Genomic DNA, 56,805 nt, shown 5'->3' with positions numbered 1-56,805 from the left:
GCTCGAGTACGCGCCGTCCAAGCGCGGCTACCCGGGCGACAAGCTGTTCGTGCCCACCGACCAGCTCGACCAGCTCTCGCGGTACGTCGGCGGCGAGTCCCCGACCCTGTCGAAGATGGGCGGCAGCGACTGGTCCGCGGCGAAGAGCAAGGCGCGGAAGGCCGTCCGCGACATCGCCGTCGACCTCGTGAAGCTGTACTCGGCGCGCATGGCGTCGAAGGGGCACGCGTTCGGCCCGGACACCCCGTGGCAGCGTGAGCTGGAGGAAGCGTTCCCGTTCGCCGAGACCGCCGACCAGCTCACCACCATCGACGAGATCAAGCGCGACATGGAGCGGCCGATCCCGATGGACCGACTGCTCTCCGGGGACGTCGGCTACGGCAAGACCGAGGTCGCGATCCGCGCCGCGTTCAAGGCCGTGCAGGACGGCAAGCAGGTCGCCGTGCTCGTCCCCACGACGCTCCTCGTCCGCCAGCACATGGAGACCTTCCAGGAGCGCTTCGCTGGATTCCCGGTGCACCTCCGGGCGCTGAGCCGCTTCCAGACCGAGAAGGAGTCGAAGGAGACCATCGCGGGCCTCGCCGACGGCACCGTCGACATCGTCATCGGCACCCACCGGATCCTGTCGCAGAACATCCAGTTCAAGGACGTCGGCCTCGTCATCATCGACGAGGAACAGCGGTTCGGCGTCGAGCACAAAGACCAGCTCAAGAAGCTCAAGACGAACGTCGACGTCCTGGCGATGTCGGCGACCCCGATCCCGCGGTCGCTCGAGATGGCGGTGACCGGCATCCGCGAGATGTCCACGCTGGCCACCCCGCCGGAGGACCGGCACCCGATCCTCACGTTCGTCGGCCCCCAGTCGGACCTGCAGGTCGCCGCCGCGATCCGCCGCGAACTCCTCCGCGAGGGCCAGGTGTTCTACGTGCACAACCGCGTCAAGGACATCCAGTCGGTCGCGGCGCACCTCGCCGAGATAGTGCCGGACGCCCGGATCGCGGTCGCCCACGGGCAGATGTCCGAGTCGACGCTCGAGCAGGTCATGGTCGACTTCTGGGAGCGCCGGTTCGACGTCCTCGTGTCGACCACGATCGTCGAGACCGGCCTCGACATCGCGAACGCGAACACGCTCATCATCGACAAGGCGGACAAGTACGGCCTGTCCCAGCTGCACCAGCTGCGCGGCCGCGTCGGTCGTGGCCGGGAGCGCGGCTACGCGTACTTCCTCTACGACGCCGACAAGCCGCTGTCCGAGACCGCGCAGGACCGCCTCGAGACCATCGCGGCGAACAACGAGCTCGGCGCGGGCATGCAGGTCGCCATGAAGGACCTCGAGCTCCGCGGCGCGGGCAACCTGCTCGGCGGCGAGCAGTCCGGACACATCGCGGGCGTCGGGTTCGACCTCTACCTCCGCATGATCGGTGAGGCCGTCTCGCAGTTCCGCGGGGACGTCGCCGAGGGGCAGACCGAGCTCCGGCTCGAGATCCCCGTCGACGCCCACATCCCCGAGGACTACGTCGAGTCCGAACGGCTCCGGCTCGAGGCGTACCAGAAGCTCTCCGCCGCCTCCGCCCCGGCGGCGCAGGCGGAGGGGATCGACATGGTGCTCGACGAGCTCACCGACCGCTACGGGCAGCCGCCGCAGCCGGTGCTCACCCTGGTCGAGGTCTCGCGCCTCCGGCGGATGGCGCAGCAGGTCGGCCTGTCCGACGTCGTCGTGATGGGGTCGAACCTGCGGGTCGCGGGCAAGGAGCTCCCGGACTCGGCGCAGGTGCGGCTCAAGCGGATGTTCCCGGGCGCCCGGTGGTTCCCACAGCAGGACGCCGCGAGCATCCCGTTGCCGAAGCCGCACGGCGAGACCCTGCCGGACGACGCCCTGATCCAGTGGGTCGAGAGCATCCTGACGGCGGTGTACGGGGCGTCGAAGGCGCCCGCCGAGACGCCGGCCGCGTAGCGCGCGCGGGCCGTGGAACGCGCCTGACGACGGACTGGAGGCGCGGTGCGGGCTGGCACCGCGCCTCCAGTCCATTGGTGCGCGCGTCCACGGCGCGCGATCCTGTCGAGGGCGCGTGGTGGCGCGGACGTCGTGCGACATCTCCGACGTCGTGCGACATCGGAGATGTCGCAGCCGCGCGTTCGCAACCGCCCGCGTCCGCGAGGAGCGACTTCGTCGCTGTCGTACGACAGCGACGAAGTCGCTCTGAGTCGGCGGACCACCCGTCCCGCCGCACGCACCGCGCGGAGCGGTCTACTCGGTGGCCTCGGCCTCGGAGAGCTCGCGTCGCGCCCGGTAGCGGCGCGCCCGCAGGCTGACCACCACGGCCGACGCGACGATCGCGATGCCCGAGCCGACCAGGACCGCGAGCACGCCCTCGTCGAGGAGCTCCTCGTTCGCGGCGAACGCCAGCTCGTTCATGAGCAACGACACCGTGAAGCCGATGCCGCCGAGGACACCGACCGTGACGATCGACCAGAAGGACAGCGTCGACCGCCCGGGAGCCCGGAAGATCCGCGTCGCGACCGCCCCGAACAGCGTGATGCCGATCACCTTGCCGACCGGCAGCGCGAGCACGACGGCCCAGAACGTGGGGGAGAGCTCGCCGATCCCCACGGCCGGCACCACGACCGCGGCCGAGGCGAACGCGAACAGCGGCAGCACGATCGCGTTGGACCACGGCTCGACGTTCTCGTGCAGGGTGTGACCGGGGCGGCGGGGGAGGGTGAGGCCCAGGGCGACGCCGGCGATCGTCGCGTGCACGCCCGAGTGGTAGACGAGCCACCACGTCAGGAGTCCGAGCACGACCATGCCCGCGATGACCCACGCCTGGCCGGGACGGCCGGGGCGCAGGGCCTTGCCGAGCAGCCAGAACACCGCGAGCACCACGACCGCACCGGCGAGCGCGAGGAAGTCGGTGTCGTGGGCGAACACCACGGCGATGATGACGATCGCGATGAGGTCGTCCAGCACCGCGAGGGCGAGCAGGAACACCCGGAGCGTCGACGGCAGGCCGCGGCCGAACATCGCGAGGACCCCGAGGGCGAATGCGATGTCCGTCGCGGTCGGGATCGGCCAGCCGTGACCGTACGGCGTGCCGGCCGTCACCGCGAGGTAGATGCCGGCGGGGACGAGCACGCCGCCGACGGCCGCGATCGCCGGGATGACCGCCGTCTTCGGGTTGGACAGTTCGCCGGCGACGAGCTCGTGCTTCAGCTCGATCGCGACGAGCAGGAAGAACACCGCGAGCAGGCCGTCGCTGATCCAGTGCGACACCGACAGGTCGAGGCCGACCGCACCCCACGGCGCGTGGACGTGCAGGAGGTGCTCGAGGCCGGGGCCGAGCGGCGAGTTCGCGACGACCAGGCCGAGGACGGCCGCGGTGAGGAGTGCGATGGCGCTGAAGCGGGGGGAACGGACGAGTGCCGACATGGAGCTCCGTTGAAGTGGGATCGGGTGATGGTCCGTCGACCAGACTTCCCGACACGCCACGTCCAGTATACCGGTCACGTGCAGCCGGCGTCCAGGCATCGCGGCGTGACACGATGACGACATGACCGCCGTCTCGGACCTCGTCGAAGTCGTCGACCGCCTGCTCGCCCCGTCCGGTGGGTGCGTGTGGAACCGGGCGCAGACGCACGCCACGCTCGCACGGTACGCCGTCGAGGAGTCGTACGAGCTCGTCGACGCGATCGACGACGGCGACCCGGAGGAACTGCGGGAAGAGCTCGGCGACGTGCTCTACCAAGTGGTGCTGCACGCGGGTCTCGCGGAGTCGTTCGACCTGGAGGACGTGGCCGCCGGTGCACGCGACAAGATGGTCCGCCGCCACCCGCACGTGTTCGGGGACGAGCACGCGGACACCGTGGAGGACGTCGTCCGGGTCTGGCGCGCGGCGAAGGCGGCGGAGAAGTCCACGCGGCGGAGCCTGTTCGACGGGGTGCCGCGGGCGATGCCACCGCTCGAGCGGGCGGTGAAGCTGCTCGAACGCCTGGAGGAACGTGGGGACGCCGCCACGGTCGTCGCGTCGGTCGTGGCGGACGTCCAGGGCGACGTGGTTGCGTCGGACGGTCCGGACCCGGGTGCCGACGGCGCCGGCAGCGGCACCGTCGACCGCTCGTGGGGTGCGGCGCTGCTCGCGTCGGTCGCGGCGGCGCGGGACGCCGGGGTCGATCCGATCGCGAGCCTGCGTGCTGCGGTCGCCGACCTGGAGACGGCCGGTCGCACGGGCGACTGATCGAGGGAGGAGTGCCGTCCGCGCGCACCGCAGCGGTGCGGTGTCCGGGTGCGCGGACGGCGAGAGAGTGCGGGCGTCCTCCCAACCCGAAAAAAGGAGGACGCCCGCGAGCGGGCAGACGGCACCACCAGGGATAGAGGTGCCGGCAGGGAAGCCCGCTCGAACCGCGGGGCACACTGCAGCACGTTGCCCACGCGATCGGTCCGACGAATGGATTAGGCACCCGCCGTACCGAGGTTCTGGATTCAGAATATCATTTGGTCAGACCGTGCGCAACCCCGAGTTGCCCGTCTGCCAGAATTGCGGCATGGCTTCGACCGTGACGGCACCCCGTGGCATGCGTGACTTCCTCCCGGCGGACAAGGCCCGGCGCGAGCACGTGCTCGGTGTGATCCGCGGCGTGTACGCCCGGCACGGGTTCGACGAGATCGAGACCCCCGTCGTCGAGGACGCGGCACGCCTGCACTCGGGCCTCGGCGGCGACAACGAGAAGCTCGCGTTCGCGGTCATGAAGCGCGGGCTCTCCACCGAGGACCTCCAGCGCGCGCAGGCACCGCTCGACCTCGCCGACCTCGGGCTCCGGTTCGACCTCACCGTGCCGCTCGCCCGGTTCTACGCCTCGCACCGCGCCGAACTGCCGTCGGTGTTCCGGTCCGTGCAGATCGCGCCGGTCTGGCGGGCCGAGCGTCCGCAGAAGGGGCGCTACCGGCAGTTCGTGCAGTGCGACATCGACATCCTCGGCGAACCCGGGCAGCTCGCCGAGATCGAGCTCATCCGGGCCACGACGGCGGCACTCGACGCGCTGGGGATCGCCGACACCACGATCCGGATCAACGACCGCCGGGTCCTGCTGGCGCTCCTCGCCTCGTGGGGGATCACCGAACCGGGCGCCGCGGACCGGGCGCTCATCACGATCGACAAGCTCGACAAGATCGGCCCGGACGGCGTCGCGGCGGAACTGCGGGAGACCGTCGGCGCCGAGCTCCCCGGGCTCGAGGACACGATCCGCGCGCTCGAGTCCGCCGACTGGGACTCTGTTGCTGGAGCCGAGTGGCTCGACGCCGACGCGTTCGACGACCTGCTGCGCCTGCGATCGGCGCTCCCAGGGGTCGACCTGCGCTTCGACCCGACGCTGGTCCGGGGCATGGGGTACTACACCGGGACGATCTTCGAGGTGGCGCACCCGGACTTCGGGTACAGCCTCGGCGGCGGCGGCCGGTACGACGGCATGATCGGCCGGTTCCTCGGCCAGGACGTGCCCGCGGTCGGGTTCTCCCTCGGCTTCGAGCGTCTCGTGGACCTCGTCACGCTGCCGGAGTCCGCCGAGTCCGACGCCGTCGTGCTCGTGTACGACAAGGACGTCGACCCGGTCCGCCTCGCCGCGCTCAAGGCCGAGGCGCTCGAGTCGCACCGTCGTGTCCGGCTCGAACGGCGCACGAAGAACACGAAGAACCTGCTCGCCGGGCTCGTCGAGCAGGGCTTCGACGCGTTCGCCTCCGTGCGTGCGGACACCGAGAGGCTCGAGGGCGTCGAGTTCCGGCCGTTGGCCTGAGTTCTGCACAGCGGGCGTCATGCGCGCCTGGCGTTCACCCGGCGTCGGTAGGATCGGTCCCGCAATCACCACAACCGAACGTGTAGGGAGTACCCCGTGGCCGTGATCGATGCCGTAGGAGCACGCGAAGTCCTCGATTCCCGAGGCAACCCGACGGTCGAGGTCGAGGTCCTCCTCGACGACGGCGTCGTGTCCCGCGCGCTCGTCCCCTCCGGTGCCTCCACCGGTGCGTTCGAGGCGTACGAACTCCGTGACGGAGACAAGGCCCGCTACGGCGGCAAGGGCGTCCTCAAGGCCGTCGACGCCGTCCTCGACGAGATCGGCCCGGCGCTCGAGGGCTTCGACGCCACCGACCAGCGCCTCGTCGACGCCGCGCTCATCGAGCTCGACGGCACCGAGAACAAGTCCCGCCTCGGCGCGAACTCGATCCTCGGCGCCTCGCTCGCCGTGGCCCGTGCCGCCGCCGACTCGGCAGACCTGCCACTGTTCCGCTACCTCGGTGGCCCGAACGCGCACACGCTGCCCGTGCCGCTGATGAACGTCGTCAACGGTGGCGCGCACGCCGACACCAACGTCGACATCCAGGAGTTCTTCCTGGTGCCCTACGGCGCCGAGTCCTTCTCCGAGGCACTCCGCTGGGGTGTCGAGACCTACCACGCCCTCAAGGGCGAGCTGAAGAAGCAGGGCCTGGCGACCGGCCTCGGCGACGAGGGCGGCTTCGCGCCCGAGCTCGCGTCGAACCGTGCCGCGCTCGACTTCCTCCTCGCCGCGATCGAGAAGGCCGGCTTCACCCCGGGCAAGGACATCGCGCTTGGGCTCGACGTCGCCTCGACCGAGTTCTTCAACGACGGCAAGTACTCGTTCGAGGGCAAGCAGCTCTCGAGCGAGGAGTTCACGGCGTACTTCGCCGAGCTCGTCCGCGACTACCCGCTCGCCACGATCGAGGACCCGCTGGCCGAGGACGACTGGGCCGGGTGGACCCACCTCACCGCCGAGCTCGGCGACAAGGTGCAGATCGTCGGCGACGACCTGTTCGTCACGAACCCGAAGCGGCTGCAGCGCGGCATCGACGAGAAGGCCGCGAACTCGATCCTCGTCAAGGTGAACCAGATCGGCACCCTGACCGAGACCCTCGACGCCGTGTCCCTGGCACACCGCCACGGCCTCACGTCGATCCTGTCGCACCGCTCCGGCGAGACCGAGGACACCACCATCGCCGACATCGCGGTGGCGGTCGACGGCGGCCAGATCAAGACCGGCGCCCCGGCCCGCTCGGACCGCGTCGCGAAGTACAACCAGCTGCTCCGCATCGAGGAAGAGCTCGGCGACGCCGCGGTCTACGCGGGCCGCTCGGCATTCCCCCGCTCGGCTGCCCTGTAGCCAGCGCGCCCCACGAGACGCCGTCCTCCTCCGGGAGGGCGGCGTCTCGTCGTTCCCGCGCGGCCGCGCGCCAGGTCGCACGACATGCCGCCCGCCGGACGTCGAGGTCGCACGACATGCCGCTCGCGCCGGGCGCAGGCGACAGATCGTGCGACCTCGGCGTACCGCGTGCGACCCCGGCGTACCGCGCGCGACCCCGACGGACCGCGTGCGGAGTGTGACGCGACCACGGGGCGGACGTGAGCGACGCGGCGGAGGCGACCCGCGCCTCCAGGCCGCCTGAGAGGGCACCGATCGGCCGCGTGCCGACCGCCCGACCCAGCCCCGCCGGGTTATCGTCGGACCGTGCCCAGCCAGAAGCCCCGCGTCCGCCGCGTCCCTGTGGCCATGCCGGAGGGCGGCACGTCCGACCAGCCGTGGTACCGCTCGATCCGGTTCTCCGGCTTCAGCCTGCTCATGCTGGTCATCATCGTGCTGTTCGTCGTGGTCCTCGCCCCGTCGCTCCGGACGCTCATCCAGCAGCAGGAGCAGATCGCCCAGCAGCAGCGCGAGGTCGCGAGCCAGAAGGCCGACGTCGCGCAGAAGAAGAAGGACGTGGCGCGCTGGGACGACCCGGCGTACATCGAGGCGCAGGCGCGCGATCGGCTGCTCTACGTGTACCCGGGCGAGGAGAGCTACCTCGTGATGGGGGCGGAGGACACGAAGGCCGACGGGCGGCCCACCACCGACTCCGGCACACCGGTGAGTTCGAGCGTGCAGACGCCGAAGGTCGACTGGGTGCAGGCGATGCTCTCGTCCGTGCTGACCTCCGGGCTCACCGACGAGACCACGCAGGACCTCGTCGCGCCGGACGTCTCCGGCACCGGTGACACCAAGTAGGACCTGACGCGGGACTCCGGTAGGCTCACGTTCCCGTGACGACCCCTCCCTTCGACCCGCCCTCCGACCGCGACGTCCAGGTCGTGTCGGCGCAGCTCGGCCGACCGGCGCGTGACGTCATCGGGATCGCGGCACGCTGCGTCTGTGGCAACCCCACGGTCGTCTCCACGAAGCCCCGTCTGTCGAACGGCACCCCGTTCCCGACGTTCTACTACCTGTGCCACCCCGCGGCCACCGCTGCGGTCAGCACCCTCGAGGCGAACCAGGTCATGCCGGAGCTGGCAGCCCTGCTCGAGGACGACACCATCGCGGCTGCGTACCTCGCGGCCCACGAGTCCTACCTGGCCGATCGCGAGTCGATCGAGCACGTCGACGAGATCGACGGCATCAGCGCCGGTGGCATGCCCACCCGCGTGAAGTGCCTGCACGCCCTCGTCGGTCACGCCCTCGCCGCCGGACCCGGCGTCAACCCCATCGGCGACCTCGCGCTCGAGCGCGCGGACTGGTCGCCCTCCCGGTGTGCGTGCCGGGCGTATGATGGCGGTGCAGACGCTGGAGTCGGGGCGGGTGGCGGCGAAGTCTGACTCGACTCCGAACCCCCCACCCAAGGAGATCATCCCCCGTGCCCAAGATCCTCGTCGTCGGCGGCGGTTACGCCGGCTTCTACACCGCCTGGAAGCTCGAGAAGCACCTTCGCCAGGGCGAAGCCGAGGTCGTGATGGTGGACCCGCTGCCGTACATGACGTACCAGCCGTTCCTCCCCGAGGTCGCCGCCGGTTCCATCGAGCCGCGCCACGCGATCGTCTCGCACCGTCGCCACCTCAAGAAGACGCGCGTGGTCACCGCGAAGGTCACGAACGTCGACCACGCCACCAAGACGGCGACCATCACCCCGGCCGAGGGTGCGGCGTGGGAGGAGTCCTACGACCAGATCGTCATGACCGCCGGTGCGGTCTCGCGGACCTTCCCGATCCCGGGCGTCGCGGACGAGGCCATCGGCCTCAAGACCATCGAAGAGGCCGCGGCGATCCGCGACAAGATCCTCACGAACTTCCACAAGGCCGCGAACCTGCCGGCCGGGCCCGAGCGCGACCGCCTGCTGACCGTCGTGGTCGTCGGTGGTGGCTTCGCCGGCATCGAGGTGTTCGCCGAGCTCCGCTCCTTCGTCACCGACCTGCTGAAGAGCTACCCGCAGCTGTCCTTCGACGACACGCACTTCCACCTGGTGGAGGCCATGGGCCGCATCATGCCCGAGGTCTCGCTCGAGACCTCGCACTGGGTGCTCAAGAACCTCGCGCAGCGCGGTGCCACGGTGCACCTCGAGACCCAGCTGGCCTCGGCGGTCGGCGGTGTCTGCGAGCTCAAGACCAACGACGGCGCGATCGAGAAGATCGAGTCCGACCTCATCATCTGGACCGCCGGAGTCATGGCGAACCCGATGGTCAAGGGCACCGACTTCCCGCTCGAGCAGCGTGGACGCATCCGCGTGCAGCCCGACCTCCGCGTCGTCGACGACAACGGCGTGATCGCCGATGCGTGGGCCTGCGGTGACGTCGCCGCGGTGCCGGACCTCACGGGTGGTGGCGTCGGCGGCTTCTGCGTGCCGAACGCCCAGCACGCGGTCCGTCAGGCGAAGCAGCTCGCGAAGAACCTCGTCGCAACCCTCCGCAACGAGGCGACGAACGACTACAAGCACGAGAACCTCGGCGCCGTCGCGGGCCTCGGTCTCGGCATCGGCGTCTTCCAGTCGGGCAAGTTCGCGATGAAGGGCTTCCTCGCGTGGGGCGCCCACCGTGGCTACCACGGCATGGCGATGCCGTCGTGGGAGCGCAAGTGGCGCGTCATCGGCGACTGGGTCGGGGGCTTCTTCCTCGGCCGCGACATCGCGTCGCTCGACGACCGCGAGACCCCGCGCGCCGCGTTCGAGGCGTTCGCGTCCCGGCCGAAGCCCGCTGCCGAGGCGCCCGCCGCTCCGGCCGCAGCACCGGCTCCGGCCGAGGGTCAGCCGGCAGGGACCGCTGGTCCGGCCTACGGCGAGCCCGCGAAGGACGTCTTCAACGACGCCGAGCCGGTGAAGGCCGAGGCCTCGGCCGACGCCAAGTAGCGACACGCTCCACACGAGGCGGTCACCCCTGACGGGGTGGCCGCCTCGTCGCGTCCCGGCTGTCGGTAGGCTGTTGCGGCCCGCCCCCGTGGCCCAATCGGTAGAGGCATGCGACTTAAAATCGCCGAGTTGTGGGTTCGAGTCCCACCGGGGGTACCGAGACTCGGCCTCGCGTCGCCCCGGCACTACCATCGAGACTCGTGGTCGGAATCGGAAGCGCACTCGCGAACCTGCGGAACGCCATCAACCGGCCCGAGGCCCACGTCGAGGTCGTCGACGGCGAGACCGTCCCGGTCGGGATGCTGCTCGGCACGCTCGGTGCCCTGCTCCTCGACGCCGGGAGCTCCGTCACCGACGTCCGATCGGCACTCGAGAAGGCGCGTGACGCCGCCGGCGTCGGACCGACCCTCGCGGTCGGGGTCCTGCCCGCGCTCGTGATGGTGAGCGAGATCGCCACCGGCGCCGCCACGATCGTGAACGCCGAGGGCGTCGAGCTGTCGTCGCGGCAGGCTGCGCGGGCGAACCGGCTCGTCCTCGGCCTCGAGAGCGGCTCCATCGCCCTCGCCGAGATCCCCGCACGCGTCCGGGCCATCCGCGCCGGCACCGTGCCGCCGCCCGCGCTGCCGTGGATCCTCGGCAACGCCCTGACCTCCGCCGGTCTCGCGGTCGTGTTCCGCTGCCCGTGGTGGGCGATCCTCGTCGCCCTCGGTGTCGGTGCACTCGTCGGTGTGATCGGTCTCGTGCTCCGTCGCTTCCGCGAGGCCGTCGCGATCATCCCCTTCCTCGCGGCGTTCGCGTCGACGACGATCGTCGGGCTGGTGGCCGCCGGCACCGGGTTCGACCATGTCCCGCTCTTCGCGGTGTGCGCCCCGGTCGCGGTGTTCGTGCCGGGAGCGCTCATCACGAACGCCCTGCTCGAACTCACCGCCGCGGACATCGTCACCGGGTCGTCGAGGCTCGTCCAGGGGCTCATCATGCTCGGCTTCATGGCGGCGGGGATCGCCGCGGGCAGCGCCCTGACCGGGCTGCACGTCGACCCGTCCTCGGCTGCGCTCGTCGGCGAGGTCGCCGGCGTCGGCACGGACCGCGGCGGGTGGGAGGCCGTGCCGTCCTACTGGGTCTCGTGGGTCGCCGTCGCCGGGCTCGCCGTCGGCCTCGGTCTGGTGTTCCGGTCCGGGTGGCGACTGACCCTCGTGTCGGTCGCGGTCATGGTCACCGCCTACGCCCTCGTGAGCGGGACCACGCCGCTGTGGGGGAGCGTCGTCGCGACCGGGGCGACCGCTGCACTGCTCTTCGTGGCGACGCGTCTGCTGGAGCGGCTCGTCCCGGCGATCCCGGCGACCGTGTCGTTCTTCCCGGCGTTCCTGCTGCTCGTGCCGGGGACGGTGGGCCTCGTCGCCGTCGCGACGTTCGACCCGGTGGCGTTGGCGACCCCGCTCGCGACCTTCGTCAGCCTGTGCATCGGTACGAAGATCGGCGGGCTGCTGCCCGGCCTGTTCTCGCGCAACGCGCCGCACCGCGGGGTGGACGCGACCAGCTGACGGCCTGGAGGCGCGTGGCGGGGCCGCCCCGCGCCTCCAGGCCGTCTGCCGGTCACCTGTCGGGCGCTACGGCTCGATGAGCAGACCGGCCGCCTGGTCGTCCGCGGCCGTCGCCTTGGCGACGTAGTGCACCTTCTTGCCCGTCGCGTTGTAGGGCAGCTCGGCGACGAACCGGTACTTCCGCGGTCGCTTGTAGCGGGCGAGCCCGGGGTGCGTGCCGGTCCACTCCTCGAGGGCGGCGGCAGCGGCCGTGTCGTCCTCGGGCAGCCGGCCGGGCGCGCGCACGACGTAGGCGGTCACGACCTCGCCCCAGCGCTCGTCGGGGACGCCCACCACGATCGAGTCGGCGACGCCCGGGTGCTCCTGCAGGGCCGCCTCGACCTGCACGGGGTGGACGTTCTCGCCCCCGGAGATGATCATGTCGTCCTTGCGGCCGACGATGGTCACGCGCTCGTGCTCGTCCCACGTCGCGAGGTCGCCCGGGTAGAACCAGCCGTTCGCGAACTTCTCGGCCTCGAGTCCCGGGTTCCGGTAGGAGTACCCCGACTTGAGCGTCCGGACCGCGAACTCGCCGATCTCGGAGCCGTCCTTCGGCACGGTGTCGGTCGGGTCGGCGAGCCGGTCCTCGTACACCCGGACCACGGCGACGTCGTCGTCGGTCGACGCGCGTCCGGTGGACCCGGCGCCGTCGGGGAAGTCCTCGGGGCGGAGGAACGTGTTCCAGAAGGTCTCGGTCGTGCCGTAGCCGTTGAAGATCCGCGGCGACAGGAGCTCCTGGTAGCGGAGCGCTGCGGCGCGGTCGAGCGGGGCCCCCATCGTGACGATGCCGTGCAGGGACGACAGGTCGCGCGGCCGTGCCTCCTGCGCGTTCGCGAGCTGCACGAGGTTCGGCGGGGCACCGATGAGGAAGGTGAGGCGCTCGGTCTCGACGAGGTCCAGCACCCGCTCGGCGTCGAAGTGCCGGAGTGTGGTGAGTTCGGCGCCCACGTAGAACACCGGGTTCGGGCCGCCGGAGTACAGGCCGCCGCGGTGGAACAGCGGGGACATGTTCAGGGTCTTGTCGAACGGGCTGAGCGGGAAGTGCATGATGACGTCGTGCGCGCTGAGCACCTCGACCAGGCTCGGGAGCGGTACGGGCTTCGGACGCCCGGTGGTGCCGCTCGTGTAGAGCCGGGTCGTCTCGTCGTAGGTGCTGCGCGGCTCCGTGGCGGCGAGCTCGTCGGCGGTGACGGGGTCGGCGCCGACGACCTCGGCGAAGGGGACCGTGCCGTCGTCCGTCGCGTCGCCGACCACGACCACGTGCTCGGGGGCGTGCGGGGCGCTGGCGAGTGCAGCGCGGATGTCGTCCGCGCGGGCGGCGTCGTACACGAGGACGACGGGTGCGGAGTCCTCGATGATGAACCCGACCTCGTCGGGGGCGAGCCGGAAGTTGGTGGGGGAGAAGACCGCTCCGATGCGGTGGCACGCCAGGTACAGGATCGCGAACTCGGGGGAGTTGAACAGCTCCACCATGACGACGGAGCCGCGACCGACCCCGTGCCGGAACAGCCAGCCGGCAACCCGGTCGACGTCCGCGCCGAGCTCGGCGTAGGTCCAGGTGCGGCCGCTGTCGGGTTCCCGCAGGGCAGGGCGGTCGGCGAAGCGGTGGGTGTTGCGGGCGAAGCCGTTCGCGTACGTGTAACTGGTCTGGAAGACCTCGCGGAACCGCGTCGGGTCGTAGTCGGATCGGGTCTCGGTCATCGTCGCTCCCTGAAGCGGTCGGGGTGCACCGCGCACCGTTCGCCAGCGTATCCGCCGGACGCGCACTCGGAAGCGCTCGCCGTCGACGAGTCCGGGCGGCGTGTCAGGCGCGGCTGCCCGTTCGGACCCCGCGCGTCACGAGGGTGCTCCCGACGGCCGCGACGGCGCAGAGCGCCGCGATGACCGCCAGGGCGACGGGGGAGACGTGGGTGCCGGCCGTTCCGGAGTACACCGCGGCGGTCAGTGCGACGGCGACCGCGGCGATCGCGACGTAGCGACCCCGGGACTGCGTGAGCAGCGCGTGACCGGCCGACCCGGTGAGTGGGAGCAGGGTGGCCACCACCGCACCGAGGCCTCCGACGCACAGGGTGATCGCGAACTCGGACACGAAGGAGACCCAGAAGCCGGACCCCGGCGTCAGCGAGTGCAGCACCCACCCGGCGGCCGCGACGACGAGCAGGGCGACCGACCGCCAGGTCGCGCTCCGAGCGCCCGCGGCGATCGCCGAGCCGAGCCGGAGCGCCGCGGTGTCGAGGTCGGGGCGCCCGACGGGAACCAGGACGACACCGACGATCACGGCCGGCGACAGGTCGAGCGACCGGGTCACGGCGCAGGCGACCAGTGCCGCGAGGACCAGCCAGGGGGACACCCGGAACCCGACGGCGTGGCGGTCGGACCCGGCGGCCCACCGCGCGGCGAGGACGACCGTGGCGGTGAGGACGGCGGCCCCGAGCAGGACCCCGATCGCGAGGCGGACGTACCGGGCCTCGAGCGAGACGCCCACACCGAGGACGGTGCAGAGCCCGACGACGGCCACGGCGATGGCGATCGAGACCCACGTCGGCAGGGCGTCGTCGCCGCGGCGCCGCTCGTCACGGGGACGGTTCCGTCCGAGCACACCGGCGAACGGGTTGCGCACCCCTCCGCGGACGGTGCCGGCGACGAGCGCGAGTGGACCGGCGACGAGCACGAGGAACCCGGCGGCGACCGCCGTCGCCACGAGCACGGTCCGCCACGAGAACACCGCCTGGATCGTCGGGACCGTGGTGTCGTACGCGGTGGACGCCGTCCAGTCGCCGGCCGGTCCGGACCAGTCGAGCCCGGCGTGACCGGCACCCGGACCGGTGGCGCCGACGCTGCCGGACCCCGGCCCGCTTGCCGAGCCGCCGGAACCGCCGGTACCCGTACCGGTGCCGCCGCTCCCCGTGCCGCCCGTCGCGCCGGTCGATGTGGTGCCGCCGTCGGGGGAGCCGGATCCGGCGCCGTTGCCCGACGCCGTCCCGGTGGCGCTCGACGTCGCGGAGGCGCTCCCCGACCCGGGTGAGCCGGGACCACTCGACGAACCGGTCGGTTCGCCGGACGACCCGGACCCCGGGGAGACCCGTACCCGCACGGCCGCCGACGACCGGGAGAAGTTGCCGGCGGCGTCCTGCTGCGTCGCGGTGATGCTCCGCGTCCCGCCGAGCAGCGTCGACCCCGCGGTCGAGCACGACCACCGGCCCGACGTCGGGACGTCCGTGCGGCAGACCGGTGCCCGGTCGACGTACACGGTCAGGACCGCTCCGGGCTCACCGGTGCCGGACACCGCGGCGGGCTGGGCGCCCACCCGGTCCCCGGCAGCAGGAGCGGTGATGCGCGGGGCCGCAGGCGCAGTGCGGTCGAGCGTGATCGTCACCGGCGCCGACGCCGCGCTGCGCAGGTCGGACCGGTAGCCCGCGGCGGTGCTGGCGGTCTGGGTCGCGGTCACGACGGGCCGGGCGTCACCACCGGCGCCGGGCGTGGCACCGCCGAGCGAGGTCGTCCACCGGCCGTCGCGACCCACGGTCGCGGTCCGGTCGGTCGTCGATCCGGACACCGAGAGGGTCACCGTGGCACCGGCGTACCCGGTGCCGGAGACCGGCCCGTTGGTGGGGCGGTCGGTCGTGACGGTCGGCGGGACGACGATGTCCGACGCCGGGGCGCTGGCGGACCCGACCCCGGCGTTCGTGCGGTCCTGGACGGTGAAGACCTGCTGCGGACCGGAGCGGACGGCGGCGACGCACGACCACGAACCGTCGCCGCGCACGGTCGTCGAGCACCCGGCCGTCCCGGTCGCGGCGGGGCCGGAGACCCGGAGCGCGTGCCCGACCGTCCCCGTTCCGTGGAACCGGGCGGTGCTGCTCGTGATGTCACCGGGGTCGGCGATGGTCGGGCGCACCGGCCGTCCGGTCGGCGGAGTGGTCGGGGGTGCGGGTGTGAGCTGGTTCTGCGGCACCGGGGTCGTCGTCGGCGCGGGCGTCTCCGCGACGGCGCCGGGCGGCGCTGCGGCGACGGTGGCGGGCGGTACTGCAGCCGCGACCGCCGGAGCGGAGACCGCCGTGAGCAGTCCGACGACCAGGGCGGCCGCGAACCCCGCGAGCACGGTGAAACGGGTTCGCCGAACGCGGCCGTCGCCCCCGACTGCCTGTCCGTCCACGTTCTCCCGCAGCGTGTTCATCCGCCTCCATCCCACGTGATCGAGCGGCTCGGGTCAATACGCCGAACGGATGATGTCCGCCGACCGAGCGACACGCCGACGAGCCCGAACGCGCGGTGTGTGCGACTCGGGAATCGGCCGTGAACCGACGACGCGGACGAGAGCACCCGTGCCTGCTCGGTACAATCGATCCCGGCCGTTCTGCGGTCCCCCGAACCACCGCGGATCCCGACGCGCAAAGGAGTACGACCTCATGGACACCGGACTCATCACGACGCTGATCGTCGTCGGAGTGGTGGTGGTCCTCCTCGTGATCGTCGGGATCTACCTCTGGGTCACGTACAACTCGCTCGTCACCCTGAAGGTGCGCGTCGACGAGGCGTGGAGCGACATCTCCGTCCAGCTCAAGCGACGGGCCGACCTCATCCCGACCATCGTCGAGACGGTGAAGGGCTACGCCACCCACGAGAAGTCCGTCTTCGACGACGTCACGAAGGCGCGCTCCGAGACGCTCAGCGCCGGGGACGCCTCGACGGCCTCCGTTGCCGAGGGGCACATGCAGAAGGCCCTGAAGAGCGTCTTCGCCGTGGCCGAGGGCTACCCACAGCTGCAGTCCAGCCAGAACTTCCTGCAGTTGCAGTCCGAGCTCGTCGACACCGAGGACAAGATCCAGTCCGCACGTCGCTTCTACAACGGCGGCGTCCGCGAGCTCAACACGAAGATCCGCGTCTTCCCGAACTCCTCGTTCGCGAAGAGCCGTGGCTTCACCGAGGCGTCGTTCTTCGAGACCGCCGAGCCCGCGGCGATCGCCGAACCGCCGCGCGTCCAGTTCTGATCCACCCGGCGTCGTCCTGACGTGTACAGCGCCATCGCGCGGAACAAGCGCAACACCGTCCTGATCGTCCTCGTCTTCATGCTGGTCATCGGGGCGCTCGGGTTCCTCGGCGGGTACCTCGCCGGCAACGTCTCCATCGGCGTGATCGTGCTCGTCGTGGCGCTCGGGTACGCGGTCCTGCAGTACTTCCTCGCCGGGCGGCAGGCCACGGCGATCGCGGGTGGCATCGAGGTCGACCGGAACACCGAGCCGCGGCTCTGGCGGACGGTGGAGAACCTCGCCATCGCGACGGGCATGCCGATGCCGCGGGTCTTCGTCATCGAGGACCCGTCGCCGAACGCGTTCGCCACCGGCCGCGACCCGGAGCACGCGATCGTCGCGGCCACCACCGGCCTGCTCGCCATCATGGACGACCAGGAGCTGCAGGGCGTCATGGCGCACGAGCTCGGCCACGTCAGGAACTACGACATCCGGGTCTCGACCATGGTGTTCGGGCTCGTCGTCGCGGTCGGCCTCATCGCCGACGTGCTCCTGCGCATCTCGATCTTCAGCGGTCTCGCCGGTGGGCGGAACCGCAACAACGACAACGGCGGCGGGAACAACCCGATCCTGCTCATCGCGGGCATCGTGGCGGTCATCGTCGCGCCGATCGCGGCCGCGGGCGTGCAGGCTGCGGTGTCGCGACAGCGCGAGTACCTCGCCGACGCGACCGGCGCGATGACGACCCGGCACCCCGAGGGACTGGCCCGCGCGCTCGAGAAGCTCGGTGCGTACGGGCGACCGATGCAGACGCAGAACTCGTCGATGGCGCACCTCTGGATCGCGGACCCGATGCGTCCGGGCGTGATGGACCGCCTGTTCTCGACGCACCCGCCGCTGCAGGACCGCATCGCGCGGCTGCGGGGCAGCCTCGACCGCTTCTGACGGCGGCGTCTCGCGCGATCGAGACGACGCGTGGCGCTCGAGACGCCGCGAGCCGCGCGAGACACCGCCGGATCCGGCGGCGTCTCGGCCGCCGCGCGGCGTCTCGCCGGCGGTGCGGCGTTTCGCACGCGACGGCCTGGAGGCACGGGGCGGGCCCGCCCCGTGCCTCCAGCCGTTCAGACGGCCGGCTCCAGGGCCGCGGTCGCCTCGGCGTCGTCCGCCGCGACGTGCGGCACGAGCGCGACGCCGAGCGCTCCCGCGACGGCCGCGGCGGCCGTGCCGCGGTCGGTGACCTCCACCCCGTCCAGGCCCTGCCACGCCGCGGTCCGACGCAGCGTGTCGGCCAGTCGGTCGGCGTCGAGCCGTTCGCCCGGCTCTTGCCACGCCGTCCGCACGCGGAGCACCCCGCGCTGCCGATCGCTCTTCAGGTCGATGCGCCCCACGAGCCGGTCGTCCTGCAGCACCGGCAGCACGTAGTACCCGAACACCCGCTTCGGCGCGGGCGTGTAGATCTCGATCCGGTAGTGGAAGCCGTACATCCGCTCGGCCCGTCGTCGGAACCAGACGACGGGGTCGAACGGGCTGAGGACGGCGTCGGCGGTCAGGCGGCGGGGGACCCGTGCGTCGGCGTGCAGCCAGGCGCGTTCGCCCCAGCCCTCGACGGTGACCGGCACGAGTTCCCCGGCGGCGACGAGCTCGGCGATCGCGGCGGCGGTGTCGTCGGATCGGAGCCGGAAGTAGTCGGCGATGTCGGCACGGGTGCCGATGCCGAGCGCACGGGTCGACCGGCGGACCAGCTCACGGATCGCCACGGGACGCGCTGGTGCCGTCTCGAGGGTCCCCGCGGGCAGGACCTGCTCGGGCAACGCGTACACCCGTTCGAACCCGGACCGGCCGGCGCTCACGACGTCGCCCCAGCGGAACATCTGCTCGAGCCCGAGCTTCACGTCGCTCCAGCCCCACCACGGCCCGCGGCGGACGTTGGACTCGTGCTCGACGGCACTCGCGGGCAGCGGGCCCTCGGCTCGGAGCAGCGCCTGGAGTTCGCGACGGACGCCCTCGGTCCGGGTGACGCTCTCGACCCGGGTCGGCCACGAGTCGCGGTCACGCAGGGCGTCCATCCGCCACCGGAAGAGCGGGAGGTCGGTGCGGTCGACGAACGCGGCCTCGTGTGCCCAGTACTCGGCGTAGGGGCCGCGCTTCGCCATGGTCAAGCGGTCGAGCGTCGACTTGTCGTACGCGCCCAGCCGGGCGAAGAGCGGGAGGTAGTGGCTGCGCTCGAACACGTTGACGGAGTCGATCTGGAGCAGGCCGAGCCGAGCGAAGCCGGCGTTCAGCGCCCGGGTCGAGACGGTGTCGGCCGGTGGTCGGCCGAACCCCTGGGCGGCCAGCGCGACACGACGGGCCTCGGCAGCGGAGAGCGTGGTCCTGACCATGCTCCTGACGCTACCGACAGCCGCCGACAGCGCCCGTACCCCGGCGTATGCCGCATCCGGTACCTGTCGGTCAGCACATCGGTACACTCCAGGAATGGCATGGGGCAGAACGCAGCAACCGACGCATCCCGACCCCGTGGTCGAGGACTCGGTCCCGACGGGCATGCGGATCGCGGGCGCCTGGTCGTGGCGGATCCTCGTCGTCATCGGCGTGATCGCGGTCTTCATCTGGCTGATGACGATCTTCAGTCAGATCCTCATCCCGTTCCTCGTCGGCATCGTCGTGTCCGCGCTGCTCGTGCCGATCTCGAACTGGATGCAGCGGCACCACGTGCCGAAGTGGCTGGCGGTCGTGATCAGCCTGCTCGGCGGGCTGGCGGCCATCGGCGCGCTCGTCTGGCTCGTCGTCGACCAGATCATCGCCTCGTACCCGTCGCTCCGCGACCGGACCGTCGAGCAGTACGCGAACATCAAGGACCTCGTCCTGAACTCCGGCCTCGGCATCACGCAGAGCGACGTCAACGGCTGGCTCAACGACGGCACGAAGTGGCTGCAGGACAACTCGGCGTCGATCCTGTCCGGGGTCGCGAGCGCCGGGTCGGGCGCCACGCACGTGTTCGAGGCGCTCTTCATCATCCTGTTCACCACGATCTTCCTGCTCATCGACGGCAAGAACGTGTGGCGCTGGGCGGTCCGGCTCTTCCCGAAGAAGGCCCGCGCGACCGTCGACGGCGCGGGCGTCGCCGGGTGGATCACCCTCACGAGCTTCATCCGGGTGCAGATCTTCGTCGCGTTCGTCGACGCGGTCGGCATCGGCCTCGGTGCGTTCATCGTCGGACTGTTCTTCGGTGGGATGCCGCTCGTCATCCCGATCGCGGCGTTCGTCTTCCTCGGCGCGTTCATCCCGGTGGTCGGTGCGATCGTCACCGGCTTCCTGGCCGTCTTCGTCGCCTTGATCTTCAACGGACCACTCGCTGCGGTGCTCGTGCTCGCCGTCGTCCTGCTCGTGCAGCAGATCGAGGGGCACATCCTCCAGCCGCTCGTGATGGGCAACGCCGTCAAGGTGCACCCGCTCGCCGTCGTCCTGGGCGTCACGGCGGCCTCCGGGCTCGCGGGCATCGCGGGAGCGTTCTTCGCCGTGCCGCTGATCGCCACCGTGAACACCATGGTCATGACGATCGCGAGCGGCCGGTGGCGCGGACTCGACTCCGAGCACGTGCTCGAAGCCACCCCGAAGCGCGGCCAGCACGGGCAACTCCAGCTCCGCCGGGGCCGCCGCCACAAGATCGGCGACCCGGTCCCCGCACCGGGCAGCAAGCCGGAACCGACCGCGGCTGAGGACACTGCCAGCACCAACTGACGTCACGGGTTCGTCACGAGCGTTCCGACCGACCATGATGGGACGGTGACCGACACGACTCCGCAGCTGATTCCCACGCTCGACGACATCGAGAAGGCGCGCGAGACGATCGCCGGGGTCGCTCGGGTCACCCCGATGGAGACGTCGCAGTTCCTCGCGGAGCTGCTCGGATCACCGGTGCACCTCAAGTGCGAGAACCTGCAGCGGACCGGTGCGTACAAGGTGCGCGGCGCGTACAACCGCCTGTCGACGCTCACCCCGGAACAGCGTGCCGCGGGAGTCGTCGCCGCGAGCGCGGGCAACCACGCCCAGGGGGTCGCCCTCGCCGCCCGTGAGCTCGGCATCCCCGCGACGATCTTCACGCCGGTCGGGGTCGCGCTGCCGAAGCTGCAGGCCACGCGGCACTACGGCGCCGAGGTGGTCCTGCGAGGCCACTCCGTGGAAGAGGCCCTCAGCGCCGCCAAGGACTTCGCGGCCCGGACCGGCGCCGTGTTCATCCCGCCGTTCGACCACCCCGCCGTGATCGCCGGCCAGGGCACGCTCGGCCTCGAGATCCTCGACCAGGTGCCGGACGCCGAGACCGTCATCGTGCCGATCGGTGGCGGCGGGGTCATCGCCGGCATCGCCCTCGCGGTGAAGGGCGTCGCCGAGCGCCTCGGACGCCCTATCCGCGTGATCGGCGTCCAGGCCGAGAACGCTGCCGCCTACCCGAGCTCGCTCGAGGCCGGCGAGCCGGTCACGGTCACCACGAAGCCGACGATCGCGGACGGCATCGCCGTGGCGCGCCCCGGCGACCTGAACTTCCCGATCATCCGCGACCTCGTCGACGACATCGTCACGGTGTCCGACGACGACGTCGCCCGAGCTCTCCTGGTGCTGCTCGAGCGCGCCAAGCTCGTCGTCGAGCCCGCCGGCGCGGTCGGCGTCGCGGCGATCATGTCCGGCGCCGTCCGCGACACGGGACGCACCGTCGTGCTGCTGAGCGGCGGCAACATCGACCCGCTCATGATGGAGCGCGTGATCACCCGCGGTCTCGTCGCCGCGTCGCGCTACATCGGCATCCGCATCATGCTGCCGGACCGCCCCGGACAGCTCGCACGGGTCTCGCAGGTCATCTCCGACGCGGGCGCGAACGTCGTCGAGGTGCTGCACACCCGACACGGTCAGGGCCTCGTGATCAACGAGGTCGCGCTCGACCTCTCGATCGAGGCGCGCGGCCCGGAGCACGCGCAGGAGGTCATCCACCGGTTGCGCGAGGTGGGCTTCCGTCCGGAGCTACTGGAGCACTGATTCCAGACCAGCACTGAGACCAGACCCCAGGACGGACTGGAGGCGCGGTGCCAGCTCGCACCGTCCCTCCCGTCACGGCCGTCGTGCCGCTGGCGCGTCACGCCGGTACCGGCGGGTGGGGCCCACCTCCAGTCCGCCTGTGGTCGCCCGCAGGGCACGCGACCTACGGGACGTAGCGCTCGACGTTCGTCACCTCGACGGTGATCTCCTTGCCGTTCGGCGCGGTGTACGTGGTCTTGGCTCCGGGCCGGAGGCCGACGATCGCGGCGCCCACCGGGCTGACGGGGCTGTAGACGGTGAGGTCCGAGCCCTCGCCCACGATCTCGCGGTTGCCGACGAGGAAGGTCGACTCGTCACCGGCGATGACCGCGGTGACGACGGTGCCGGGCTCGACGGTGCCGTCGAAGTCCGCTTCGCCGACGGTCGCGTTCTTGAGGAGTTCGGTGAGCTGACGGATGCGGGCCTCGATCTTGCCCTGCTCGTCCTTCGCAGCGTGGTAGCCGCCGTTCTCCTTCAGGTCGCCTTCTTCGCGAGCGGCCTCGATGCGGTCCGCGATCTCCTGACGACCAGCACCGGAGAGCGTCTCGAGCTCGGCCGTGAGGCGGTCGTGTGCCTCCTGGGTCAGCCAGGTGACCTGCGTGTCGTTGCTCATCGTGAATCCCTTCAGCAAAGAACAAGACCGGCCGGTGTGGCCGGTCTTGTCCGCGAATCACAGCAGTCTAGGGAACCCAGCAGTCGTGGATCAACCCGGTGACGCCGCGGGACACGGTCTTCACAGGTGTGCTGACGCTGCGGGTGCGCTGGTCGATCGCGGGGACCCGGATCTCCTTCCAGCCGACGATCGTGTACGACTTGTCGAGCACCTGCACGGCGCACTTCGCAGCCGTCCCCGGGTCGACCGAGATCTGCGAGTGCACCACGGTCTCGTGGTCGGAGACGACCTGGTACCCGATGTCGTCGGTGTCGAGGCCGTGGCTGGTCTGCCCCGGCCCCGCCCAGATCACCCAGACGATGAAGACGAGGGCGACGGCAGCGGCGGCGACGATCCCGATCAGCCGCGTCCGACGGGCGCGTCCGGGGGTGCGGCCGTAGCGGTCGTCCAGCGTCGCGGTGGTGCTGGCGGACGGCTGAGGTGCCGGTGGGTGCTGCGGTTCGGACAGTTCGGGGCTCCCGGGGTGATTATCCTGATCCCAGGGTAGTTCACGTGTCGCTGTGCGCTGCCCGCGTCCGCCGCGCGACCGAGTGAGGATCCCCACGTGCCGTACCGCCTGATGGCCGTCCACGCCCACCCCGACGACGAGTCGAGCAAGGGAGCAGCGACGGCGGCGAAGTACGTGGCCGAGGGCAACCAGGTGCTGGTCGTGTCGTGCACCGGGGGCGAGGCCGGGGACATCCTCAACGAGCAGCTCGGCGAACCTGCGACCAGCAGGGCGCACCGCGACATGGCCGGGTACCGCCGCACCGAGATGGCCGCAGCGCAGGCCGCGCTCGGCATCGACCACGTCTGGCTCGGCTACCACGACTCCGGCCTGCCGGACGCCGAGAAGGGCGAGGTCGTGCGCCCCGGCACCTTCTCGACGGTGCCGCTCGAGTACTCGACCGAGGCGCTCGTCCGCGTGATCCGGCGCTTCCGGCCGCACGTGCTCGTCACCTACGACGAGAACGGCGGCTACCCCCACCCGGACCACATCCGGACGCACGAGGTGTCGATGGCCGCGTGGTCCGCCGCTGCCGACCCGTCCGCGTACCCGACCGCCGGTGCCCCGTGGTCCATCGCGAAGCTCTACTACGAGCGCACCATGAACCCGCGCCGCTTCCGCACGGTCTTCGAGGCGCTGCGGGAACGCGACCCGGACAGCCCGGCCGTCGAGCAACTCCGCGAGTGGGTCGAGCGGTTCGCCGACCGACCGGACCTCGCGACGACCCACGTCGACGTGCACGAGTTCTTCGACGCCCGCGACGCCGCCCTCCGGGCGCACGCGAGTCAGGTGCCGCCGGACAGCGCCTTCTTCTACTGGCCGAACGACCTCCTCGCGACGGTGTGGCCGACCGAGGACTACGAGCTCGTCGAGGCCCGCGTGCCCACGTCGACGCCGGAGTCCGACCTCTTCGCGGGGATCCCTGCCGACAAGGACACCACTGCGTGAGCACCATCACGGCGGTACTCGCCGCCACCCCCAGCCCGAGCCCGACCTCGACGGTCCCCGACGTGGACGTGACGCCGGGCGTCGCGGGCTTCATCGCGATCGCGCTCGTCGCGGTCGTGACGATCCTGCTCGTCATCGACATGACCCGGCGCATCCGCCGGACGCGCTACCGGTCCGAGATCCGCGAGCGACTGGAGGCCGAGGTGAACGGCGCGGCCACGGACGAGCCGGAGCGTCGTGCGGCGGAGGACGGCCGGGCCGACGTCGGCGAGGACACCGAGCGCGGCTAGACGCCGCCGCGGAATCGGGCGTACCTGGTCCGCACGGACGACCCGGTACGCCCGGAACCACCTGGTACCGCGAGCGTTCTGGGAAGGAACGACCGCCCGCGTCAGCGGACCGGGTGCAGGGCCACCAGGAGCACGCCGACCCACTGCGCGCCGAACGCGACGACGGTGAGGGCGTGGAAGACCTCGTGGAAGCCGAACACCGTCGGTGACGGGTTCGGACGCTTGAAGCCGTACACGAGCGCGCCGAGGATGTACGCGACACCGCCGGACAGGATCAGCACGGTCATCGGGACGCTGGCGGCGAAGAACTGGGGCAGCAGCCCGAGCGCCGCGCAGCCGAGCACGAGGTAGATCGGCACGTACAGCCACCGCGGCGCCCCGATCCAGAGCACCCGGAACGCGATGCCGAGCGCCGCTCCGGACCACATCACCCAGAGCACGACGACCATGAGCGTGTGCGGCAGCGCACAGATCGCCACCGGGGTGTACGTGCCGGCGATGAGCAGCAGGATGTTGGTGTGGTCGATGCGCTTCAGCACGGCCTTGACCGTCGGGCCCCACGGGAACCGGTGGTAGGTGGCCGAGACGCCGAACATCGCGAGCGAGGTCGCCATGAACACGGCGCTGCCGACCTTCGCGGCGGGGGAACCGGAGAGGGCGATCAGCACGATGCCCATCGCGATCGCGAACGGGAACGCGCCGAGGTGGATCCACCCGCGCCAGGCCGGTCGGGGTTCCGGAGCGGTGCTCGCAGCCTCTTCGGTGAAGGGGACGTGGGGGAGCGTCCCGGTGTCGTTCTCGGCCTGCATGGTCCGACCGTAGGGGCCCTTGCCGAACGAACGCCGAACACGCCCTTCCGAGGTGCGGTGCACTATGTTCGTTCCGTGACCGGCACGGTGGGATGGGCAGGACGAGGGATCCTCTACCGCGCCTACCAGAGCCGCATCCGTCGGCAGATCGACGACGCGGCGAAGCCGAAGCACGTCGCCATGATCGTGGACGGCAACCGGCGCTGGGCGAAGCAGCTCGGACTCGAGTCCGCCGCACACGGTCACCGGGCCGGCGCCGCGAAGATCCCCGAGTTCCTGACCTGGTGCGACGACCTCGGGATCGAGGTCGTGACGCTCTACCTGCTCTCGTCCGACAACCTCACGGGCCGTGGCGGCGAGGAACTCGAGCAGCTCGTCGGCATCATCGCCGACCTGGCCGGAACGCTCGCCGACCACCGGGACTGGCGGGTGCAGCACGTCGGGTCGAACGAGGGACTGCCCACGGCGCTCGTCGACGCCCTCGCGCAGGCCGAGGCCCGATCGGCGGACCACACTGGGCTGCACGTCAACCTCGCGGTCGGGTACGGCGGACGCCGGGAGATCGCGGACGCCATGCGCAGCATCGTGCAGGCGCACGGCGAGGGCGGCGGCACGCTCGACACCCTGGCCGAGGTGCTCACGCCGGAGCTCATCGGCGACCACCTCTACACGCAGGGGCAGCCCGACCCCGACCTGGTCATCCGGACCTCGGGGGAGCAGCGGCTGTCGGACTTCATGCTGTGGCAGAGCGCGCACAGCGAGTTCTACTTCGTCGAGGCGTTCTACCCGGACCTGCGCGAGGTCGACTTCCTCCGTGCGGTCCGCGACTTCGGGTTGCGCTCACGACGCTTCGGCGGATAGTCGGTTCGTCCGAGCGGTGACGTCCCAGTAGACTCACAGGGTTTTCGTCCCATGGAAGGTTGCCCCTGTGAACATCGACGAGTACGCCGCAGGCTTCGCTGAGGAGCCCGGCTACCTCGACCACGCTGCGTTCGGTCCCGTGCAGACCGCGGTCCTCGAGGAGCAGCGCGTGCTCGGCACGATCCAGGAGCACATGCGCTTCGGCGCCATGGAGACGCTCGACGAACAGGACGCCCGGGTCCGCACCGTCGCCGCGCGGCTCGTCGGCCGACGCGAGGACCAGGTCGTCTCGCAGACCGCCACCACGCCCGGCCTGCTGCACACCGCGTTCGGCCTGACCGGCGGCGTCCTGGTCGCGGCGGACGAGTACCCGTCGATGCCGCTCGCCCTCGCCAGCGCCGCCTCCGCCACCGGCGGCCGCGTGCAGCCCGTCGTCGTCGAGTCCGGTGCCGGCTGGATGACGCCGTCGCTCATCGGGTCGCGGCTGTCGGACGACATCACGGCCGTGGCCGTCTCGCTGGTCGACTGGCAGACCGGGTACCTCGCCGACCTCGCCGCCATCCGCGAGGTCATCGGCGAACGCCTGCTCATCGTCGACGCGATCCAGGGCTTCGGCGTCGTCGACGCCCCCTACGAGCTCGCCGACGTCGTCGCGACCGGCGGCCAGAAGTGGCTGCACGCCGGCTGGGGGACCGGGTTCACGGCCTTCAGCGACCGTGCCCTGAACCGTCTTCGTCCGGCGCTGTCCGGTCCGCACGGCACGACCGGCTGGCCGACCGAGGTCCCGGCCGTCCGCCCGGGTGCCGCCGGCTTCCAGATGACGCGCATCGACCCCGTCGCGCAGGCCCGGATGGCCGTGTCGCTCGACCGGCTGACGGCCGTCGGGGTCGCCGCCGTCCAGGAGCGCGTGGCCGACCGGGTCGAGCGGGTGTTCGACATCGCCGACGAGTTCAGGCTGTCCGTGGAGTCCAGCCGCGACCCGCGGGAGCGCGCCGGCATCGTGGTGCTGCGGCCGCCGCAGGGGCGCCTCACGGCGCTGTCCGCCGCGTTCCACAACCACGGGGTCACCGCTACCACGCGGCTCGGCGTCGCGCGCGTGTCGGTCTTCGCGTCCACGACGGACGAGACGCTCGACATGTTCCGCGACGCCTGCCTGTCGTACGCCACGATGCAGTAGCGGCTGCGGGGTATCGCTGCCGCGAGACTCGGCCGGAACGACACTTCTCGCGCTGCGGGGCCCGAGAACTGTCGCGTGCCCCGAGTCTCGGTGCAGCGCCACCGAGTCTCGGCCGCGTTGTTCACGTGACCGTAACTCGGGAAACCGCGTGTCGCTGGTGTCGTGTCGGGGGTCGGACGTAGCTTGTCCCCATCGGGCACCGCGCCCGATCGAAGCGGCCACAGTCGGTGCTTCGGGACCCGCTCCACGGCCGCGTTCGAGGACATGGACCGGGCCGAGCGCGGCCCGGGGATGGAGTGGTCGTGACCTCTCAGAACGTCTCTCGCGGAACACAGCAGCAGCACACCGCGGACTCGTCCACATCGGTCGCCCAGCGCACGTACGTGCTCGACACCTCGGTGCTCCTCAGCGATCCGCGGGCTCTGTTCCGCTTCGCGGAGCACGCGGTCGTCCTGCCCGTCGTGGTCGTCAGTGAACTGGAGTCCAAGCGCAACGACCCGGAGATCGGGTACTTCGCCCGGCAGGCGCTCCGGCTCCTCGACGAGCTGCGGATCGAACACGAACGGCTCGACTTCCCGATCGCGATCGGCGAGGGCGGCTCGTTCCGGGTCGAGCTGAACCACTCCAACCAGTCCGTCCTGCCGTCCGGGCTGCAGCTCGGCGACAACGACTCGCGGATCCTCGCGGTCGCCTCCAACCTGAAGAACGACGGACTCGACGTGGTCGTCGTCTCGAAGGACCTGCCCCTGCGCGTCAAGGCGTCCTCGATCGGCATGGCGGCGGAGGAGTACCGTGCCGAACTCGCGGTCGACTCCGGCTACACCGGCATCACCGACCTGCAGGTGTCGGGCGAGCAGATGTCCGACCTGTACGAGCAGGAGGAGATCCGCTCGTCGCAGCTCGACGGCGTCCCGGTCAACACCGGTGTCGTCATCCACTCCGAGCGCGGGTCGGCCCTCGGTCGGGTGCACACCGCCGGAGCGGTGGCGCTCGTGCGCGGCGACCGTGAGGTCTTCGGCCTCCGCGGCCGCTCCGCCGAACAGCGACTCGCCATCGACGCGTTGCTCGACCCGGAGATCGGCATCGTGTCGCTCGGCGGCAGCGCCGGTACGGGCAAGTCGGCGCTCGCGCTCTGCGCCGGACTCGAGGCCGTGCTCGAACGGCAGCAGCACAAGAAGATCATGGTGTTCCGCCCGCTCTACGCCGTGGGTGGGCAGGAGCTCGGGTACCTGCCGGGCGACGCGTCCGAGAAGATGAACCCGTGGGCGCAGGCCGTGTACGACACGCTCGGTGCCCTGGTGTCGGACAACGTCCTCGACGAGGTCGTCGAGCGCGGCATGCTCGAGGTGCTCCCGCTGACGCACATCCGCGGGCGCTCCCTGCACGACGCGTTCGTGATCGTCGACGAGGCGCAGTCCCTCGAGCGCAACGTCCTGCTCACGATGCTGTCCCGGATCGGTCAGAACTCCCGCGTGGTCCTCACACACGACGTCGCCCAGCGCGACAATCTGCGGGTCGGTCGGCACGACGGGGTCGCCTCGGTCATCGAGCGGCTGAAGGGGCACCCGCTGTTCGCCCACGTGACGCTGACGCGTTCGGAGCGGTCCGCGATCGCCGCGCTGGTGACCGAGATGCTCGACTCGCCCGACCTGGTGTAGCGCGGCCGGCGGGGCGCTCCTGGTGCGTTCCGCTGCTGCACAACCAAAGTCACCCCGAACCACGGATACCTGTGGTTCGGGGTGACTTTGGTTGTGCGGCTGAGTGCCGGGGGCGGTGCGCCGGGTCAGTTCGGGTGGGTCATGGACAGGACGTCCAGGGCACTGTCGAGCTGCTCCTCGGTGACCTCGCCCCGCTCGACGTGGCCGAGGGCGATGACGGCCTCGCGCACGGTGATGCCCTCGGCGACGGCGAACTTCGCGACCTTCGCCGCGGCCTCGTAGCCGATCACGCGGTTGAGCGGCGTCACGATGGACGGTGACGACTCCGCGAAGGCGCGGGCTCGCTCGAGGTTCGCCTGCAGCCCGTCGATCGTCTTGTCGGCGAGGACCCGGGAGCTGTTCGCCAGCAGGCGGATCGACTCGAGGAGAGCCGTGCCCATCACCGGGATCGCGACGTTCAGCTCGAACGCACCGGAGGCCCCGGCCCAGGCGATCGTGGCGTCGTTGCCGATCACGCGCGCGGCGACCATGAGGGTGGCCTCGGGGATGACCGGGTTGACCTTGCCGGGCATGATCGACGACCCCGGCTGGAGGTCCGGGATGTGGAGCTCGCCGAGGCCGGTGTTCGGCCCCGAGCCCATCCAGCGGAGGTCGTTGTTGATCTTGGTCAGGCTGACCGCGATGACCTTGAGCGCACCGGAGGCCTCGACGAGGGCATCCCGCGCGCCCTGCGCCTCGAAGTGGTCGAGCGCCTCGGTGATCGGCAGGCCGGTGTCGCTCGCGAGCTGGGCGATGACCCGCTGTGGGAAGCCCTTCGGGGTGTTGATGCCCGTGCCGACCGCGGTGCCGCCGAGCGGGACCTCGGCCACGCGGGGGAGTGTCGCGTTCACGCGCTCGATGCCGAGGCGGACCTGGCGCGCGTAGCCGCCGAACTCCTGCCCGAGGGTGACCGGGGTGGCGTCCATCAGGTGCGTGCGCCCGGACTTCACGGCGTCGGCCCAGAGCGTCGCCTTCGCCTCGAGCGACTCGGCGAGGTGCTCGAGTGCCGGGACGAGCGTGCGGAGGAGGGCCTCGGTCACGGCGACGTGGACGGACGTCGGGAAGACGTCGTTCGAGGACTGCGACGCGTTCACGTGGTCGTTCGGGTGCACGGCCGAGCCGGCGACCTCGGACGCCAGGGTCGCCAGGACCTCGTTCATGTTCATGTTCGACGAGGTGCCGCTGCCGGTCTGGTAGACGTCCACCGGGAACTGGTCGTGGTGCGCGCCGCCGATGATCGTGTCGGCGGCCTTCGCCACGGCGTCGGCCACCGCGGGGTCGACGATGCCGAGCTCCCCGTTGACGATCGCCGCGGCACGCTTGATCCGAGCGAGCGCCACGATCTGCGCCGACTCGAGACCACTGCCCGAGATCGGGAAGTTCTCGACCGCACGCTGTGTCTGCGCCCGGTAGAGCGCCGACTTCGGCACCCGGACCTCGCCCATGGTGTCGTGCTCGATGCGGTAGTCGCCGTCGCTGTCGGTCACGGTGGTCGCGGTGGTGTCGGTCACGTCGTCGTGGTCCTTCCTGGGGTGCTCGCCGGCCGCGGTCGCGCCGGCTGGTGTGGTGTCCGGGCGGCGGGGTCCCCGCCGGTGCCCGTGACGGTCGTCGTGGCGGTCGGTCAGGCCTGGCCCACGACGGTGTCGATGGTGACCTCGCCCGTGGTGAGGTCGTAGGTCGCCCCGACGACGGCCAATCTACCCTCGGCGATCGCGTCGGAGACCGCACCGGAGCGCTCGATCACCTGGCGCAGGGTGGCTTCGAGGTGGGCGGCGCCGACGGATTCCTGGGGGACGTCGGCGTCGGTGGCACGCACGCGCTCGACGCTCGGGGCGATGGCGTCGACCAGGGCCTGCAGGTGGGGTGCCGGGACGGGCTCGCCGGAACGGGCGGCTGCGACGGCGCCGCACTTCGTGTGCCGGAGCACGACCACGAGCGGGGTGCCGAGCGCGACGACCGCGAACTCGATCGAACCGAGCACGACGTCGTCGACGATCTGCCCGGCGTTGCGGATGGCGAAGAGGTCACCGATGCCGGCGTCGAACACGTGCTCGAACGGCACGCGCGAGTCCGAGCAGCCGAGGACCGTCGCGAAGGGCGCCTGCGATCCGGCGAGCTCCGAACGGCGGTCCGGGTCGATGCGGCCGGTGCGGCGCTTGTCCGCGGCGAACCGGGCGTTGCCGTCGACGAGGAGACGCAGGGCGTCGGACGGAGTGGCGGCGGCGCGGTCGGGCATGGGGCTCCTCGGGTGCTGGTCTTCGGGGGACGTGCTGCGGGTGTTGCGGGTGGGTCCGGTCGCCGGTCAGCCCGCGAACTGCTTGCTGACGGCTGCTGCGACGGTTCGGAACGAGGACTGGTCGGCGGTGCCGGACAGGACGATGGTGTTCGACCCGAACGTCGACACGAGCGAGTACGCCTGGTTGCCCGCGTCGTTGCCCTCTGCTCGACGGTCGTACACGGTCCACTTCGTGCCCGCGATCGTGCGGGAGCCGGTGGCCGCGTGCTGGTCGAGCTGGTTCGACACCCAGGTGTCGTTCGCCCTGATGCCCTGCTGCAGCCCGATGTACTGCTTGTCGGGCGTGATCAGTCCGACGGTCCAGACGCTCACCCCGTCGGTGGTCTTGTCCTTGTAGTCGGCGCGGTTGGACGAGAACGTGTCGGGCAGGACCGGCGCCGCCAGGGTCACACCGGGGACCTTCGCCTGGGACGCGACCTTCTGGTAGTCGACGTCCCGGTCGACGACGGTGGTGTTCGGTCGGACCACGACGGCGACCAGGAACAGGACGATCCCGAGCGACGCGATGAGCGCGATGACGAGGTTGAACGCCGTCTGGTGTTGCCGACGCGCGGTGCGGGCTGCGTCCTTCCGTGCCCAGGTCTCCTCCGCCGTCTCGGGACGACCGAGTTCGGCGACGATCGGACGGCCGTCGGGGTCGGTCATCGGGCGGCGCCGTCCTCGGTCTCGGAGGCGGCACGGGCGGCGTCGAGGCGTGCACGTGCGCCGACCAGCCACTCCTCGCACCGGGCGGCGAGGGACTCGCCCCGCTCCCACAGCGACAGCGACCGTTCGAGCGTGGCCGAACCCTGCTCGAGCTCGGCGACCACGCGCACGAGTTCGTCGCGCGCGGCTTCGTAGCTCAGCGACTGGACGTCGGCCTGCTCGGGTTCCTGCTGGGATGACACACCCCGATCCTACCGAGGCTCCACCGACGTGCGGTCCGCGCGCGCAACCTGTGGACAGCCGGGCGGCGAGTAGGTTCGCGTGCATGACGGACCTCCCCGACGGCGCGACGTGGTACCCGGCCCCAACGGCCCCGGCGGCCCCGGCGGCCTCGGACCCCGCGCCCGTGCGACCCGCCCTCGCCCTCGTCCTGCCCGGCGGCGGGTACCACGGGCACGCCGCCCACGAGGGAGAGGGCTACGCACGGTGGCTCAACGCCATCGGCGTCTCCGCCGTCGTCTTCGAGTACCCGGTCGCCCCGCACCGGCACCCCGACGCCGTGGTCGCGACCAGGACGCTCCTGCGGGACCTGCGCGCCGGACGGTTCACGGGCCTCCCGTCCGACCCACGCGTCCTGCTGGTCGGCTCGTCCGCGGGCGGCCACCTCGCAGCCCTCGTCTCGAGCGCGCCGACGCCCGAGGAACGCGCCGTGTCGGACGTCGACGACCGACCGGACCTCGCGCTGCTCTGCTACCCGGTGGTGTCGATGACCGACCACCAGCATCGGGGGAGCGCCGACAACCTGCTCGGGAAGGGCGCCACGGTGTGGGCGCAGGGCGCGCTCGACACCGAGCTCATGGTCGACGCCGCGACCCCGCCGACGTTCCTCTGGCACACCGCCGAGGACCCTGCAGTGCACGTCACGCACTCGCTCCTGTACGGGCAGGCGCTCGCGCGGCGGGCGGTGCCGTTCGAGCTGCACGTCTTCGAGCGCGGGGCCCACGGGATCGGGCTCGCCGAGGGCACCGGGACCGCGGCGGCGTGGCCGGACGTCGCCGAGGCCTGGCTGCGCGACCGCGGGTGGTGACGACGACCCGAGTCGGTCAGGCCCCGTCCGGACCCGGACCGTCCGGCTCGAGGGTTCCCGTGGCGGTCCCGGCGCCGAGCGTCACGTGCACCGGCGTCGCACCGACGAGGTCCGCTGAGCCGCGCACCACGCCGCCGTCCGACGTCTGCACGATCGCGTAGCCACGGCGCAGGGTGTCCCGAGGCGACAGCGCCCGCAGCCTGGCCGTGAGGTGCCCGACCTCGGAGTGCGACCGTTCGAGCCGCCGGTCCAGGAGCTCCCGGGCGCGGGAGAGGTCGCGCGCGACCTCCTCGGCGCGGGTGTCGACGAGCCACGCGGTGGACGCCAGGGCCGGCCGGGAGCGCAACGACGCGATGCGGTCCGCCTCGACCGAGAGCGTGTGCGACAGCCGCAGCCCGAGCCGGGCACGCGCCGCCCGGACGTTCGCGAGTTCCTCTGCGACGTCCGGCACGACGCGCTTCGCGGCGTCCGTCGGGGTGGAGGCACGGAGGTCGGCGACCTCGTCGAGGATCGGTCGGTCGGCCTCGTGCCCGATCGCCGAGACGATCGGCGTGCGCGCGGCCGCGGCGGTCCGGACGAGCCCCTCGTCGCTGAAGCCGAGCAGGTTCTGGAAGTCGCCACCGCCGCGCGCGACGATGATCACGTCGACCTCGGGGTCGGCGTCGAGTTCGAGGATCGCCGCAGTGACCTCGCTGACGGCCCGCTCGCCCTGCACGGCGGTGTGGACCGTGCGGAACTCGACCTGGGGCCACCGGAGCTGGGCGTTGCGCTTGACGTCCTTCTCGGCGTCGGAGTCCTTGCCGGTGATCAGGCCGATCCGGTGCGGCAGGAACGGCAGGCGCTTCTTGCGGGCGGGGTCGAACAGGCCCTCTTCGCCGAGGGTCCGTCGGAGTCGCTCGAGTCGTTCGAGCAGGTCCCCGAGCCCGACGTGCTTCATCTCGACGACCTGCATCGTCAGCGAGCCGCCCTTGACCCAGTAGTTCGGCTTGACGGCGGCGACGACGCGGTCGCCCTGCTTGATGTCCGCCGGCACCCGGGAGCGCACGCTCGACCAGATGGAGAACGACACCGTCGCGTCGACCTCGACGTCCTTGAGCTTGCCGTAGACGTTGCCGCCGGCGACGTTCCACTGGGTGATCTCGCCCTCGACCCAGGCGGTGCCGAGCCGGTCGATCCAGTCCCGCAGCTTCGCACCGAGCAGCGCGACGGGCCACGGGTTGTCGGCCGTCGGGGGTCCCTGTTCGATCGCCATGGCCCCATGCTGCCGCATCCCGGCGACAACCCGGCCCGCGCCGGCCCGCGACGCCCGGCCCCGCCAGCCCGCGACGCCCGGCCCCGCCAGCCCGCGACGCCCGGGCAGCGCCCGCCCGCGCCCGTCCGCGACGCCCGCCCGCGACACCCAGGCCGCGCGCGCTCACGGCACCTATCATCGGGGACGTGACGATCACCAACGGCCACTCGGTCCCGCTCGCCCCGCCGCGGGTCCTCGCGGCGCGCGGCCGGCTGCGGAACGACCCGGTCGCCGGCACGAAGAAGGTCCTGCTCGCCGCGCCCCGCGGCTACTGCGCCGGCGTCGACCGGGCCGTCGTGGCCGTCGAGAAGGCGCTCGAGCAGTACGGCGAGCCGGTCTACGTCCGCAAGCAGATCGTCCACAACGTCCACGTCGTCTCGACGCTCGAGCAGCGCGGGGCGGTCTTCGTCGACGACGTCGCCGAGGTCCCGCGCGGCTCGCACGTCGTCTTCAGCGCGCACGGCGTCTCGCCCGCGGTGGTGGCCGGCGCCGCCGACCGCGACCTGCACGCCATCGACGCGACGTGCCCGCTCGTCACGAAGGTCCACCGCGAGGCCACGCGCTTCGCCAAGGCCGAGCGCACCATCATCCTGATCGGGCACGCCGGTCACGAAGAGGTCGAAGGCACCATGGGTCACGCCCCCGAACGCACCATCCTGGTCAACGGACCGGAGGACGTCGCCGCGCTCGAGGTCCCGGACCCGGACAACCTCGTCTGGCTGTCGCAGACCACGCTGAGCGTCGACGAGACGATGGAGACCGTCCGCCTGCTGCGCGAGAAGTTCCCAGCGATCGAGAACCCGCCTTCGGACGACATCTGCTACGCCACCCAGAACCGCCAGGTCGCGATCAAGAAGGTCGCACCCGGGGCCGACCTCGTGATCGTGGTCGGTTCGGCGAACTCGTCGAACAGCGTCCGTCTGGTCGAGGTCGCGCTCGAGCACGGCGCGCGGGCCGCGCACCGGGTCGACTACGCCTCCGAGATCCAGCAGGACTGGCTCGACGGCGTCCGCACGGTCGGAGTCACGAGTGGTGCGTCCGTCCCCGAGGAACTCGTCGCCGAGGTCCTCGACCAGCTCGCCGACGCCGGCTACTGCACCGTTGAGGAAGTCGTCACCGCACACGAGGACCTCATGTTCTCGCTTCCCAAGGAGCTCCGCACCGACGCGGCGGGCAACCCGACGCGTGCGCTCGGCGGGCGTCGCTCGTGAGCGGCGGGACGGAGGGCTGGTCGGCGGTGCCGGCCCGCGACCCGGGTCACGTCGCCGACACGGCAGACGGCCTGGAGGCACGGCGCAGCCCCGCCACGTCGGCCGCCGGTGTGCAGGACGGTCGCGTCCACGGCCGCCCGGCACCGCAGTACGGCGAGTACGCGCCGGAGGGCTGGGTGAACCCGGTCGTCGTCGAGCAGCAACGCCGCGAGCAGGAGGGCCGTTCGCGCGCGCTGCGCGAACAGGCCGCCGAAGCCGCGGTCCGCGATCGCCGCGGCGGTCCGGCCGCACCGGCGTCCCGAGCTGGTGCTTCCACCGACCCCTCGGCGCCTACGCCCCCGGTGGCCGGGCGCTTCGGCGCGTCACCGCTCGACCTCGTCCTGACCGTCGGCCTGCTGGTCATCGGACTGTGGTCCGTGTTCGAGTCCTTCGCCGTCGGCACGGTGGCCTCGACCGTCCGGGCCGTCGTCGAGCAGCAGTACACCGACCTGGCCGATCCGGCAGCGCTGTCGTCCGCCGCCGTCGTGCGCGCGGTCGTGCTCGTCGTCGCGTTCGTGTTCGTCGCCTGGTGGTCGTTCCGGCGTCTGCGGTCCCGGCGCTGGACGTTCTGGGTCCCGCTCCTCGGGGGCGTCGTCGGATCGATCCTCGGGATGGTCCCGGTGCTCGTGGTCGTCTTCCAGGACCCGCAGGTGCAGGCGTACCTGCAGGGGATGGCGTCCGGCGGCTGATCCCGCCGCACACGGATCCCTCCTGCTCGTCCCCACGACATCGGCTCGCGGTGGATCACGAGCAGATGTCGTCGGAGCGAGCAGATCCCTGGACCGTCAGCCGGCCAGGAACGCGGCGACGGCGCCGTGCAACGCCGCGAGGTCGTCGACGTGCACGAGCTCCCGGACCGAGTGCATCGACAGCAGTCCGACGCCGATGTCGATCGTCGGGATCCCGAGCCGAGTCGCCGCGATCGGGCCGATGGTCGAGCCGCCGGGGATCGTGTTCACGTTGACGAACGGCTGCCACGGTGCTCCGGCCGCCTCGCACGCCGCGGCCCAGACGGCCTCGCCCTTCGCCTCGGTCATGTAGCGCTGGTTCGCGCTGATCTTCAGCAGCGGGCCACCACCCGGGCGCGGACGGTTCGTCGGGTCGTGCTTCTCCGGCTGGTTCGGGTGGACCAGGTGGCCGGCGTCGCTCGAGAGCAGCCACGAGGCACGGAACGCCCGCGCGGCCTTGGAGCGGGTGGCACCGAGGCCCTCCTGCACGCGGCCGAGCACGTCCTCGAGGAACGGCCCGCCGGCACCGGACGGCGTCGAGGAGCCGATCTCCTCGTGGTCGAACGCGGCGAACACCGGGATGTGGTCGCCGTCGGTCGGCGCGGCGACGATCCCGCGGATGCCGGCGTGCACGCTCGTGAGGTTGTCCATCCGGCCCGAGGCCAGGAACTCGCGGTCGATGCCGATCCGGGCGGGCGGCTGCGTGTCGGCGAGGAAGAGGTCCCACGACACCGCGTCCGCGCCGACGCGTGCACGGAGCCAGTCGACGACCGGGGTCCCGCCGGCGTCACCGTCGACCCCGACCACCGGCAGGGTGTGCCGCTGCCGGTCGATCTCCTTGCCGTCGTTCACCCCGCGGTCGAGGTGGATCGCGAGGTTCGGGATCCGGGCGACGGCGTCGGTCGACACCAGGCGGACGGTGCCGTCGGCGTCGACCACCCGACCGGCGATCCGGAGGTCGCGGTCGAACCACGTGGACAGCAGTGCTCCGCCGTAGACCTCGACGTTGAGCTGCTCCCAGCCACCCGTGCGGACGCCGGGATTCGGCTTGATGCGGAACCCGGGGGAGTCGGTGTGCGCGCCGAGGATGCGGAACGGCGTCGTGCCCGTGGCGCCGGACGGCAGGCGCCAGGCGATGACGGCGCCGTCGCGGACGACCACGTAGGCACCGGCCTCGGTCGGCCACGCGTCGAGTTCGGACAGCTCGGTGAACCCTGCCTCGACGAGTCGGTCCCGTGCCGCGGCCGCCGCGTGGAACGCGGTGGGGGACTCGGTGACGTACTGGGCGAACTCGGAGGCGATGGCGTCGGCGGTCACCCGCCCATCGTGGCACGCGGTGGAGGCGACCGGACGCAGCACGGGGCGCGTCCGTCGGACGCGCCCCGTTCCTCCAGGCAGTTGCCGGAGGCGTCAGCCCTTGGTGTGGCCGGCCGAGCCGAGGACCTTCGCGGCCTCGACCACGCGAGCCGCCATGGCGGTCTCGGCGACCTTGCCCCAGGCGCGGGGGTCGTACTGCTTCTTGTTGCCGACCTCGCCGTCGATCTTCAGGACGCCCTCGTAGTTGGTGAACATCGAGCCCGCGATCGAGCGCGTGAACGCGTACTGCGTGTCGGTGTCGATGTTCATCTTGATGACGCCGTTGCGGACGGCCTCGTGGATCTCGTCGTCGGTCGAACCCGAGCCGCCGTGGAAGACGAGGTCGAGCGGGTTCTCACCCGTGCCGTGCTTCGCGGCGACCGAGGCCTGGATCTCGCCGAGGAGCTCGGGGCGGAGCTTCACGTTGCCCGGCTTGTAGACGCCGTGCACGTTGCCGAACGTCAGCGCGGCGATCCAGCGGCCCTTGTCGCCCAGTCCGAGCGCGTCGACGACCTTCTCGACGTCACCCGGAGTCGTGTAGAGCGCGTCGTTGGTGCCCTCGTGCTCGACGCCGTCCTCCTCGCCGCCGACGACGCCGATCTCGACCTCGAGGATCGCGTTGATGTTCCGCGTCTTCTCGATCATCGTCTTCGCGATCTCGATGTTCTCGTCGAGCGGCACGGCCGAGCCGTCCCACATGTGGGACTGGAAGATCGGGTTGCGACCGGCGCGGACCTCTTCCTCGCTCGCCGCGATGAGCGGGAGGACGAAGCCGTCGAGGGCGTCCTTCGGGCAGTGGTCGGTGTGCAGGGCGACGGTGATGTCGTAGTTCTTCGCGACCTCGTGGGCGAACTTCGCCATCGCGAGCGCCCCCGCGGCGCGGTTCTTCACGGTGTGACCGGCGAAGTAGTCGGCGCCACCGGTGGTGACCTGGAGGATGCCGTCCGAGCCCGCCTCGGCGAGGCCCTGGAGGACCGCGTTGATGGTCTGGGACGACGACACGTTGACGGCGGGGTACGCGAACTTGCCGGCCTTCGCTCGTTCGATCATCTCGGCGTACTGTTCCGGCGTTGCGATGGGCACTGGGATCTCCTTCGACGTGGTGGTGTCCGGTCCGAGCCTAGTCAGCCCCACCGGAGTGTGACCCGGACGGACGTCGGGGCAGCCGTCGGTAGGCTGGAGGCTGTGACTCCCACCACTGAGACCGGCTCCCTGTTCCTCCAGCCCGACCGCAACCTGGCGCTCGAGCTCGTGCGTGCGACGGAGGCCGCGGCGATCCGGGCGCAGCCGTGGGTCGGGCGCGGTGAGAAGAACCTCGCGGACGGTGCCGCCGTCGACGCGATGCGGAAGTTCCTCGGCACGGTGAACTTCGACGGTGTCGTCGTCATCGGTGAGGGCGAGAAGGACAACGCCCCGATGCTCTACAACGGCGAGCACGTCGGCAACGGGCACGGTCCGGCCTGCGACATCGCCGTGGACCCGATCGACGGCACCTCGCTCACCGCCGCCGGCCGCCAGAACGCCATCTCCGTCATGGCCGTCTCGGACCGCGGCTCGATGTACGACCCGTCCGCCGTGTTCTACATGGACAAGATCGCCGCCGGTCCGGAGGGCCGCGGCGTCCTCGACCTCGAGAAGCCGATCGGTGACAACATCCGTGCGCTCGCGAAGGCGAAGGGCAAGGACCTCGAGGACATGCAGATCGCCGTCCTCGACCGCCCCCGCCACGACGAACTCATCCGTGCGATCCGTGCCACCGGTGCCGGCACCCGACTGCTGCTCGACGGTGACGTCGCCGGCGGCATCGCGGCGGCGCTGCCCGGGTCGACGATCGACATGTGCGTCGGGGTCGGCGGTACCCCGGAGGGCATCATCACGGCGTGCGCGATCAAGGCGCTCGGCGGGGTGATCCTCGGCAAGCTCCAGCCCAAGGACGACGAGGAGCGCGAGAAGGCGATCGCCGCCGGACACGACCTCGACAAGGTCCTCGACCAGGACGACCTCGTCACGGGCGACAACACGTTCTTCGTCGCCACGGGTGTCACCGATGGCGTGCTCGTCGACGGTGTCCGCCGGTCGCGTGGTGTCATCCACACGGACTCGCTCGTGCTCCGGTCCCGCTCGAACACGATCCGTCGCATCCAGGCGGACCACCGCGCGGAGAAGTGGTTCTGATCCGCTGAGCCTCGGCCCTGGTGCATCCTGCACCTGCACAACCGAAGTCCGCTCGCACCACGTCGTTGCGTGGTTCGAGCGGACTTTGGTTGTGCGGGCGCGGCGGCGCCGGGCGGGCCGCGCGGAGCGCGGCGCGCAGCGACGGCGCGGGTCAGTCGCGGTCGGCGGCGGCGACGAGCTCCGGGGCGGTCAGCAGCCGCGGCTCGTCCTCGATCGTCGCGGGGTCGGCGATGACCTTCGACTCGTCGAGCAGTGACAGGCGCCGGGCACTCGGGAGCACCTGCCGCTCGAGCGATCCCACGAAGCGGTTGTAGTCGACGACGGAGCCCCGGATCGACCGCCCGAGCTTGTCGACGTGCTGTGCCATCGTGGCCAGACGACCGTGGAGCTCGCGCGAGATCGTGAAGAGCTCGCGGGCTTCCTGCGTGACGACGTCCTGCTGCCACGAGAACGCCACGGTCTTCAGCACGGACCAGAGCGTCACGGGCGATGCGAGGGCGACCCGCTTGCGGAAGGCGTGGTCGAGCAGCCCCGGGTCAGCGGCGAGGGCGCTCGCGATGAGGGACTCCGACGGGATGAACGCCACGGTCAGCTCGGGGGAGGCGTCGTACCCGGACCAGTACTCCCGCGCGGCCAGGGCGTCGACGTGCGCCCGGAGCGCCTTGACGTGCTGCTGGAGGAGGTGGTCGCGGCGGGCACCCTCGGCCCCGGTGGCGCTCGCGGGGATCTCGGCCGCCTGCAGGTAGGCGCTGAACGGCACCTTGGCGTCGACGGCGAGGCTCTTGCCGCCTGGCAGGTGCACGATCATGTCGGGGCGGGCGGCGCCGGCGGACGTCGTCACGGAGGACTGCACGTCGAAGTCGACCCGTTCGAGCAACCCAGCGGCCTCGACCACGTTGCGCAGCTGCGTCTCGCCCCAGACCCCGCGCGTGCTGTTGGCGGAGAGGGCGCTCGCGAGGGTCTCGGCCGTGGCGCGCAGACGCTCCTCGGACTCGGCGGCCGACCGGAGCTGCGCGGACAGGGTGCCGTACTGCTCGCTGCGTGCCTGCTCGAGCTCGGCGATCTTGGCGCGCATGACGTCGAGCGTCTGGGCGACGGGGCTGAGGGCGGAGAGCACCTTCGACTCGTTCTCGTTGCGCGCCGTGTCGGCTCCGTGCATGCGCTGCACGAGGTGCTCCAGCTCGGCGCTGCGGCGCTCGAGGGAGTCGACCTGCCGCCGGTACTGCGCGTCCTGCGCGTCGAGCCGTTCCTCGGCGTCGCGACGGGCGGCGTCGAGCTGCCCGCGCAGTGCCTCCGCCGTGGCGCGTGCCGACGCGGCGTCCGAGCCGGCGCGGGAGCGGGCGAGCGACCAGGCGACCACGGCGCCGACGGCGACGCCGATCACGAGACCGATGACCAGGGCGAGGATCTGCATGTCGTGACCTTGGCAGGACCCACCGACACCGCGCCTCCAGCCCGTCGGAATCCATGTCATGACATTAGGGCAAACAAGGTGTACAGTCGTGATCGTCCGCCGATGAAGCCGCACGGAAGGTCCACCACGTCGCATGACGAACCGAGCTCCCCACGCCTACGACGTGATCACCATGGGTCGCGTGAGCGTCGACATCTACCCCCAGCAGACGGGCCCGCTCGAAGACGTCTCGACGTTCTCGAAGTCCGTCGGCGGCAGCGCCACGAACGTCGCGATCGCCGCGGCCCGCCACGGGGCCGACGCAGCCGTCATCACCCGCACGGGCAACGACCCGTTCGGCCGCTACATCGCCCGCACCCTGCCGGAGTTCGGCGTCGCGAACGACTTCGTCGAGACCGTCGAGGGGCTGAACACCCCCGTCGCGTTCTGCGAGATCTTCCCGCCGGACGACTTCCCGCTGTACTTCTACCGGGCACCCAAGGCCCCGGACCTCATGATCACCGCGAAGTCCCTGCCCCTGCACGAGGTCGAGCGGGCGAAGATCTTCTGGACCACGGTCACCGGCCTCAGCGAGGAGCCGAGCCGCCACGCACACCACACCGCGTTCGAAGCCCGCAGCGCCTCCACGAGCACCAGCAAGCTCCACACCGTCCTCGACCTGGACTACCGGTCGATGTTCTGGTCCTCGCCAGAAGCCGCCACCCGCGAGGTCGCCGTCGCCCTGGAGCACGCCACCGTCGCCGTCGGCAACCGCGAGGAGTGCGAGGTCGCCGTTGGTGAGACCGACCCGGTGCGCGCCGCCGACGCCCTGCTCGAACGGGGCGTCGAGATCGCCATCGTGAAGCAGGGGCCGAAGGGCGTCCTGGCGAAGACCCGCGACGAGTTCGTCGAGTTCCGTCCGCACCACATCGACGTCGTGAACGGCCTCGGGTCGGGCGACGGCTTCGGCGGTGCGCTGACCCACGGCCTGCTGCAGGGCTGGGGCCTCGAGCGGACCCTCGCCTTCTGCAACGCCGCCGGCGCCATCGTCGCGACCCGGTTCGAGTGCTCCACGGCCATGCCGACCAGTGACGAGATCGAGCAGTTCCTGCAGGACAACCCCACGGAGGAGGCCGTCAATGCCTGAGATCAGCACCGCTGACTTCGCCCGGCTGCGGGACATCCGCGCCGGACAGCCCGACCTCGTGCGGGCCACGCTCGACGCCCGTCGCAAGCGCAGCCTGCTCGCGGACGACGGCAAGCTCTTCATCGTCGCCGCCGACCACCCGGCCCGCGGCGCCCTGGCGGTCCGGAACGACGAGTCCGCCATGGCCGACCGCTACGACCTGCTCGAGCGGCTCGTCACGGCCCTCGGTCGCCCGGGCGTCGACGGGGTCCTCGGGACGCCGGACGTCCTCGAGGACCTGGCGCTGCTCGGAGCCCTCGACGGCAAGGTCGTCGTCGGCTCGATGAACCGCGGCGGTCTGCGCGGTGCGGCGTTCGAGATGGACGACCGCTACACGGCGTACTCGGCGCGGGCCATCAAGGACTCCGGGCTCGACTTCGCCAAGCTGCTGGTGCGCATCGCCCTCGAGGACTCGGGCACCGCACCGACGCTCGAGGCCACGGCCCGCGCCGTCAGTGAGGCCGCCGCACTCCAGCTCCCGATCATGCTCGAGCCGTTCATGTCGGCGTGGCAGGACGGCCGGATCGTGAACGACCTGACCGCCGACGCCGTCATCACCTCGATGGCGATCGCCGCCGGCCTGGGGGAGTCGAGCGCCTACAGCTGGCTGAAGATCCCGGTCGTCGACGACATGGAGCGGGTGATGGCCGCGACGACGCTGCCGACCCTGCTGCTCGGCGGCGACCCGTCGTCCCGCCCGCTCGAGACCTACGCCAAGTGGGCCGACGCCCTCGCACTCCCCGGGGTGCGGGGCCTGGTCGTCGGCCGCACCCTGCTCTACCCGCCGGACGGCGACGTCGCCGCAGCGGTGGACGTCGCCGCGGGCCTCGTCCACACCGCCGGCGTCCCGCACGAAGAAGCCACCACACTCGAAGGAAGCAACGCATGACCATCACGGAGACCACCACCTCCACCGTCGGCCACTGGATCGACGGCAAGCGCGTCGAGTCCGTGTCGGGCAACACCGCGCCCGTGTACGACCCCGCGCTCGGCGTCGCGACGAAGCAGGTCGCCCTGGCGAACGAGGACGAGATCCAGGCCGCCATCGCGAGCGCCAAGGCCGCGTTCCCGGCGTGGAGCAACCTCTCGCTGACCAAGCGCCAGCAGATCCTGTTCTCGTTCCGCGAGATCCTCAACCGCGACAAGGGCGAGCTCGCCGAGATCATCACGAGCGAGCACGGCAAGGTCATCGACGACGCCCTCGGCGAGATCGCCCGCGGGCAAGAGGTCGTGGAGCTCGCGACGAACATCCCGAGCCTGCTCAAGGGTGAGTTCAGCGACCAGGTGAGCACCGGCATCGACGTGTACTCGATCCGGCAGCCGCTCGGCGTCGTGGGCATCATCAGCCCGTTCAACTTCCCGGCCATGGTGCCGCTGTGGTTCCTGCCGATCGCGATCGCCGCGGGCAACACCGTCGTGCTCAAGCCGAGCGAGAAGGACCCGAGCGCGGCGATCTGGCTGGCGTCGAAGTTCAAGGAAGCCGGCCTCCCGGACGGCGTCTTCAACGTCCTGAACGGCGACAAGCTCAGCGTCGACGGACTCCTCACGAGCCCGGACGTCGAGTCGATCTCCTTCGTCGGTTCCACTCCGATCGCGCAGTACGTCTACGAGACGGGCACCAAGCACGGCAAGCGCGTGCAGGCCCTCGGCGGCGCGAAGAACCACATGCTCGTGCTGCCGGACGCCGACCTCGACCTCGTCGCGGACAACGCCATCAACGCGGGCTTCGGGTCCGCCGGTGAGCGCTGCATGGCGATCTCGGTCGTCGTCGCGGTCGAGCCGGTCGCCGACGAGCTCATCGAGAAGATCAAGGACCGCGCAGCGACCCTGCGCATCGGCGACGGTCGTCGCGGGTGCGACATGGGCCCGCTCGTCACGAAGCAGCACCGTGACAAGGTCGCCTCGTACATCGAGGTCGCAGAGCAGGACGGTGCGGTGGTTGTGGTGGACGGCCGCACCGTCCGACCCGACGGCGACGAGAACGGCTTCTGGTTGGGCCCGACGCTGATCGACCAGGTCCCCACCACCAGCCGTGTCTACACCGAGGAGATCTTCGGCCCGGTGCTGAGCGTCGTCCGGGTCGCGTCCTACGAGGAGGGCCTCGAGCTCATCAACAGCGGCGCGTACGGCAACGGCACCGCCATCTTCACCAACGACGGCGGCGCCGCCCGTCGCTTCCAGCGTGACGTGCAGGTCGGCATGATCGGCATCAACGTGCCGATCCCCGTCCCGGTCGCGTACTACTCGTTCGGAGGCTGGAAGAACTCGCTGTTCGGCGACCACAAGGCGTACGGCGCCGACGGCGTGAGCTTCTTCACCCGCCAGAAGGCGATCACGAGCCGCTGGCTCGACCCGTCGCACGGCGGCATCAACCTCGGCTTCCCGTCGAACAACTGACGCTGCGCATGACGAACGACAACTGGTTCATCCGGGCCGGATCCCGCCCCGAGGCGGGCTGGACCGACGTGGTCGACGGACGCATCGAGGGGTGGGCGCACACCGGTCTGCGGACCGGCGCGCTGACCGACGGGGGCGAGCTGCGCCTCCAGGCCGACGCCGTGGAGCGCATGGTCGTGCCGCTCTCGGGGAGCTTCCACGTCGCGTGGTCCGGCGCCGAGACCGGCGAGCAGGCCCTGGAGGGACGTGGCGGGGTCTTCGAAGGACCCACCGACGTCCTGTACCTGGGTTCCGGCCTGGAGGCGCGGATCACCGGAAGGGGACGGGTCGCGGTCGCCGAGGCGCCCACCGACGTCGTCAAGCCGGTCGGGTACATCGCGAAGGCCGACGTGCCCGTGGAGCTCCGCGGCGCGGGGCAGTCGTCGCGCCAGGTCCACAACTTCGGGACCCCGGCAGGACTCGACGCGGTGAAGCTCCTGGTGTGCGAGGTGATCACGCCGGCCGGCAACTGGTCGTCGTACCCGCCGCACAAGCACGACACGAACGTGCCCGGCGAGGAGTCGAACCTCGAGGAGATCTACTACTACGAGTCCGCGGTCGCCCGGGGGCTCTCCGCCCCGGCCGGCACCGACCCGTTCGCGCTGCACCGGACCTACGCGTCGGACGACCGTGCGATCGACGAGTTCCGCGAAGTCCGCACCGGCGACATCGCGTTGGTGCCGTACGGCTGGCACGGACCAGCCGTCGCGGCACCCGGCTACGACATGTACTACCTCAACGTGATGGCGGGCCCCGACCCGGAGCGCGTCTGGAACATCACCGACGACCCGGCGCACGGCTGGGTCCGCCAGGTGTGGGCGAGCGAGCAGCTCGACCCGCGCCTGCCCTACGAAAGGACGCACGCGTGACCACCACCACGCGCGAAGCCGGCGCGACCCGCCGGATGACCGTCGGCCAGGCACTCGTCGAGTTCCTGGCCAACCAGTGGACCGTCGACGGCGACGTCCGCGAACGCACCATCCCGGGGATCTTCGGCATCTTCGGGCACGGCAACGTCGCCGGCGTCGGCCAGGCCATCAAGCAGCTCCACGTCGAGCAGCCCGGCCTGCTGCCGTACCACCAGGCCCGCAACGAGCAGGCGATGGTGCACGAGGCGGTCGGCTTCGCCCGCATGCACCGCCGCCGTGCCACCTTCGCCGCGACGGCGTCGGTCGGCCCCGGTGCCGCGAACATGCTCACCGCTGCGGCGCTCGCGACGACGAACCGACTGCCAGCGCTGCTGCTGCCGTCGGACACGTTCGCCACGCGCACCACCGACCCCGTGCTGCAGCAGATCGAGCTGCCGCACGACACCTCGTTGCAGGTGACCGACGCGTTCCGTCCGCTGTCCCGCTACTTCGACCGCGTCGAGCGTCCCGAGCAGCTCTTCTCGATCGCCCTCGCGGCGATGCGCGTCCTGACCGACCCGGCCGAGACCGGTGCCGTGACGATCGCGCTGCCGGAGGACGTGCAGGCCGAGGAGCTCGACGTCCCCGTGGCGTTCCTGCAGCCGCGCGAGTGGCACATCCGCCGGCCGCTGCCCGAGCACGGGCCGCTGGCGCGGGCGGTGGCGGCGATCCGCGCGGCGGAGCGTCCCGTCGTCGTCGCGGGCGGCGGGGTGCTGTACTCCGACGCGTCCGACGAACTCGCGGCCTTCGTGGAGGCCACCGGCATCCCGGTCGGCACCTCGCAGGCCGGCGGCGGCTCGCTCGTCTGGGACCACCCGCAGTACCTCGGTGGCATCGGTGCGACCGGCACCGCCGCCGCGAACGCGATCGCGGCGCAGGCCGACGTCGTCATCGGGATCGGCACACGGTACAGCGACTTCACGACCGCGTCGCGGACCGCGTTCCAGAGCCCGGACGTCACGTTCGTCAACGTGAACGTCGCCTCGTTCGACGCGTACAAGCACGGTTCGCAGCTGCCGCTGATCGCGGACGCCCGGGAGGCACTGGTCGCCCTGACCGCGTCGCTCACGTCCGCCGGGTCGTCGCCCGCAGAGCCCGCGTACGTCGTCGACGCCGCGTACGCCGCCGAGATCGCATCCCAGAAGGCCGCGTGGGACGCGGCGGTGGACGCCGCGTTCGCGCCGTCCGGCCTCGCCCTGCCGGGTCAGCCCGAGATCATCGGCGCCGTGCAGTCGGTGACCGATCCCCGCGACGTCGTCATCCAGGCCGCGGGCTCGCTGCCGGGCGACCTGCACAAGCTGTGGCGGGTGCGGGACGAACTCGGCTACCACGTCGAGTACGCGTTCTCGTGCATGGGCTACGAGATCGCCGGTGGCATCGGGGTCCGCCGGGGCGCTCCGGACCGCGACGCGATCGTCATGGTCGGCGACGGCAGCTACCTCATGCTGCACACCGAGCTCGTGACGGCCGTGGCCGAGGGCATCAAGATCGTCGTCGTCCTCATCCAGAACAACGGGTACGCGTCGATCGGGCACCTGTCCGAGACCGTCGGGTCCGAGCGCTACGGCACGAAGTACCGCTACCTGGACGAGACCGGCTCGTTCGAGGGCGACGACGTCCTGCCCGTCGACCTCGCCGCGAACGCCCGCTCGTACGGCGTCGACGTGATCGAGGTCCAGCCCGGACCGAACGCGATCGAGGACCTCAAGGCCGCGGTGCGCCAGGCGAAGGCGAACGACCACACCACGCTCGTGCACGTCCACTCCGACCCGCTCGTCTACGCCCCGGACGGCGACGGCTGGTGGGACGTCCCCGTCGCCCAGACCTCGACGCTGCCGAGCACGCAGCAGGCCCGTGCCGAGTACGAGCAGCAGGTCGCGGCACAGCGGCCCCTGCTCGGCTGAACACCCTCCACCACACGCAGAAAGCAGACGACGACGTCATGACCGACACCGCCACCGCCACCGACGCCATCCGGATCGGTACCGCCCCCGACTCGTGGGGCGTCTGGTTCCCGGACGACCCGAAGCAGGTCCCGTGGCAGCGCTTCCTCGACGAGGCGACCGCGGCCGGCTACAAGTGGATCGAGCTCGGGCCGTACGGCTACCTGCCGACCGATCCCTCGCAGCTGCGCGACGAGCTGGAGTCCCGCGGACTCCGGCTGTCCGCCGGCACCGTCTTCACCGGGTTCCACAAGGGCGACGACCAGTTCCAGCGCGCCTGGGACCAGGCGGTGAAGGTCGCCGGCCTCGCCGCGGCGCTCGGCGCCGAGCACCTCGTCACCATCCCGGACCTGTGGCGCTCCGACGCCACCGAAGAGGTACTGGAGTCGCGCACGCTGACCGACGAGCAGTGGAAGCGCCTCGGCAAGGGACACGACCAGCTCGGCAAGGCACTGCTCGAGGAGTTCGGCGTGCACCAGCAGTTCCACACGCACGCCGACAGCCACGTCGGCACGTACACGGAGACCGTGCGCTTCCTGTCCGAGACGGACCCGGCGTACACGAACCTCTGCCTCGACACCGGCCACTTCGCGTACTACGGCGGCGACAACCTCACGCTCATCGCCGAGCACCCGGAGCGCATCGGCTACCTGCACCTCAAGCAGGTCGACACCGATCTGCTCCCCGACGTGCTGAAGAACGACGTGCCGTTCGCCACCGCCGTCTCGCAGGGGATCATGACCGAGCCGCCGCACGGCACGCCCGAGCTCGCGCCGATCATCGAGGCCGTCGCGACGATCAACCCGGACATCTTCGGCATCGTCGAGCAGGACATGTACGGCTGCTCCGTCGACGCGCCGGGCCCGATCGCCGAGCGGACCTTCCAGCACATCTTCGGCTCGACCTCCGCCGCCCGCGCGCTCTGACCCGGCGTCCGTCCACCACCACTTCGTCACCCCAGGAGAACCCAGCATGAGCACCACCGAGAACCTCCGCGTCGCCGTCGTCGGAGCGGGCGCGATGGGCAGCGACCACGTGCGTCGCATCACCTCGACCATCGCCGGCGCGGACGTCGTCGCGATCGTCGACCCCGACACCGCCCGGGCCACAGCGGCCGCCGCGAAGGCCCCCGGTGCGATCACCGCGTCGTCGTTCGAGGAGGCGCTCGACGCCACCCCGATCGACGCCGTGATCGTCGCGACGCCGGGTTTCCTGCACGAGCCCGTCCTCGTGCCGGCCATCGAACGTGGTCTCGCCGTCCTCTGCGAGAAGCCGCTCACCACGTCGGCTGCGGACTCCCTGCGGATCGTCGAGCTCGAGCAGGCGAAGTCCGACCGCCCGAAGATCCAGGTCGGGTTCATGCGCCGCTTCGACAAGGGCTACCAGGAGCTCCGTGCGCTGCGCGAGTCCGGCTCGAACGGTGCCCTGCTCGCCCTGCACCACGCGCACCGCAACCCGACGACCCCGCCGAACTTCAGCGAGTCGATGCTCATCCACGACTCGGTGATCCACGAGATCGACATCATCCCGTTCATCACGGGCGAGCCGATCACGAGCGTCGAGGTCAAGAAGCCCCGCAAGAACTCTCTGGCACCGGCCGACCTGCCCGAGCCGCAGTTCGTCCTGTTCACCACCGAGTCGGGCACGATGGCGATCGTCGAGATCAACGTCAACGCCCAGTTCGGTTACCAGGTCACGACCGACGCGGTGTTCGAGTCCGGCGTCGCGTACATCGGCCGCGAGACCTCGCTCACCCTGGTGTCGCAGGGCGTCTCGGGCCAGGGTGTCACGCCGTCGTTCGTCGAGCGCTTCGGCGCCGCCTACGACGAGGAGGTCCAGCGCTGGGTCGACGCGGCGAAGGACGGCGGCATCGACGGGCCGAGCGCCTGGGACGGCTACACGGCGTCCGTCGTCGCCGAGGTCGCCGTGCGCGCGCAGCAGACCGGCGCGCTCGAGCAGGTGGAGTACGCCACCGCGAAGCCCGCGTTCTACGAGACGGCCTGATCGATGCCGAAGATCGCACTCGACCCCACGCCGTTCCACCACGACCTGTCGCTGCTGGAGTTCCCGCAGAAGGTCGCGGACCTCGGCTACGAGTACCTCCAGCTCACTCCGCACAAGGACTTCATCCCCTTCTACCGGCACCCGAAGGCCGACGACGACCTCGTGGACGCCTTCGCCGCGGCGTGCCGTGATGTCGGCGTGCAGGTGGCGAGCGTGCTGCCTGTACTCCGGTGGTCCGGCCCCGACCCTGACGCCCGCGAGGCCGCGGTGACGAAGTGGAAGCGGGTCATCGAGATCACGAAGCGCCTCGGTGTGGACACGATCAACACCGAGTTCTCCGGCCGTCCCGAGCGTCCCGAGGAGTCCGAGGACGCCTTCTACCGCTCGATGGAAGAACTGCTGCCGATCATCGAGGACGCTGGGATCCGCGTGCTCATCGACCCGCACCCCGACGACTTCGTCGAGGACGGTCTCGAGGCCCTCCGGGTGATCCGCGGCCTCAACTCGAAGCACGTCGGGTTCGTCTACGTCGCCTGCCACACGTTCCACTACGGCGGCAACATGGACGAGATCATCGACGCCGCGGGCGACTCGCTGCAGTTGATCCACGTCGCCGACGCCTACGACCACCGTCGTTCGCACGGCCTGCGCTACATCACGAACCCGCCCGGCAACCCCGTGCGCGTGCACCAGCACCTGCCGGTCGGTCAGGCGGACGTCGACTTCGCCGCCTTCTGGGCAGCGCTCGACCGGGTCGGCTTCTCCGCTCGCGAGGACACCGTCGCCGTCTCGAGCGTCTTCGCCGAGGACGAGAACGCCGACGAGGTCTCGCGCTTCCAGCTCGACACGATCACGAAGGGACTCACACGATGACCACGACCCTCGAGACGTCGGCCACCACGACCGACACCGACACCGACACCCGCCCCGTCACCCTGCAGGCGGCGTCGCAGACGGTGACCGCGCTCTGGAACGACTCGGCGGACCCGCACGAGCTGTCCACCGCCATCCACGAGTACGGTGCCGTCGGTGCGACCTGCAACCCGGTGATCGCGTACACCTGCATCAAGCAGGACCCCGACACCTGGGTGCCGCGGATCCGCGAGATCGCCGCCGAGCACCCGACGGCGGGGGAGTCCTGGATCGGCTGGAAGGCCGTCGAGGAGCTCTCCGTCGCCGCGGCCGAGCAGCTGCTGCCGGCGTTCGAGGCCTCGGGCGGCCGCAACGGCCGACTGAGCATGCAGACCGACCCGCGCTTCCACCGCGACCGGGACGCCCTCGTCGAGCAGGCCGTCCGGTTCTCGCAGCTCGCGCCGAACATCATCGTGAAGATCCCCGCGACGAAGGTCGGCATCGCCGCGATCGAGGAGGCCGCCTACCGCGGTGTCTCGATCAACGCGACCGTGTCGTTCACCGTGCCGCAGGTCGTCGCCGTGGGCGAGGCCATCGAACGCGCGCTCGACCGCCGCGCCGCCGACGGCCTGCCCGAGCAGGAGTTCGGGCACGTCGTCACGCTGATGGCCGGCCGGTTCGACGACTGGCTGAAGACCGTCGTCAAGCGCGACCACGTCATGGTCGACCCAGGCATCCTCGAGTGGGCCGGCGTCGCCGCGGTCAAGAACGCGTACCGGGTCTTCCAGGAGCGCGGCTTCCGGTCGCGTGTGCTCGTCGCTGCCTTCCGGAACCCGCTGCAGTGGTCTGAGTTCCAGGGTGGCGACCTCGTCGTCTCGCCGCCGTTCCAGTGGTCGAAGGACATCAACGACAACGCGTTCCCGTTCCGTCCCGATGCCATCCACGACGAGGTCCCGGCGTCGGTCATCGAGGCGCTCCGTGCCGCGACGCCCGAGTTCGCCCGCGGCTACGACGTCGACGGCATGACGATAGACGAGTTCGACCGCTTCGGGGCGACGGTCACGACGCTGCGGCAGTTCCTCGACGCGGACGCCCAGCTGGACGCGCTGGTGCGCGACATCATCGTGCCGGCTGCGTAGTCTTCCGCGACCACACGTCGGACGGGAGACACGGTGCCAGCTGGCACCGTGCCTCCCGTCCGCTCTTTCCAGGGTTCGCCATCCATGTTAGTTTGTCAGGACAAAGTCCCGAACTGCAGGAGGCACCATGCCGCTCGTCCGTATCGACCTCGCCACCGGCCGCACGCCCGAGGCGGTGCGCGCCATCGCCGACGCGATCCACATCGCGATCGTCGACGTCTACGGGATCCCCGTGCGCGACCGGTTCCAGGTGATCACCGAGCACCCGGCGCAGCAGATCATCGCCGAGGACGCCGGGCTCGGCTTCGAGCGCACCGAGGGCGTCGTCGTCATCCAGGTCTTCACCCAGCGCGGGCGGACCGACGAGGCGAAGACGACGCTGTACGCGGCGATCCACGACGCCCTCGCCGCCGTCGGTGTCGCGTCGGAGGACGTCTTCATCGGCTACGTCGAGAACGGACCGCAGGACTGGTCGTTCGGGTTCGGGCGCGCACAGTACGTGACGGGCGAGCTCGCAGTGCCCGCCCCCGTTCCCGCCTGATCGCCTACTTGTCGACCAGGGTGACCTCGAACGAGTAGCGGTCGGGGCGGTAGCAGTGCACGCCGTACTCGACCGCTCGCCCCGAGGCGTCGTACGCGGTGCGGCTCATCGTCAGCACCGGGTCGCCGTCCTCGATCTCGAGCAGTCCGGCCTCTTCGTCGGTCACCGCGCGGGCGCCGATCCGCTGCTTCGCGACCCGCATCGTCACGCCGCGGCCGCGGAGCAGCTGGTAGAGCCCGTGGTCCTGCAGGTCCTGGTCGGTGATCTCGAGGAACTCCGGCGGCAGGTAGTTCTCGAGGATCGCCATCGGGACGTCCTCCGCGAACCGCACGCGCCGGATGTGCGCCACCGTCGTGCCCGGGGTGATGCCGAGGGCCTCGGCCACGACGTCGGACGCGGGGACGTCGTTGCGCTCGAGCAGCTTCGTCGCCGGCGCCTGCGAGCCCTGCGCCAGGTCGTCGTACAGGCTCGTCAGCTCGACCTTGCGCGTCACCGGGCCGTGCACGACCTGCGTACCGATGCCACGGCGCCGGACGAGCAGGCCCTTGTCGACGAGGTCCTGGATCGCACGGCGGATCGTCGGGCGGGAGAGCCCGAGTCGTTCACCGAGCGCGATCTCGTTCTCGAGCCGTGCACCGGGCGGCATCGCGCCGGAGCGGATCGCCTCCTCGATGCGGGAGGCGACCTGGAAGTACAGGGGCATCGGACCCGACCGGTCCAGGTCCATGAACAGGTCGGACGGCAGCTGGCCTTCGTTGGTCATCGCGGTCCTTCGGAGTGCGGGGTTCGGCGTCGGTGCCGGGGGAATGTCGTGACAATACCACCGGGGGTGCTCGGCACCGGGGAGCCCACTCCCGTCAGTGGGCGTCCGCCTCGACCGTGCGCTTGAGGTTCGCGAGCCCGCGCTCGAAGTCGCCGCCGATGAGCTCGTCCATGTCCATGAACACGCCGACGACGCGGGACATCAGGGTCACCGGACTCGTCATGGTCCACACGAGGCGGGTGCCGCCGGTTGTCTCGTCGAGCCGGAACACACTTGCGCTCGTCGACTTGAACGGCGCCGTGAAGCGGAGTGCGATGTCGACCTCGTGCGGTGCGATCCGGTCGACGCGCATGTCGCCGGCGCCGGCCTTGCGGTTGCCCTTCCACGCGTAGGTCGACCCGACGGTGCCGGGCTCGCCGCCGTACGTGCGCTGCAGGTCGGGGTCCTGGCCCTCCCACGGCGACCAGTCGACCCAGCGGTGGAGGTCCGCGAGGTGGGGGAGGATCGCGGACGCGGGGGCCGCGATGACGGTCTCGCGCTCGATCGTGGTGGTGGCTGCCATGGGTCTGCTCAGTCGGCGAAGATCATCGGGCGGTTCGACAGTCGGGGCTGGCTCGCCTGCTTCGGCTTCTCCGCGCGGGGCCGGACCGGCGCGATGTGCACGCGTGTGGCCGCACCGAGCGCCTCGACCGTCCCGACCCCGTGGAACCCGGCGGCGTGCACGACGATGGCCGCGCAGGCCTCGGCGTCGGCGGCGGCGTCGTGGTGCTGGAAGCCCTCGTACCCCGCGGCGCGTGCGGCCATCGGCAGGCGGTACGAGTCGAGCGTGTAGGTCTTCCGCGCGACCTGCAGCGAGCACATCGAGTGGTGCTCGGCCAGGGCGATGCCCGTCGCCGAGCAGCCGCCCGCGATCACGCCCATGTCGAAGCGGGCGTTGTGCGCGACGAGGACGTCCCCCTCGGCGAACGCGACGATGTCCGGGTACTGCTGCTCCCAGGTCTTCGCGCCGACGACGTCACCCGCGACGATGCCGTGGATGCGGGTGTTCCACTCGAGGAAGTCGTCGTGGCCGAACGGCGGACGGATGAACCACGAGGCCCGTTCGACGACCTTCCCCGCACGGACCTTGACGAGTCCGACCGAGCAGGCGCTGGCGGGCGAGCTGTTCGCGGTCTCGAAGTCGATCGCGGTGAAGTTCAACGGCACGTTCCCGATGGTCGCACGCGGCGCCGACATCGCCGGAAGCCGCCTCGGCGTTGCGTCAGCGGCGGCGGAGACGGCGGGAGCCGCGCCGGCGTCGTGCCGTCAGTCGCCAGGTGGCACTCCGCCGGGCTCGTTCCTCCGCCAGGTGCGGTGCCAGGACCGTGCCGACCAACTCGAACGCGAGCGCCGAGGCGTCCAGTCGCCACCGGCGGTCGACGCTCTCGACGTGGGCCGTGAACGCCGCCGCGAAGTCGTCGGTCACCGCGGGGAACGCCAGGCTCGTCGGCGGCAGGACCATCCGGTACCGGTCCTCCTCGGTGTGGTCGATCGCCTCGTCCTCCGGGTCGTAGTCGACCAGGACGTCGGCCTCGAGCTCGGCCAGGACGTCGTGCAGCGCGTCGAGTTCGCTCGGCGGGAGCTCCTCCAACGCGGCGATCGTCTCCGCGGCGAAGTACCGCCGCTGCCCCCGGGCGTCGAGCCCCATCGAGTGCACACCGCGTCGGTCACGTTCGAACCACATCGACGTCCTCCATCCGTGTCGTCCGGACCACGCTGCCACCCGGGCGCTCCGCGTGTGCTGTTCTCCCGGCGGGAACACCTCTACGCTGCCCGCATGGGGGATCCTCGCGACATGGACGAGCTGCTGGACGGCGCTGACGTCGTCGACGCGCCGCCGCACACCGTGCGACGGCTGGTCGGCCTGGGGGTCGCCCTGGTGGGCATCGGGGTCGCCGTCGCCGTCGGGCTCACCTCCGGGGCGTTCGCGGTGCTCGGCGCGGTGCTCCGGGCGGCCTTCGGTCGCTGGGGCGAGCTGTTCTGAGCGCGGCCGGTACGACGGCCTGGAGGCGCGGCGCGGCTCCGGCGTGCGGCCGCCGGTAGGCTGTACTCCCGTGGCACTCACCATCGGAATCGTCGGTCTCCCGAACGTCGGCAAGTCGACCCTGTTCAACGCCCTGACCAAGAACCAGGTCCTCGCCGCGAACTACCCGTTCGCGACGATCGAGCCGAACGTCGGCGTGGTGAACCTGCCCGACCCGCGCCTCGACCAGCTCGCCGAGCTGTTCCACTCCGAGAAGACCGTCCCCGCCCCCGTGTCGTTCGTCGACATCGCCGGCATCGTCAAGGGTGCGAGCGAGGGTGAGGGGCTCGGCAACAAGTTCCTCGCGAACATCCGTGAGGCCGATGCCATCGCGCAGGTCGTCCGCGGCTTCACCGACGACGACGTCGTGCACGTGGCGAACAAGGTCTCCCCGAAGGACGACCTCGAGGTCATCAACACCGAGCTGATCCTCGCCGACCTCGAGACCATCGAGAAGGCCCTGCCCCGGTACGAGAAGACCGTGAAGCTCAAGCAGGCCGAGCCGATCGTGCTCGAAACCGCGCAGGAGGCCAAGGCCGCGCTCGAAGCAGGCACGCTCCTGTCCGCCACCTCGATCGACCTGACCCCGATCGCGGAGCTCGGACTCCTGTCGGCCAAGCCGTTCATCTTCGTCTTCAACGTCGACGAGGCGATCCTCACCGACGACGCCCGCAAGGCCGAGCTCGCGGCGCTCGTCGCCCCCGCCCAGGCGGTGTTCCTCGACGCGCAGGTCGAGTCCGAGCTGATCGAGCTCGACCCGGCCGACGCCGCCGAGCTCCTCGAGTCGACCGGTCAGACCGAGTCCGGCCTCGACCAGCTCGCCCGCATCGGCTTCGACACCCTCGGGCTGCAGACCTACCTGACGGCCGGGCCGAAGGAAGCGCGTGCGTGGACGATCGGCAAGGGGTGGAAGGCTCCCCAGGCGGCCGGCGTGATCCACACCGACTTCGAGAAGGGCTTCATCAAGGCCGAGGTCATCTCCTTCGAGGATCTGGTGGCGACCGGCTCCATCGCCGAGGCCCGTTCGGCGGGCAAGGCGCGGATCGAGGGCAAGGACTACGTCATGCAGGACGGCGACGTGGTGGAGTTCCGCTTCAACAACTGAGCGGAGCACCCGTCGTGCAGGACCACTTCGGCGTCTACGGCGCCTGGCTGCAGGACGGCCGACTGGTCACCGTCGAGAAGGCCCGCGGACCGTACACGGGGTGGTTCGACCTGCCCGGTGGCTCGCCCGAACCGGGGGAGTCCGCCGAGCAGACGCTCCGGCGCGAACTCGTCGAGGAGTGCGGCGTCGCGGTCGCTGCGATCGAGTCCTGGCACGGGTTCGACTTCCACGTCGATCGCGCGAGCGACGGTTCGGTGATCGACTTCCGGCATCGTGGACGGATCGCACTCGTCCGGGTCGTCGAGCCGGTGCGGCCGATCGAAGGCGTCGAGGACGTCGCTCGGGTGGTCCTCCTCGCCCTCGACTCGAGCGCATCGGTCACCCCGGCCGTCCGTTTCGCCCGCACGCTGCTCGATGTACGGCGGGTCTGACGGAGTCGACAACGTACGGCAATCTGCCGTACGATTGCGACATGGTTGCCCCGCGCAAGTCAGACCGGCTCGACCTCCGGCTCACCCCGGAGCAGAAGCACGAGATCGAAGCGGCCGCGGCGATCTCGGGCCGATCGATCACCGACTTCTCCGTCAGCGTCCTCGTGGAACACGCGGAGGACACGATCCGCCGCGAGCGCGAGATCGCGATGTCCGACAAGAGCTTCGCCGCGTTCTCCGCAGTTCTCGACCGCCCGGCGAGGTCCGTCGCCGGGTTGGCCGACCTCCTGGCTCGCCCCAGCGTCTTCGTCGACTGAAGCGATGGCGGTCCTCCGGCGCCCTCGGCCGATCACGCAGCACGACGACACCAGCCAATTCGAATGTGGCAAGCCCACCCTGACGAGCTGGCTGCAGATCCGAGCGATCCGCAACGAGGCAGGCGGAGCATCCCGCACGTTCATCTCGATCGACGACGAGACGGATCGGATCGCCGGCTACTACTGCC

The 56,805-nt window shown here is 71.1% G+C and carries 55 protein-coding genes and 1 tRNA gene (2 of these 56 only partly in view); 37 read left to right on the top strand and 19 right to left on the bottom strand.

Features of this window, described 5'->3' with window-relative positions; translation table 11 throughout:
* Positions 1-1,954, top strand: partial view of a transcription-repair coupling factor gene (gene mfd / locus CRP27_RS11375; RefSeq protein WP_097180758.1) — the 3' portion only. The gene continues 1,658 nt to the left of window position 1, outside the view; only the last 1,954 of its 3,612 coding nucleotides appear in the window; its start codon lies off the left edge, out of view; it ends in the stop codon at positions 1,952-1,954.
* A 294-nt stretch (positions 1,955-2,248) separates the two neighbouring features.
* Here the strand turns inward: mfd and nhaA are convergent, their stop codons facing one another.
* A complete protein-coding gene (gene nhaA, locus CRP27_RS11370) occupies positions 2,249-3,427 on the bottom strand; it encodes a Na+/H+ antiporter NhaA (protein WP_097180757.1) in 1,179 nt (392 codons plus the stop codon).
* Between the two features lie 121 nt (positions 3,428-3,548).
* Here nhaA and CRP27_RS11365 point away from each other — a divergent pair, with 121 nt between their 5' ends.
* The 8 genes from CRP27_RS11365 to CRP27_RS11330 all read left to right on the top strand — a co-directional run bounded on the left by CRP27_RS11365 (position 3,549) and on the right by CRP27_RS11330 (position 11,688).
* Positions 3,549-4,232 (top strand): MazG family protein, encoded by a 684-nt coding sequence (locus CRP27_RS11365; RefSeq protein ID WP_097180756.1) that lies wholly within the window; start codon positions 3,549-3,551, stop codon positions 4,230-4,232.
* A gap of 307 nt (positions 4,233-4,539) precedes the next feature.
* Complete coding sequence (gene hisS / locus CRP27_RS11360) at positions 4,540-5,784, top strand: histidine--tRNA ligase (RefSeq protein WP_097180755.1); 1,245 nt, start codon at positions 4,540-4,542, stop codon at positions 5,782-5,784.
* A gap of 96 nt (positions 5,785-5,880) precedes the next feature.
* The gene (eno, locus tag CRP27_RS11355; protein ID WP_079238360.1) at positions 5,881-7,164 is read left to right on the top strand and encodes a phosphopyruvate hydratase; all 1,284 of its coding nucleotides are present in this window, start codon (positions 5,881-5,883) and stop codon (positions 7,162-7,164) included.
* Positions 7,165-7,509: 345 nt separating this feature from the next.
* Positions 7,510-8,043 (top strand): septum formation initiator family protein, encoded by a 534-nt coding sequence (locus CRP27_RS11350; protein WP_097180754.1) that lies wholly within the window; start codon positions 7,510-7,512, stop codon positions 8,041-8,043.
* Positions 8,044-8,078: 35 nt separating this feature from the next.
* A complete protein-coding gene (locus CRP27_RS11345; RefSeq protein ID WP_097180753.1) occupies positions 8,079-8,627 on the top strand; it encodes a DUF501 domain-containing protein in 549 nt (182 codons plus the stop codon).
* Positions 8,628-8,665: 38 nt separating this feature from the next.
* Positions 8,666-10,147: an NAD(P)/FAD-dependent oxidoreductase gene (locus CRP27_RS11340; RefSeq protein ID WP_097180752.1), complete on the top strand. Its 1,482-nt coding sequence runs from the start codon at positions 8,666-8,668 to the stop codon at positions 10,145-10,147.
* Positions 10,148-10,229: 82 nt separating this feature from the next.
* Positions 10,230-10,303: transfer RNA gene (locus CRP27_RS11335), tRNA-Leu, on the top strand.
* 44 nt (positions 10,304-10,347) lie between these two features.
* A complete protein-coding gene (locus tag CRP27_RS11330; RefSeq protein WP_097180751.1) occupies positions 10,348-11,688 on the top strand; it encodes a threonine/serine exporter family protein in 1,341 nt (446 codons plus the stop codon).
* 66 nt (positions 11,689-11,754) lie between these two features.
* Here the strand turns inward: CRP27_RS11330 and CRP27_RS11325 are convergent, their stop codons facing one another.
* Together CRP27_RS11325 and CRP27_RS11320 are read right to left on the bottom strand one after the other, a co-directional pair.
* Positions 11,755-13,428: a class I adenylate-forming enzyme family protein gene (locus CRP27_RS11325; protein ID WP_097180750.1), complete on the bottom strand. Its 1,674-nt coding sequence runs from the start codon at positions 13,426-13,428 to the stop codon at positions 11,755-11,757.
* A gap of 103 nt (positions 13,429-13,531) precedes the next feature.
* Positions 13,532-15,904 carry a hypothetical protein gene (locus CRP27_RS11320; RefSeq protein ID WP_097180749.1) on the bottom strand — a complete coding sequence of 791 codons (2,373 nt, stop codon included), beginning with the start codon at positions 15,902-15,904 and terminating at the stop codon, positions 13,532-13,534.
* Positions 15,905-16,136: 232 nt separating this feature from the next.
* On the opposite strand from CRP27_RS11320, the gene CRP27_RS11315 reads away from it, so the two are divergent.
* The gene (locus tag CRP27_RS11315; RefSeq protein ID WP_176505567.1) at positions 16,137-16,718 is read left to right on the top strand and encodes a LemA family protein; all 582 of its coding nucleotides are present in this window, start codon (positions 16,137-16,139) and stop codon (positions 16,716-16,718) included.
* 21 nt (positions 16,719-16,739) lie between these two features.
* A complete protein-coding gene (locus tag CRP27_RS11310) occupies positions 16,740-17,642 on the top strand; it encodes a M48 family metalloprotease (RefSeq protein WP_097180748.1) in 903 nt (300 codons plus the stop codon).
* A gap of 176 nt (positions 17,643-17,818) precedes the next feature.
* On the opposite strand, the gene CRP27_RS11305 is transcribed toward CRP27_RS11310, so the two are convergent.
* Entirely contained in the window at positions 17,819-19,078 is a 1,260-nt protein-coding gene (locus CRP27_RS11305) for a winged helix-turn-helix domain-containing protein (protein ID WP_097180747.1), read from the bottom strand.
* Positions 19,079-19,172: 94 nt separating this feature from the next.
* Here CRP27_RS11305 and CRP27_RS11300 point away from each other — a divergent pair, with 94 nt between their 5' ends.
* Both CRP27_RS11300 and ilvA read left to right on the top strand, forming a co-directional pair.
* Entirely contained in the window at positions 19,173-20,438 is a 1,266-nt protein-coding gene (locus CRP27_RS11300; RefSeq protein WP_255257549.1) for an AI-2E family transporter, read from the top strand.
* A 45-nt stretch (positions 20,439-20,483) separates the two neighbouring features.
* Complete coding sequence (gene ilvA / locus CRP27_RS11295) at positions 20,484-21,728, top strand: threonine ammonia-lyase (protein ID WP_097180745.1); 1,245 nt, start codon at positions 20,484-20,486, stop codon at positions 21,726-21,728.
* Positions 21,729-21,891: 163 nt separating this feature from the next.
* Here ilvA and greA read toward each other — a convergent pair whose 3' ends face one another.
* Together greA and CRP27_RS11285 are read right to left on the bottom strand one after the other, a co-directional pair.
* Positions 21,892-22,380: a transcription elongation factor GreA gene (gene greA, locus CRP27_RS11290; RefSeq protein ID WP_097180744.1), complete on the bottom strand. Its 489-nt coding sequence runs from the start codon at positions 22,378-22,380 to the stop codon at positions 21,892-21,894.
* Positions 22,381-22,447: 67 nt separating this feature from the next.
* The gene (locus CRP27_RS11285; RefSeq protein ID WP_176505566.1) at positions 22,448-22,984 is read right to left on the bottom strand and encodes a DUF4307 domain-containing protein; all 537 of its coding nucleotides are present in this window, start codon (positions 22,982-22,984) and stop codon (positions 22,448-22,450) included.
* Here CRP27_RS11285 and mca point away from each other — a divergent pair, their 5' ends adjacent.
* Positions 22,985-23,875, top strand: a complete 891-nt coding sequence (gene mca, locus CRP27_RS11280; protein WP_097180742.1) for a mycothiol conjugate amidase Mca — start codon at positions 22,985-22,987, stop codon at positions 23,873-23,875.
* Positions 23,872-24,165 (top strand): hypothetical protein, encoded by a 294-nt coding sequence (locus tag CRP27_RS11275; protein ID WP_097180741.1) that lies wholly within the window; start codon positions 23,872-23,874, stop codon positions 24,163-24,165. The genes mca and CRP27_RS11275 overlap by 4 nt, the downstream gene beginning before the upstream one ends.
* Before the next feature lie 101 nt (positions 24,166-24,266).
* On the opposite strand, the gene CRP27_RS11270 is transcribed toward CRP27_RS11275, so the two are convergent.
* Complete coding sequence (locus CRP27_RS11270) at positions 24,267-24,974, bottom strand: hemolysin III family protein (protein WP_097180740.1); 708 nt, start codon at positions 24,972-24,974, stop codon at positions 24,267-24,269.
* A 75-nt stretch (positions 24,975-25,049) separates the two neighbouring features.
* On the opposite strand from CRP27_RS11270, the gene CRP27_RS11265 reads away from it, so the two are divergent.
* From CRP27_RS11265 to CRP27_RS11255, 3 genes are all read left to right on the top strand, one after another.
* Positions 25,050-25,835 (top strand): isoprenyl transferase, encoded by a 786-nt coding sequence (locus tag CRP27_RS11265; protein WP_176505565.1) that lies wholly within the window; start codon positions 25,050-25,052, stop codon positions 25,833-25,835.
* A gap of 67 nt (positions 25,836-25,902) precedes the next feature.
* Positions 25,903-27,012, top strand: a complete 1,110-nt coding sequence (locus CRP27_RS11260; RefSeq protein WP_097180739.1) for an aminotransferase class V-fold PLP-dependent enzyme — start codon at positions 25,903-25,905, stop codon at positions 27,010-27,012.
* A gap of 296 nt (positions 27,013-27,308) precedes the next feature.
* Positions 27,309-28,670 carry a PhoH family protein gene (locus CRP27_RS11255; RefSeq protein WP_176505564.1) on the top strand — a complete coding sequence of 454 codons (1,362 nt, stop codon included), beginning with the start codon at positions 27,309-27,311 and terminating at the stop codon, positions 28,668-28,670.
* Positions 28,671-28,795: 125 nt separating this feature from the next.
* Here the strand turns inward: CRP27_RS11255 and CRP27_RS11250 are convergent, their stop codons facing one another.
* The 4 genes from CRP27_RS11250 to CRP27_RS11235 all read right to left on the bottom strand — a co-directional run bounded on the left by CRP27_RS11250 (position 28,796) and on the right by CRP27_RS11235 (position 31,892).
* The gene (locus CRP27_RS11250) at positions 28,796-30,220 is read right to left on the bottom strand and encodes a class II fumarate hydratase (RefSeq protein ID WP_255257548.1); all 1,425 of its coding nucleotides are present in this window, start codon (positions 30,218-30,220) and stop codon (positions 28,796-28,798) included.
* Positions 30,221-30,330: 110 nt separating this feature from the next.
* Positions 30,331-30,945 carry a carbonic anhydrase gene (locus tag CRP27_RS11245; protein WP_079238375.1) on the bottom strand — a complete coding sequence of 205 codons (615 nt, stop codon included), beginning with the start codon at positions 30,943-30,945 and terminating at the stop codon, positions 30,331-30,333.
* A gap of 66 nt (positions 30,946-31,011) precedes the next feature.
* Complete coding sequence (locus CRP27_RS11240) at positions 31,012-31,650, bottom strand: DUF4245 domain-containing protein (protein WP_097180738.1); 639 nt, start codon at positions 31,648-31,650, stop codon at positions 31,012-31,014.
* Positions 31,647-31,892, bottom strand: coding sequence for an exodeoxyribonuclease VII small subunit (locus tag CRP27_RS11235; RefSeq protein WP_079238377.1), 246 nt, complete (start codon positions 31,890-31,892; stop codon positions 31,647-31,649). The genes CRP27_RS11240 and CRP27_RS11235 overlap by 4 nt, the downstream gene beginning before the upstream one ends.
* Before the next feature lie 83 nt (positions 31,893-31,975).
* Between CRP27_RS11235 and CRP27_RS11230 the strand changes: the two genes are divergently transcribed.
* Positions 31,976-32,737, top strand: a complete 762-nt coding sequence (locus CRP27_RS11230) for an alpha/beta hydrolase (RefSeq protein ID WP_176505563.1) — start codon at positions 31,976-31,978, stop codon at positions 32,735-32,737.
* A 16-nt stretch (positions 32,738-32,753) separates the two neighbouring features.
* On the opposite strand, the gene xseA is transcribed toward CRP27_RS11230, so the two are convergent.
* Entirely contained in the window at positions 32,754-33,989 is a 1,236-nt protein-coding gene (gene xseA / locus CRP27_RS11225; RefSeq protein ID WP_097180736.1) for an exodeoxyribonuclease VII large subunit, read from the bottom strand.
* 191 nt (positions 33,990-34,180) lie between these two features.
* On the opposite strand from xseA, the gene CRP27_RS11220 reads away from it, so the two are divergent.
* Both CRP27_RS11220 and CRP27_RS11215 read left to right on the top strand, forming a co-directional pair.
* Positions 34,181-35,239 carry a 4-hydroxy-3-methylbut-2-enyl diphosphate reductase gene (locus tag CRP27_RS11220; protein ID WP_097181037.1) on the top strand — a complete coding sequence of 353 codons (1,059 nt, stop codon included), beginning with the start codon at positions 34,181-34,183 and terminating at the stop codon, positions 35,237-35,239.
* On the top strand, positions 35,236-35,967 hold the full coding sequence (locus CRP27_RS11215) for a DUF6264 family protein (RefSeq protein WP_097180735.1): 732 nt from the start codon (positions 35,236-35,238) through the stop codon (positions 35,965-35,967). Before CRP27_RS11220 ends, CRP27_RS11215 begins: the two co-directional genes overlap by 4 nt.
* Positions 35,968-36,063: 96 nt before the next feature.
* Here the strand turns inward: CRP27_RS11215 and CRP27_RS11210 are convergent, their stop codons facing one another.
* The gene (locus CRP27_RS11210) at positions 36,064-37,323 is read right to left on the bottom strand and encodes a M18 family aminopeptidase (protein WP_097180734.1); all 1,260 of its coding nucleotides are present in this window, start codon (positions 37,321-37,323) and stop codon (positions 36,064-36,066) included.
* Between the two features lie 93 nt (positions 37,324-37,416).
* Positions 37,417-38,445 carry a class II fructose-bisphosphate aldolase gene (fbaA, locus tag CRP27_RS11205; protein ID WP_097180733.1) on the bottom strand — a complete coding sequence of 343 codons (1,029 nt, stop codon included), beginning with the start codon at positions 38,443-38,445 and terminating at the stop codon, positions 37,417-37,419.
* A 102-nt stretch (positions 38,446-38,547) separates the two neighbouring features.
* On the opposite strand from fbaA, the gene glpX reads away from it, so the two are divergent.
* Positions 38,548-39,537, top strand: coding sequence for a class II fructose-bisphosphatase (gene glpX / locus CRP27_RS11200; protein ID WP_079238384.1), 990 nt, complete (start codon positions 38,548-38,550; stop codon positions 39,535-39,537).
* A gap of 151 nt (positions 39,538-39,688) precedes the next feature.
* Here glpX and CRP27_RS11195 read toward each other — a convergent pair whose 3' ends face one another.
* The gene (locus CRP27_RS11195; RefSeq protein WP_097180732.1) at positions 39,689-40,951 is read right to left on the bottom strand and encodes a DNA recombination protein RmuC; all 1,263 of its coding nucleotides are present in this window, start codon (positions 40,949-40,951) and stop codon (positions 39,689-39,691) included.
* A 133-nt stretch (positions 40,952-41,084) separates the two neighbouring features.
* Here CRP27_RS11195 and iolC point away from each other — a divergent pair, with 133 nt between their 5' ends.
* The 10 genes from iolC to CRP27_RS11145 all read left to right on the top strand — a co-directional run bounded on the left by iolC (position 41,085) and on the right by CRP27_RS11145 (position 51,939).
* Positions 41,085-42,077 carry a 5-dehydro-2-deoxygluconokinase gene (gene iolC, locus CRP27_RS11190; protein WP_097180731.1) on the top strand — a complete coding sequence of 331 codons (993 nt, stop codon included), beginning with the start codon at positions 41,085-41,087 and terminating at the stop codon, positions 42,075-42,077.
* Positions 42,070-43,005 carry a class I fructose-bisphosphate aldolase gene (locus tag CRP27_RS11185; protein WP_097180730.1) on the top strand — a complete coding sequence of 312 codons (936 nt, stop codon included), beginning with the start codon at positions 42,070-42,072 and terminating at the stop codon, positions 43,003-43,005. Before iolC ends, CRP27_RS11185 begins: the two co-directional genes overlap by 8 nt.
* The gene (locus tag CRP27_RS11180) at positions 43,002-44,513 is read left to right on the top strand and encodes a CoA-acylating methylmalonate-semialdehyde dehydrogenase (RefSeq protein ID WP_097180729.1); all 1,512 of its coding nucleotides are present in this window, start codon (positions 43,002-43,004) and stop codon (positions 44,511-44,513) included. Before CRP27_RS11185 ends, CRP27_RS11180 begins: the two co-directional genes overlap by 4 nt.
* An 8-nt stretch (positions 44,514-44,521) precedes the next feature.
* Positions 44,522-45,421 (top strand): 5-deoxy-glucuronate isomerase, encoded by a 900-nt coding sequence (gene iolB, locus CRP27_RS11175; protein WP_097180728.1) that lies wholly within the window; start codon positions 44,522-44,524, stop codon positions 45,419-45,421.
* A gap of 35 nt (positions 45,422-45,456) precedes the next feature.
* Positions 45,457-47,364, top strand: coding sequence for a 3D-(3,5/4)-trihydroxycyclohexane-1,2-dione acylhydrolase (decyclizing) (gene iolD, locus CRP27_RS11170; protein ID WP_097181036.1), 1,908 nt, complete (start codon positions 45,457-45,459; stop codon positions 47,362-47,364).
* A gap of 38 nt (positions 47,365-47,402) precedes the next feature.
* Complete coding sequence (locus CRP27_RS11165) at positions 47,403-48,329, top strand: sugar phosphate isomerase/epimerase (protein ID WP_097180727.1); 927 nt, start codon at positions 47,403-47,405, stop codon at positions 48,327-48,329.
* Positions 48,330-48,375: 46 nt separating this feature from the next.
* A complete protein-coding gene (locus tag CRP27_RS11160) occupies positions 48,376-49,407 on the top strand; it encodes a Gfo/Idh/MocA family protein (protein WP_097180726.1) in 1,032 nt (343 codons plus the stop codon).
* 3 nt (positions 49,408-49,410) lie between these two features.
* Positions 49,411-50,280, top strand: a complete 870-nt coding sequence (locus CRP27_RS11155; protein WP_097180725.1) for a sugar phosphate isomerase/epimerase — start codon at positions 49,411-49,413, stop codon at positions 50,278-50,280.
* Entirely contained in the window at positions 50,277-51,398 is a 1,122-nt protein-coding gene (locus CRP27_RS11150) for a transaldolase family protein (RefSeq protein WP_097180724.1), read from the top strand. Before CRP27_RS11155 ends, CRP27_RS11150 begins: the two co-directional genes overlap by 4 nt.
* Positions 51,399-51,525: 127 nt before the next feature.
* Positions 51,526-51,939, top strand: coding sequence for a tautomerase family protein (locus CRP27_RS11145; protein ID WP_097180723.1), 414 nt, complete (start codon positions 51,526-51,528; stop codon positions 51,937-51,939).
* 4 nt (positions 51,940-51,943) lie between these two features.
* Here the strand turns inward: CRP27_RS11145 and CRP27_RS11140 are convergent, their stop codons facing one another.
* From CRP27_RS11140 to CRP27_RS11125, 4 genes are all read right to left on the bottom strand, one after another.
* Positions 51,944-52,702, bottom strand: a complete 759-nt coding sequence (locus tag CRP27_RS11140) for a GntR family transcriptional regulator (protein WP_097180722.1) — start codon at positions 52,700-52,702, stop codon at positions 51,944-51,946.
* A gap of 94 nt (positions 52,703-52,796) precedes the next feature.
* The gene (locus CRP27_RS11135) at positions 52,797-53,264 is read right to left on the bottom strand and encodes an SRPBCC family protein (protein WP_097180721.1); all 468 of its coding nucleotides are present in this window, start codon (positions 53,262-53,264) and stop codon (positions 52,797-52,799) included.
* An 8-nt stretch (positions 53,265-53,272) separates the two neighbouring features.
* Positions 53,273-53,908 carry an exonuclease domain-containing protein gene (locus tag CRP27_RS11130; RefSeq protein WP_097181035.1) on the bottom strand — a complete coding sequence of 212 codons (636 nt, stop codon included), beginning with the start codon at positions 53,906-53,908 and terminating at the stop codon, positions 53,273-53,275.
* A gap of 55 nt (positions 53,909-53,963) precedes the next feature.
* A complete protein-coding gene (locus tag CRP27_RS11125) occupies positions 53,964-54,425 on the bottom strand; it encodes a hypothetical protein (RefSeq protein WP_097180720.1) in 462 nt (153 codons plus the stop codon).
* 93 nt (positions 54,426-54,518) lie between these two features.
* Here CRP27_RS11125 and CRP27_RS11120 point away from each other — a divergent pair, with 93 nt between their 5' ends.
* The 5 genes from CRP27_RS11120 to CRP27_RS11100 all read left to right on the top strand — a co-directional run.
* Positions 54,519-54,725 carry a hypothetical protein gene (locus CRP27_RS11120; RefSeq protein WP_141399744.1) on the top strand — a complete coding sequence of 69 codons (207 nt, stop codon included), beginning with the start codon at positions 54,519-54,521 and terminating at the stop codon, positions 54,723-54,725.
* Positions 54,726-54,795: 70 nt separating this feature from the next.
* Positions 54,796-55,869 (top strand): redox-regulated ATPase YchF, encoded by a 1,074-nt coding sequence (gene ychF / locus CRP27_RS11115; protein WP_079238397.1) that lies wholly within the window; start codon positions 54,796-54,798, stop codon positions 55,867-55,869.
* 14 nt (positions 55,870-55,883) lie between these two features.
* Positions 55,884-56,300 (top strand): NUDIX domain-containing protein, encoded by a 417-nt coding sequence (locus CRP27_RS11110; protein ID WP_176505561.1) that lies wholly within the window; start codon positions 55,884-55,886, stop codon positions 56,298-56,300.
* Between the two features lie 41 nt (positions 56,301-56,341).
* Positions 56,342-56,617 (top strand): DUF1778 domain-containing protein, encoded by a 276-nt coding sequence (locus tag CRP27_RS11105; protein ID WP_097180717.1) that lies wholly within the window; start codon positions 56,342-56,344, stop codon positions 56,615-56,617.
* A gap of 4 nt (positions 56,618-56,621) precedes the next feature.
* On the top strand, positions 56,622-56,805 hold the 5' end (the start) of the coding sequence (locus CRP27_RS11100) for a GNAT family N-acetyltransferase (RefSeq protein WP_097180716.1). The gene runs 341 nt beyond the window's last position; 184 of the gene's 525 nt are visible here — the first part of the coding sequence; it begins with the start codon at positions 56,622-56,624; the stop codon falls past the right edge of the window.

This window comes from Curtobacterium sp. 314Chir4.1 (genome assembly GCF_900215175.1).
Lineage (GTDB): Bacteria > Actinomycetota > Actinomycetes > Actinomycetales > Microbacteriaceae > Curtobacterium > Curtobacterium pusillum_A.
This window is presented reverse-complemented; position numbering and strand designations above follow the sequence as displayed.

What these genes read in the sequence shown, in the direction of transcription:
- nhaA (WP_097180757.1), bottom strand. Translation starts at nt 3,427, where the DNA reads ATGTCGGCACTCGTCCGTTCCCCCCGCTTCAGCGCCATCGCACTCCTC.
- CRP27_RS11365 (WP_097180756.1), top strand. Translation starts at nt 3,549, where the DNA reads ATGACCGCCGTCTCGGACCTCGTCGAAGTCGTCGACCGCCTGCTCGCC.
- hisS (WP_097180755.1), top strand. Translation starts at nt 4,540, where the DNA reads ATGGCTTCGACCGTGACGGCACCCCGTGGCATGCGTGACTTCCTCCCG.
- CRP27_RS11325 (WP_097180750.1), bottom strand. Translation starts at nt 13,428, where the DNA reads ATGACCGAGACCCGATCCGACTACGACCCGACGCGGTTCCGCGAGGTC.
- CRP27_RS11320 (WP_097180749.1), bottom strand. Translation starts at nt 15,904, where the DNA reads ATGAACACGCTGCGGGAGAACGTGGACGGACAGGCAGTCGGGGGCGAC.
- CRP27_RS11315 (WP_176505567.1), top strand. Translation starts at nt 16,137, where the DNA reads ATGGACACCGGACTCATCACGACGCTGATCGTCGTCGGAGTGGTGGTG.
- CRP27_RS11305 (WP_097180747.1), bottom strand. Translation starts at nt 19,078, where the DNA reads ATGGTCAGGACCACGCTCTCCGCTGCCGAGGCCCGTCGTGTCGCGCTG.
- CRP27_RS11300 (WP_255257549.1), top strand. Translation starts at nt 19,173, where the DNA reads ATGGCATGGGGCAGAACGCAGCAACCGACGCATCCCGACCCCGTGGTC.
- greA (WP_097180744.1), bottom strand. Translation starts at nt 22,380, where the DNA reads ATGAGCAACGACACGCAGGTCACCTGGCTGACCCAGGAGGCACACGAC.
- CRP27_RS11270 (WP_097180740.1), bottom strand. Translation starts at nt 24,974, where the DNA reads ATGCAGGCCGAGAACGACACCGGGACGCTCCCCCACGTCCCCTTCACC.
- CRP27_RS11245 (WP_079238375.1), bottom strand. Translation starts at nt 30,945, where the DNA reads ATGCCCGACCGCGCCGCCGCCACTCCGTCCGACGCCCTGCGTCTCCTC.
- CRP27_RS11240 (WP_097180738.1), bottom strand. Translation starts at nt 31,650, where the DNA reads ATGACCGACCCCGACGGCCGTCCGATCGTCGCCGAACTCGGTCGTCCC.
- CRP27_RS11230 (WP_176505563.1), top strand. Translation starts at nt 31,976, where the DNA reads ATGACGGACCTCCCCGACGGCGCGACGTGGTACCCGGCCCCAACGGCC.
- xseA (WP_097180736.1), bottom strand. Translation starts at nt 33,989, where the DNA reads ATGGCGATCGAACAGGGACCCCCGACGGCCGACAACCCGTGGCCCGTC.
- CRP27_RS11195 (WP_097180732.1), bottom strand. Translation starts at nt 40,951, where the DNA reads ATGCAGATCCTCGCCCTGGTCATCGGTCTCGTGATCGGCGTCGCCGTC.
- iolC (WP_097180731.1), top strand. Translation starts at nt 41,085, where the DNA reads ATGACGAACCGAGCTCCCCACGCCTACGACGTGATCACCATGGGTCGC.
- CRP27_RS11185 (WP_097180730.1), top strand. Translation starts at nt 42,070, where the DNA reads ATGCCTGAGATCAGCACCGCTGACTTCGCCCGGCTGCGGGACATCCGC.
- CRP27_RS11180 (WP_097180729.1), top strand. Translation starts at nt 43,002, where the DNA reads ATGACCATCACGGAGACCACCACCTCCACCGTCGGCCACTGGATCGAC.
- iolB (WP_097180728.1), top strand. Translation starts at nt 44,522, where the DNA reads ATGACGAACGACAACTGGTTCATCCGGGCCGGATCCCGCCCCGAGGCG.
- iolD (WP_097181036.1), top strand. Translation starts at nt 45,457, where the DNA reads ATGACCGTCGGCCAGGCACTCGTCGAGTTCCTGGCCAACCAGTGGACC.
- CRP27_RS11165 (WP_097180727.1), top strand. Translation starts at nt 47,403, where the DNA reads ATGACCGACACCGCCACCGCCACCGACGCCATCCGGATCGGTACCGCC.
- CRP27_RS11160 (WP_097180726.1), top strand. Translation starts at nt 48,376, where the DNA reads ATGAGCACCACCGAGAACCTCCGCGTCGCCGTCGTCGGAGCGGGCGCG.
- CRP27_RS11155 (WP_097180725.1), top strand. Translation starts at nt 49,411, where the DNA reads ATGCCGAAGATCGCACTCGACCCCACGCCGTTCCACCACGACCTGTCG.
- CRP27_RS11150 (WP_097180724.1), top strand. Translation starts at nt 50,277, where the DNA reads ATGACCACGACCCTCGAGACGTCGGCCACCACGACCGACACCGACACC.
- CRP27_RS11145 (WP_097180723.1), top strand. Translation starts at nt 51,526, where the DNA reads ATGCCGCTCGTCCGTATCGACCTCGCCACCGGCCGCACGCCCGAGGCG.
- CRP27_RS11140 (WP_097180722.1), bottom strand. Translation starts at nt 52,702, where the DNA reads ATGACCAACGAAGGCCAGCTGCCGTCCGACCTGTTCATGGACCTGGAC.
- CRP27_RS11135 (WP_097180721.1), bottom strand. Translation starts at nt 53,264, where the DNA reads ATGGCAGCCACCACCACGATCGAGCGCGAGACCGTCATCGCGGCCCCC.
- CRP27_RS11125 (WP_097180720.1), bottom strand. Translation starts at nt 54,425, where the DNA reads ATGTGGTTCGAACGTGACCGACGCGGTGTGCACTCGATGGGGCTCGAC.
- CRP27_RS11120 (WP_141399744.1), top strand. Translation starts at nt 54,519, where the DNA reads ATGGGGGATCCTCGCGACATGGACGAGCTGCTGGACGGCGCTGACGTC.
- CRP27_RS11105 (WP_097180717.1), top strand. Translation starts at nt 56,342, where the DNA reads ATGGTTGCCCCGCGCAAGTCAGACCGGCTCGACCTCCGGCTCACCCCG.